This is a genomic window from Paenibacillus sp. FSL E2-0201 (assembly GCF_037963325.1).
Lineage (GTDB): Bacteria > Bacillota > Bacilli > Paenibacillales > Paenibacillaceae > Paenibacillus_AQ.
The window spans coordinates 5939770-5997440 of record NZ_CP150154.1; the positions used below are offsets into that span (position 1 = coordinate 5939770).

Genomic DNA, 57671 nt, shown 5'->3' on the forward strand with positions numbered 1-57671 from the left:
TTATTGAAGCATAGGAGGTTTCATTTGGGACATATAACCATCCGCCAAGCTGCTTATTACCATCCGGAGCATGTCGTAACTAATGATTATTATTTGGGGCATTTCCAGAGTATGGGCAAGGACATCAAGCGATTCCTGGAAGTCATGGGTCGTGACCGGAGATACATCGTAAAAGAAAAGGATGAGAATGCCCTAACGATGGGATTCAAAGCCGCCCAAAAAGTGTTAAATGAAGCCAATTTGCATGGGGAAGATATGGACATGATTACGTTCGCTTCTCAGACACCGGAATATACCTACCCTACCAACGCACTTCTGCTACACCGTATGCTGCAAGGCAAACACCGGACCATTACACAAGATTCCAATGCCAACTGCGCAGGAATGGTATCCGCCGTGGAGCAGACAAGTCGTTATATGCAAGCTAATCCTAGCATTCGGTACGCGCTCGTCGTGGGCAGTGACTATAGCTCGGTAAATTGCAATACAGATGATGAAATTACTTACCCTAACTTCGGAGATGCCGCAGCAGCTGTCATTCTGGAACGGAGCGAGCAAACTGGCTTCATTGACTCCCTTTATTACACTGATTCTGAGGGCTCTGAGAACATTATGTTCCCTGCTTGCGGTCTTTCGAATATTTATCATGAAGACATTACACCGGAGCAAATTCGGATACGCTGGACCCCCTTTGACGGTACAGTATGTGTAGATGCGGCCGTTGCAGACATGAAGGAGCTTCTCTCAAGAAACGGCCTGACTACAGATGATATATCTGCCTTCTGCCTTTCACAATTCTCTCTCAAAAATATCGAACTCATCCAAGAGGGTCTTGGACTTACTGATGAGAAATTCATCTACGTAGGTGACGAGTTCGGGTATACAGCAACAAGCAGTCCTTTTATCGCCTTTCAACGCGGAGTCGAAGACGGACGAATCAAACGTGGCGATTATGTCTTCTTTTGGTCAGTCGGCGCTGGCTGGCAAATTCCTACAATGCTTTATCAATATTAATAGTATAAAAAGCCCTACTTCTATAGAAGTAGGGCTTTCCCATCAGAGGAGCAGATGTTGAAGCAGACAGCCACGAACTCAAACAGAACAGCAATTGGAAAAATAAATCAGAAATCCAACAATGAATTATTTCGTCAGGGATTGAATATCCACAAATGGAGTCGCTCCCCCTGTTACTGACGGCAGCACGCCGTTCCATTTTTCTAACGCTTTCTCTTGGACCTCAATTTGCTTCAGCTGCACCAGCTCAGGTGTAACCTCCTGCTTCTTAAGTCTTAGAGATTCAGCCTCTGCTTGCGCCTGGGCGATTTTTTGCTTCGCTTCGATTTCAATCCTACGAAGATCATTCTCCGCTTTTAGCGCCTGCTGCTGAGCAACCTGCTTCGCTTCAATGGACTGATTGAACGCCTCCGAGAATTTAAAGTTAACGATGTTAATATCGTTGACGATCAGGTCATATTTTGCCAGCCTAGCAGTTAAATGCTCACTGATCTCACTAGACACTACATCACGGCGCGTAATCAAATCTTCTGCTGGATATTTTGCCGTCACTTCCTTGACGATTTCCTGAATGGCCGGATTGATAATTACATTGTCAAAATTACCTCCGATATTGTTCATCAGATTAAAGGCGGAAGCCTTGTTTACGGAATAATTCACTGCTACATGTGTGGATACAGGTTGAAGATCTTTTGAAGAAGCTGAAGTATCGGTCTCCGCCTTCGTTACCTGCGTATTGACCTGAATTACCGTCTGAATAAATGGAATTTTAAAATGAATGCCGGGTGACAACGTGTTGTCATTTAATTTACCAAAGGTTTTGTACAAACCTACATGCCCATATTCCACAGATACAAAAGAGTTCGCGCCAATCAACAATACAATGAGCACTGCTGCAACACCGCTAACTATTTTTCCCGGACGCAGCTGTTTCAATTTCGGATTCATTTGCATATTCATCCAATACCCCTCCTAGATTATGGATAATCATTTAAGCTTAATCGTCTATACGGAGGTTTGAGGGAATTGGTCGCAGGAAATATTTCAGCAGCACTGGTCATGACGTTATTGCTCTTGGATCAGTCCTTCTAAGGTCAACCGGAATCTTTTGCTCTGCTTGTCCCCGATATTTAAAGCTTCATATATTCCTTCATCCGTTAGCACCACGGAGTCTGCCTTTAAAGCATCATTAACGAAAGTTACCTCAGCGTGATCAACATTCCAGCGGTAAATGTAGGCACTCATCGGATTTCCATGTGCAGCTACACCCTCAATAGATCCATCCCCATCAACATCCAGCTCTTTGGAATGTCCGGTATCTATCTGCAGCAATCCCGAGGGGTTACCACTCTCGTCGATTAAATAATAGTTAGTGAGCGAATTATTTGCTCCTAGTCCACCGGTGATTTTCAGCACCTTTTCGCTAAAAATCCGCACCACTTCTACCTTGATATTCTCCGGCTGACGATAATTATAAGTCCCTATCGCCCCTAGACTGTATTGTCCTTGGGATGAAGAAACTCTGGCATATACATAGTCTTCGTCACTAGCCATTGTATACACACTCACTTTGACTCCTCCGAAATCATCAAGCTTCTTCTCTGTAATCAAAGTAGCGCCTGTAGGTGGAGCACTTAGTTGAGAGACTACAGGGATTGTATCCACCAGCTTCCACTCCAGCTTAATGAGGTTAGCAGCGGTGTCTGTTGGCCTTGGTCTTGATGTGTGGTAGTCGTTGGCCGATTGAAGGGGGGCTGGATCAGCCTGATGTTGGCAACCCGCCAGCAGATTCATTAGAAGCAAAGCTATCAGCGTAACGGATTTATGTAAAGGAAACATCTCTTGATCACTTCCAATCCTCTTTTTCAAATTAAATCTTTCATTAATCATAGATGAAGTTAGATATTCAAATGTTACTTTTAGGGGGCGGGAGGGTTAATTTATTGTCTTTTGAGGGCATGTGTCGATCAAAAAGCTAAATTGGGCATACAAAAAACCCGCATCAAATGCGGGTTAAGATAGGAAATTGCTATTATAATCAATCACTCTTAGCTTTCCAGAATCAAGAACCGAGCAGTTCACGCGCCAGTAACCGGTAAACCTCTAGCCGTTTTTCCTGCGAATGCGGAATGCTGCATATCATCGCTTCCTGGAATCCATATTGTGCTTGTTCTTCTTGCAGGCGTACGGCGATGTCTTTAACCGCACCGACCAAATGAATCTTACGGCCTTCCTTGATTGCCATCCGGTCAATTTCTGATAACGATATGTTCTGAGCTTCTTCTGGTGTCAGCACCTGCGTAATTCTGCCCTTACTCATCATCAAGCGGAAAATATCCTGCGGTAATGCCTCATACTCAGCTTCTTCCTTCGTTTCTGCTGTGGTCACCATATAGGATACACTGATCTCAGGTTTGTCCATGAAGATAGAAGGCTGATAGTTATTCCGATACTGGTCCAAGATCTCATTACTCATCGCACCGTTAAAAAATTGCGCAAAAGAGTATCCGACTCCCATTTGTGCAGCTTTTCGCGCACTGTTGCCGCTCGAGCCTAACAACCATACTTCTGGGAGCGCCACCTTCGTTGGAGCAGCGAGATTTTTGGCATACAGCTCATCTTCCGGAATCTGATCGCTAAGCAACTGCATAGTAATGCCAAGCTTATCATACATGTTATGCAGCATTAACTCGCGGCCTTCAGACAGAGCGTACATGGCACTTGTATCGCCGCCAGGCGCTCTTCCCACACCGAAATCAATTCTCCCCGGGGAAAAAGCACTTAACGTTTTAAATACTTCCGCCAGCTTAAGTGGAGAATAATGCATCATCATCACACCGCCGGTGCCGATTCGAATACGGTTGGTCTTGGCGGCTAAACGGGCTGCCGTTACTTCAGGAGCCGAGCTAGCAAATGTATTTCCGCCATGGTGCTCAGCCATCCACATTCTGCTATATCCCAACTCATCTGCTAAAATAGCCAATTCTTCTGCTTTATTCAAAGCACCTTCCGCTGTGTTACCACTAGTCACAGGTGCCTGATCCAATACGCTTAATCTCATGCGAATACATCCCTTCTTTGGTTAGATGACCATTTTATTGCGGATCCATTCCTCTAAGGCTGCAATCTTATCTTTAAAACGTTCACCGCGCATTTCCTCCGACAACGAAGCAATAGTCTCCCGCTTTAATACAGCTTTCCAGGAGGATTCAGCTTCTTCCATCAGATTGGTTAGCAGGCAGCAGCTATCTTCTTTTTCTAAATCCAACATGTCTACCAGAATACCATTGGATGAATACAGCGACTGCTGTCCCTCCACCGCGAGGTAAACGTCATATACACGAATATCCTCAGGTCTCTTCTTTAATTTAAAGCCGCCTTTAATGCCGGGAACAGATGTGATGATGTCTGCGGTAACCAGCTTTCTTAACAGTTTCTGAAAATAGGTCGCCGATGCTCCGAGCTGCTGGCTAATCGCTTCCCCAGACAGAACCGCCTTATCCGGCAGCATGTTGAGTAGAACTAGTGCATATACTGACTGTTCTACCCCTGTTTTCATATGCATGTACAGCACCTCGATTTACGTAGATAGCTTGAATAGAACTGTAGATGATAACATCCGCGTATAAAGCGGATAAACATTATCCACTTTATACTTTATATCAGTTTACACCAAAAGTAAAACCTTACTCTTCTTCTATTACGGTTATCCCTACTATAAAAAAAGATCGCGCATATAGCGCAATCTTTTTTCATAATGATAATCCCACCCGCTGAACCAGCTGCGAGCTCTGGTCATTAAGTCCGGTAATAGTGACTTTTTTGCCACGCTCGGCGTATTTGCTCATCGTCTTCCCTATGGCATGAACTGCGGATTGGTCCCACACATGAGAGTGTGAGAAATCGATAATAATATGATCCGGATCGCTATCGTAGGCGAATTCATGAATGAAGTGGCTTGTCGTGCCGAAGAACAGCTGGCCGGAAACCGCATATGTTTTGGAAGAGGCAGCTTCCTGAACAGTTAGGCGGATCGAAGCTATTTTCCAAGCAAACGTTAGAGCACTTAACAGAACTCCAAACAAAACACCAATAGAAAGGTTGTCCGTAGCCACCACGGTGACCACCGTCACAATCATAACCAGCGCATCACTGAGCGGGACACGGGTTAAAGTTTTGAGCGAGCCCCATTCAAAGGTGCTGATACAGACCATTATCATTACGCCAACCAGTGCGCCCATCGGGATCTGCTTAACGACATCGCCAAGTACAATAATTAGGAACAATAAAAAGATCCCTGACACAAACGTGGACAGACGCGTGCGTCCTCCAGACTTCATGTTAACCATTGACTGACCGATCATCGCACAGCCTGCCATCCCTCCGAAAAAACCAGTGACTACATTCGCAAGCCCCTGTCCCTTCGCCTCTCTGTTCTTATCACTACCTGTGCCCGTAATATCGTCTATTAAGGTGGCAGTCATCAGTGATTCCAATAGCCCAACTACGGCCAGTGAGAGTGAATATGGCAAAATAATAAGCAGAGTATCCAGCGTGAACGGGATTTGCGGAAGATGAAATAGTGGCAAAGTTGCTGTAATATTCCCCATATCGCCTACGGTTCTTACGTCCAGATGAAGAGCGATGCTAAGAACAGAAACGATAACAATCGCTACAAGTGCTGAAGGTACGGCTTTGGTAAACCGAGGAACCGTGTAGATAATAAGCAATGTCAGAGCTACCAGGCCGTACATCACCCAGCCCTGTCCATTAAAATGGGTAAGCTGCGCCATAAAAATCAGTATTGCCAGCGCGTTGACAAACCCCGTCATAACCGGCTGTGGCAAAAACGTGATGAAGCGGCCAAGCTTTAGCATCCCCATCAATATCTGAAACACACCAGCCAGTACAGTTGCTGCGAACAGATACTCTATTCCGTGTTCTAGTACAAGACTTCCGACTAACAGAGCCATAGCCCCTGTAGCCGCCGAAATCATTCCGGGTCTGCCTCCGGCAAGTGCTGTTACAATCGCAATACAGAAAGAGGCGTATAAACCAACCATCGGACTTACTCCCGCCAGGATTGAAAAAGCGATCGCTTCAGGAATCAGTGCAACGGCTACGGTCATCCCCGATAAAATATCGGTTCGAGTGTTAGAAAACCACCCATTATTTAAGGTAAGCTGCTTCAAAATCTAATTTCCTCCTGTGACTATTAAGGTATATAGGCCTTTTTCCAAAAGACCCGGGGCCGGTGCAACGCTAATGTTGCTTATTGTACTCGACCCGCCTTCACCTTCACAAAAAGATTAGTTAGACTTGTAAGCGCTTATTCACCTCATTTTCTAGCCAATCCTTGAAATATCATTCAAATTCTATATTTCTAGATTCGGTACAGTCCGGATGCTTTCACTTCGTTAAAGAAGGTGTTGAACTCATCAATATTCAGCTGCTGTGCGGCATCGGACAGCGCGGTTGCAGGATCAGGATGCACCTCGACCATAATCCCATCGGCTCCGGCTGCGAGCGCGGCTTTTGCGCAAGGGATGAGAATGTCTTTACGTCCTGTAGAGTGAGTAACATCGACCAATACTGGCAAATGGCACTCCTGCTTGAGAATAGGCACTGCTGAGATATCGAGCGTGTTGCGGGTCGCTTTTTCATAGGTACGAATTCCGCGTTCAATCAACATGATTTGTGTGTTACCACGAGACATAATGTATTCCGCAGCATGTATGAATTCATCAAGTGTGGCAGCCAATCCGCGTTTCAGCAGCACTGGCTTATTAACTTCTCCGACTGCCTTGAGCAGCTCGAAATTATGCATGTTCCGTGCACCGATCTGGATGATATCTACATAATCTAAAGACTCTTCAATATGTCTTGGATCTACGATTTCACTAATGGTCAGCAGACCATAGTCATTTGCAGCTTCACGTAATATTCTTAGTCCGTCCATACCTAGACCTTGGAAGTCATAAGGAGAAGTCCGGGGCTTGAAGGCACCGCCACGCATAACACGTACGCCAGCCTTTTGCAGAGCAGCAGCTACGGTGCGGGTCTGTAGTTCGCTCTCCACGGAGCAAGGGCCAGCTACCATCAGTGAAGAAGAGCCGCCAACCGTAACATCTCCCGGCAAAACAATCACTGTATCTTCTTTGTGACCCTTGCGTGCTACTAGTAAGGTTTTTTTATGTTCATCGGATTGTAAGTCCAGAGAAGCTGAAAAAATTTGTTTGAAGAGGCTGCGGATGGTCCCGTCAGTGAAAGGTCCTTTGTTGCTCGCTACGAGCTGATCCAACATTTTCTTTTCACGTTCTGGATCGAACTTAGGCACACCTTGCTTTTCTTTAACTACTCCAATCTCCTGCACAATCTTAGCCCGCTCGGAGATCAGCTCCAGCAATTGCCCATTGATTTCATCCAGACGACCTCTAAGAACATCCAATTCCACGTTACTCATTACCCTTCCACTCCCTCTTCTTTGTTATAATTTGAAACGCAAAAAGGCCCCCGTCGCAAGGGACGAGGAGCCGTGGTACCACCCTTATTTAGAATTAACCCGAATACTAGCACAAAGGAATAGAATATCGAATTCCTTTGACTAAAGATTAACTCTATCTTAAACCCGGTAACGCGGGGCGCGGGCCTCCCTACTCATACCTGTCACGACCTGTGACAAACTACTTCAGGGGCCGACTCGGAAGTGAACTTCGGCATTAATCGTCTCATAAGGGTGCTCTCAGTCTCCGGCACGCCTTCCCTGTTAAGATCCGCTATAATGCTTACTCTCTTCGTCATAGTCCTTGTTTATGTCAGCGCGTCTTTTGCGCTGGTTTCTGCTATCTTAATCAAAAAATGTTTTCGATGCAAGATAATAATGGAACGCAGAGTAGCTTTAACGCATTAAAACAATATGAGGTAGAATTATTCCTATAACAGCTGCTTTGAAATATGAAATAACCCATATCCATACTATTCTAGTTCTGCTTTAAAGGTTCCACTCCCTTTCTGGGTATGAAGTTGACAGTGATATTTTCATTGTTTACAATTAAATCATTGAAAATTTTTCCTGTTCTTATTCACTGGCAGCTTTAGGGTTTACAATACATAACTGAAGGGATGTAGCAGCATGAGCATTTATCCATATACGGCACGCAGTATTCGTGGAAAAGATATCGAACTAGAACAATACAAAGGTAAAGTACTTTTGATTGTGAATACAGCAAGTAAATGTGGCTTTACCCATCAATATTCCGACCTGCAAAAGCTCTATGAACGATACGAAGATCGTGGCTTCCAAATTCTCGGTTTCCCTTCCAATCAATTTGGGGAGCAGGAACCTGGCAGCAATGAAGAAGTGAATGTCTTTTGCCAAATCAATTACGGCGTTACGTTCCCTCTCTTTGAGAAGGTTGAAGTAAAGGGCGAAAATAAACACCCCCTCTTCACTCACCTTACGGAGCAGGCTGGATTTGAAGGCTTCGACATGAACCATTCTTCAGGAAAGCTGCTTCAAAGCATGCTTGAGAGCAAAGATCCGGAAGCACTGAACAATGACGAAATCAAATGGAACTTTACTAAATTTCTAATTGATCGCGAAGGCAATGTAATTACAAGATTCGAATCTACTGTGGATTCGCTGGATATTGAGCCAGCGATCGAAGCACTGCTATAGATTTTTCTAGTAGAAGATGTGTAGCTACAATACCGAATTAAAAAAAGCCGCTCAGACTTGTAAGTCTGAGCGGCTTTTTAGTGTAGAACATTCATTTTTTCACGTACGGTACTGCTCGGTAAACACTTCAAAATAAGGGGTAGTATCCCTTTCAGCCATTGAGCCATTAGCGCCCGGTCCCCAGCCGATCTCAGCCCGCCAGCTCCCTAGCAGCCCTGTCTGGATTAGCGCCTCCTCATTTACACCGATCAGCTGATCTGCCTGCGGTGCTACATAGAGTGCATCTACAGGGCAATAAGCTTCACACATAAAACAAGTCTGGCAATCTTCCTGACGCGCAATAACCGGAATCTTCCCCTGCATTTCGAATACGTTTGTCGGACATACTTTCGTACACAGTTTGCAACCCACACAGCGTTCCAAGCTGATTAGTTCGATCATATCGCCTGCCCCTCCTTTAGTAGATTCAGTTCATGAGCATGGGGCACAGCTTCGGTACCGATGCTTATTTGCTCTATACCGGATACAATCAGCCGGTGGGTTTGACGCGGATCAAGCTCTGGATATTCCGCAAGCTTTTGCAGGCCGCGCGTCTCCTTCCGAGCCAGTGCGGCGGTGTACATCCACCTGCCGACCGCGAGCATAGCCGCGGCTTCACGCGCTTGCACGATGCCCTGTACGGTGGCGGGGACCCGCCCGTTCAAGAAGGGCATCAAGGCATTCAGCCGCTTCAAGGCTGAAGAAATGCCCGGCTCGCTGCGGAAATAATTAATCTGCAGCGGTAAGATTTCACGCTGGATCGCCGCGACTAGCGGCTTCACCTCCAGCGTCTCCGAGGTGTCGGCGCCAAACGCCAGACCGTAGCGTCCCGCTGCGGTAAGGTTGCGGCTGTTCGCCTGCCCTCGGCAGGACCGCGCATGCTGCGCGGCTCCCTGACCTGCCCAGCTTCCGCTGCATATGGCCCAGGAAGCGTTGTAAGCCCCGCCGCCGGAGATGGCGCCGGTCACTTTCTCGCGAGATGCGGCATCTCCGGCCGCATAAAGTCCGGGCACGGTCGTCCGGCAGTCCGTGCCCGTAAGGCGCAACCCCCCAGTACCGCGCATGGTTCCCTCATAGCGCAGGGTGAGCGGGAATTTCTGCTTAAACGCATCAATCCCCGCCCGCTCCAGCGGCATAAAGAAAATCGGATGCGCTTTTCGCAGAAAATCCTGTTTCTCCGCTGTATCTGCCATATCGAGCGAAGCATAAACCGGACCTTTGAGCATCATTTCAGGAATGCTGCCAAAAGTCCGATCCCCTTTATGCAGCGGATGACCGTCCGCATCATAAAGCGTTGCCCACGCCAGCATACGGCCGCGGGTTACGGTTCCATCCGCAAAGCTCGGCGCGTATTGGCGACTGAATTCCATGCCCGACAGCTCGGCTCCCACTTCAGCAGACATCAGCAGCCCTTCGCCTGTCAGTACGTTGCAGCCAAGACCATTGCTGAGAAAAGCGCAGCCACCGGTTGCCATCACTACGGCATTAGCCTTCACTTCCCAAGACTCCCCTGTCAGACGGTTGATTCCACGTGCCCCGCCAACCCCATGTTCATCATGAAGAAGCTCTAGCGCTGGCGACTGATCGAGGATCGTGACCCCCGCTTTGCGGACAACTCTTCGCATAATCCGCATGTATTCTGCTCCATGCAGATGTGTACGAAGTGAGTTGCCTGCCTCATCCTTTGGAAAAGGATAACCCCACTGCTCGACTAGAGCCAGATTCTGCTCTACCTGATCCAGCACTCGGTGAATCCAAGCATTCTCCGACAAATATCCACCGGATTTCAGCCTGGATTGAACCGCCTGCTCTCGCAGTTCGGCAATCGGAGGGATAACGAGCAGCGTTGTACCGCCCGGAGCAGTAGCCCCGCTTGTGCCCAAGTAGCCCTTATCGGCCAGGACTACCTTTGCACCTTGCGACGCTGCACTCCATGCCGCCCAAGCACCTGCGGGGCCTCCTCCAAGCACGAGGACATCCACTGTCATTTCCTTCTTAATCTGCGACATTTGACTTCCTCCCAAAAAAATTAGCTAGCACATGCTATTTTAGACCGCTTCAAATTCAGGTTGTTCTTCCCAGCCATCGTTATTTCAGCTGCCAATCACTAATATTAAAATCCTTTTTCGCAAGCTTTTCTTCGACAAGGAAGTTTTTAGTACCCTCCAGCAGCTTGGTTCCCTCATCAGTAAATGCGGTATCCTTGATATCGCTGATCGGATTTACTTGCTTCGCCAGCTCAGGGGTTGTATCTCCGATTTCGGCGAGGAATTGATAATATTCATCTTCATGCTGCTTCAAGTCAGCCAATGCTTTCTCACGAGCGGCATTCCATACCTTAGGGAAATCAGGGAATTTCGCCAGATAATCCTCAGACACAACGGTTGCGCTAGTGCCAAGCAGGTTCGGATGCTTCGAGGCGTCATCCAAGTGAGTATAGCCTTGGTCAATTAACTTCAGCGCAGGAACACCCAAGTTCGTAGTAGCATCTACATCTCCACGTGCTAAAGCTGCGGTAGCATCCGGAATGAGCATATGCACGAGTTTGTAGTCGGTCACGCCTTCTTCTTGTAGTAATCCGACCACATAGCGGTGCATAAAAGAGCCTTTTTGAATCGCGATAGTTTTACCTTGCAGATCTTTCACCGTCTTAGGCCCATCCTTCTTACCGATTAAATAACCGATAGTGTTGGCTGAGGATTGTGAAATCAGACGCGTCTTGGCGCCAGAAGCATAAGCAATAATAGCAGGTGTATCCCCAAGACTGCCGATATCCAGCCGACCACTAATTAAGGATTCTGTCTGATCGGGACCGTTTGGAAAGCCCGTAAGCTTCACCTCAGTAATGCCATATTTCTTTAACTCTTCCTGAATAATCCCCTTATAAAAGCCCCAGCCCTCCGCGCCACCTGGCACATTCAGCTTATTGGAGCCGATAAAACCAAAATTTAGAACCGCTGGAACATTACTCGCGGTCTCTCCTCCAGATTTCTCTGTATTAGAGCCGCCGGATGCAGATGCTCCATTGCCCCCAGCGTTATTTCCGCAAGCCTGAAGCACCAGCATGATCATCATTATCGTAGTTAAAAGTGCAAATCGTATCCTTTTAGATCGTTTCCCTTGAATCTCTCTGTACGCTTGTTTCATTACTTTCTCCCCCTAGTAAATGTTATTTATTTAAATCTTAATCAAGATCAGAACCCTGCCCTCGACGCCAACTTGTACATAAAGTCATGACTTGCTACCGGCTGTCTGCCTTTGCCCCAGCCTACTTTTTCACGATAACCACCAAGTAGCCCCTGCTCCTCTAGCCCTGCCTCTGTCACCCCAATCACTTTCTCTGAATCTGGCGCTACATAAAGAGCATCCACAGGACAGTACAGCTCACACATAAAGCAAGTCTGGCAATCGCTCTGCCGGGCAATAACAGGAATGCCATCCTCTACCCGTTCGAAAACATTGGTTGGGCAGACCGATACACATTGGTTGCACTCTACACATCTGGCAGCGCTGATCACCTCAATCACGATAAAACACCCTCCTTGGCCACGGCTTCTGTCTTCACCCATACCTGATCCAATCCACCGCTAATCAAGCGATGATGCTGATCTTGATCCGTTCCCTTAAAATCTTCACGCTTATGCATGCCCCTCGTCTCAGTACGGGCAAGCGCAGAATTGTACATCCAGCGGGCGGTTGCTGTCATGGCTTCTGCTTCACGCGCTTTAACCCCTTCAGGTGTACGCTGAATCTCACGGCTGCGCTGATCTTTCCACAGTTCATCCAGACGACCTAATGAAGAGGTCAGCCCTTTGTCCGTACGGAATAAATTAATGTCATACGGCTTCACTTCAGCCTGCACAGCAGATATAACCTCTGTCGTTTGAGCAGTCACTCCTGGCTTCACTTCTTGATGAACCAGTGGGGAAGACGATAAGCCGACTGGATTACGGTGCGCTGCATGTGAGCCAAGGCTCTGCGCATAGACAGCTGCCCCTTCTCCTGCAAAAGAGCCGGATGACATAGCCCAAGCCGCATTATGGCTGCCACCACCAGTAAATCCCCCGCAAATCAGCTCACGGGTTGCTGCATCTCCTGCCGCATAAAGTCCCGGAACACCTGTGCCACAGCTTTCGTCTGTGATATGAATACCACCCGTCCCGCGAACCGTTCCTTCGAGACGAAGCGTAACCGGAAAAGCATCCTTGAACGGATCGATCCCTTGTCGATCAAAGGGCAGGAAAAAGTTCGTCTGCGCCACCCGCAGCAGCGGTCTTAAATCTTCGGGCGCTCCATCCAGTTTGGCGTACACCTGATTGCCTGCCAGCAAATTCCGAGCGATCACTGAACGCCCTTTCTTGGAACCTGCCCCTTCCACAATGCTCCCATCCTCATAATAAAAGCTGGCATAGCTGTAGTACGCCGTCTTGGTCACCGATGAGAACGTAGGGCAAATCGCGTAGGCATTAGAGAACTCCATACCTGACAGATTTGCTCCGGCCTCAGCAGCGAATAAATAGCCATCACCGGTAAGCACGTTGCAGCCGAGTGCCTTACTTAAGAAGGCGCATCCCCCAGTAGCAATAACGACCGCTCCGGCTTGAACCGTCCAGGTCTCACCACTCTGCGTATGAACGCCAGCCGCTCCGGCTACGCCATGCTCATCCGCAAGGAGCTCCATGGCTGGGCTATGATCTAAAATTTTAACGCCCGCCTTTTTCACCAGTTTACGCATTAATTTCATATATTCCGGTCCCTGAAGACTCCTACGAAACTGATTGCCCTGCTCATCTACAGGGAATGGATATCCTGAAACGCCAAGTTTGTTCATATTGACATACGTACGGTCTAGCACTCGGTCCATCCAGCGGGATTCAGCCAGCTGACCGCCCAATATATATCGACTTGCCTTAGCTTCCTCCCGGAGCTTTTCATCCGGCTTGACATACCAGACCCCTGTTCCCGAAGGCGCAGTTGCACCGCTCGAACCGCAATAGCCTTTATCTGCGAGGACAACTTTCGCACCCTTTGCTGAGGCCGTAAGGGCTGCCCATGTTCCTGCCGGTCCTCCGCCTATAACGAGCACATCCGCCACCAAATTCAACGATCCTTTTTGTATCGATCTACTCATAGCCCAAGACCTCCTCAATTGGTTTACCCTTCGTAACTATCGCGCCAGAACAAGAACTTGCGTTCAATGATTCGGAACAAAGAGTCGATTAACTTACCGACTATAGCAAAAATAATAATGCCTACAAATACAACCTCTGTATTTGAATTCTGCTTCGCCTCATTGATCAGAAATCCAATGCCGGATTGTGATCCAATAAGTTCAGCTACAACAAGACCAATCCATGCTACAGCCAATGACAGCCGCAATCCTAACAAAATCCCAGGTAATGCTGCCGGCAATATCAACCTGCGCAGCTTCTGATACGGGCTAAAGCCTAATACTAGAGACACTTCAAACAGCTTGTTATCCACATTGCGGATGCCCATAAACGTATTAATATAGAGTGGAAAAAATGACCCTGTCAGAATGATCACTACTTTAGACATCTCCCCAAAGCCAAACCACAAAATAATCAGCGGTGCTATAGCTAGATGCGGGACAAGCCGCAACACCTGCACACTAGGATCTAGCACATATTCCACACTGCGAAATAAACCAGTCAGGACTCCGAATAAAAGGCCTAGAACACCTCCGATGAGAAAACCAATTCCCGCTCTCCCCATACTGACACCTAGATGATGAGTTAACTCTCCAGTAACCAATAGGCCTGTAAACGCTCTGGCGATCGACAACGGAGTCGGCAAAAACTGCGCGGAGATCAGTCCGGTGCTTCCTGCCAGCTGCCAAAGGACGATCGTCACCACCGGAATGATAGCGCCCGTTCCCCAATCTGACAGTAGAGATTTCCATGCTATAGGTACCGCGGATCTCTCCGATTTCTTAGTCGATAAAGGAGCAGTATCACTGCTATCTAACGATTCCCGTGCTCTTGTAGCGTTTTTTAAAATAGCTTCTACTCCATCGCTCATGGTGCATCCCCCTTTCGTTTCTTGCGCGTTTTCTGTTTATCCACGATAGTTGTCCTGCCATCTGAGCAGCCGTCGTTCAATGTAGCGGACAATAGAGTCACTCACCATTCCTGCAATAGCAAAAATAATAATTCCCACGAACACCACAGGGGTATCCGCGAATTGACGCGCGTCCGACATCATATACCCAATGCCTGAAGTGGAAGCAATCAGCTCTGCTACTACCAGACCTAACCAAGATAGCCCCAAGGAAAGGCGCACTCCGAGAATAATGTTCGGCAGCGCCGCTGGAAGCACTAATCTTACAACTTGCTTAAACCGACTGAACCCAAGCACTCGAGAAACTTCGAACAGCTTATTATCCACACCGCGAATGCCCATAAACGTATTAATATAAAGTGGGAAAAATGCGCCTTTAGCAATCAACAGCACTTTAGATTCCTCGCCAATCCCGAACCATAAGATGAACAGCGGCACTACCGCCAAGCTCGGTATCATGCGAATCATTTGCAGGGAGGGATCTAGCAATTTCTCTGATCTGCGGAACAGACCTACAAGAATACCTAACAGCAGTCCAAGTCCACCACCGAGCAGGAAGCCGGAAAGAGCTCTCACCAAGCTGATCCTAAAGTTCGGCCATAAATCCCCTGAGACGGCCAAGGATACAAATGATTCTGCAATGGTATACGGTGTCGGAAACAGCATTTCTGAGATCATTCCATAGTGTCCTAGGGTCTGCCACAGAATCAGCACAGTGCCCGGCAACAGAAGACCCAGTCCCAATGTTGTTACCTTTCCGGGGCGTTCGGAAGTTCTTACGGCCATAGCCCGATTTGTCATGCTCTGCACCCGCCTTTTTTTAGCTTTACAATCTCTTTAAAAAACAGAAAGAGACCCTCGAATATTATTGCCTTCGAAAGTCTCCATGGGTATGGTCGACCTATTTTATATTCCTGCTCCATCTGTAAGCTCTAGCTCATCTACCTTTTCAAAATAATTCAACACCTTCAAACGTAGCTCTTGAAAGGAAGACGTTGTTTTTTTGCGTGGATACGGCAGATCAACCGGTACAATCTTACGTATCTTTCCGGGGCGCGGTTCTAAAATCACTACCCGATTGCCTAGGAATACAGCCTCATCAATATCATGTGTTACAAAAATCATGGTTGTTTTATTCGCACGCCAAATGTCCAGTAATACCGTCTGCATATGTGCTCGGGTGAACGCATCCAGTGCACCAAACGGTTCATCCAGCAGCAGGATTTTGGGATTTCGCAGTAGTGCACGGGCTATCGCCACCCGTTGGGCCATCCCTCCCGATAACTCCCGGGGATAGGATTTCTCAAATCCATTTAACTTGACGAGATCAATCAACTCATCGACCTTCCGTCTAATCTCCTTGTTCCCTAGCGGTAAATCGGAAGCAATATTCTTCTCTACGGTGAGCCAAGGAAAGAGACGATGCTCTTGAAAAATAAACCCTTTATCAATTCCGGGACCTCCAATTTCCGTCCCTCCTAGGGTAACACTCCCCGTATAACCGCTGTCCAAACCGGCCACGATGCGCAGCAGCGTGCTTTTGCCGCAACCGCTGGGGCCGATGACCGTAATGAATTCACCCTCTTGCACATGGAGATCAACATTATACAGTGCCTGAACATGACCCCCTGCAGACTCAAAACGTTTATTCAGATTTGAAATAGCCAGCAACGCTTCTCCCATCCTGACCCCTCCTTCAATTCTGTATACAAAAAACAGAGGTATTGCGCTTTTACATTCGCAATACCTCTGTAGGAACAGTCGGTAATTTTTATTCAAAGTAAATCAATTGGAATTATAATATTTAAAATATCATCGTTTTTATTAGCTGTCAACAAAAAACAAGCCCTTTTATGGAACGATGTGGAGTTACTTTTAGTCCGTAAGTTATAAAAACAATGATTTTAATCACTTTTAGTAGGATGAAAGTATTAAAAATTCTTGCTTTTGCGTCGATATAATGAAGTAAGTTTATGAAAAATTGGTTCTAAGGAAGGGGTTTTTGCTTGAAAAGCATATCATTAAAATGGGGAGCAACACTTGTTGCCCTTAACACCTTATTCAGTGGTACACTCTATGCATCTGCAGCTGAAATCACTCTACCGTTTTCTGATTTAACAGAAATACAACAGACGAAAAGTGCCGCAATCCTCGAGGCTGCTCGTCTAGGATTGCTTAAAGGTGACCCGAACGGACAATTCAGACCCACTGCCACAATTACTCGCCAAGAGCTGGCAGCCATTCTAGCGAAGACCTTAAAGCTAGATTCCTCAGTGAACCCCGCTTCTTCCTTTAAAGATGTATCTGACTCCAGTTGGAGTGTCTCCGCTATTGAAGCAGTGAAGAAGGCAGGATTTATGGAGGGTGATCTTACAGGTAATTTTAATCCATTCAGGCCTGTAACCAGAGAAGAGCTTGCAGTTATATTTGTACGTGCTATCCATGGAATTGGGGCGCAAGGTGGACATGCCCACAAGGTTAATGATGAATCCGCAATCAGCAATTGGGCAAAAGAGTACACCGATGTCGCACTTCGCCTTAAACTTATAGATTCTCCCGAAGATATATTCAGCCCCAAAGGTACTGTACAGCGCCAGGATATAGCTTCTTTTCTGCTGAATATTTTTAAAGAAGAACAACAAACGGCAACGATCGACAATATCGATGGAGATTTCGTAACGATCAATGGCACACCTTACCTCATTGAAGATAGCCTTAAAGAATTAATGACTGTTAACAACCATGATGCTTTAAAAGGAGCTGTTCTTAAGTTCAATTCCTTGAATCGTCATGTGCACGGTTTACAGGAGCTAGAAATTGTACAAAAAGGGGTTCAACTAAATACCTCCGGCTTACCTTCTAGTTCTTTACTTAACATTTCAGGAAATGATGTTGTTATTAAAGGTGATGTTTCCGGTGATTTGAAGATCAAAAATGGCGTTTCGAGTATAACCTTTCAGGGCCAAGTGGGGCAGATCATTGTGGATTCTATAACTCCAGTTACTATTCATGGTAGCTCTTCCCTGCAAACCTTAAAAATAGTTGAAGGCGGCGCTAAGATTACCCTCGATCCAGCCCTGTCTATTCAAAATCTGCAGTTGCCCGGCAACAGTCTGCCTTCGCATTTCATAACAAATTACACAGCCATTCAAGGTAATATCAAAATGGTTCAAAATACATCCGGAGTTATTGCTCCTGCATATACTCCGTCCACGTCTGCTAACGCCGTGAGCGATTCGACTCCTGAGCCTTCTCCGGTGGCCACTCCGAGTCCTTCTCCGGTGGCGACCCCGAGTCCTTCTCCGGTGGCGACCCCGAGTCCTTCTCCGGTGGCGACCCCGAGTCCTTCTCCGGTAGCGACTCCGAGTCCTTCTCCGGTGGTTACTCCGAGTCCTTCTCCGGTGGTGACCCCGAGTCCTTCTCCGGTGGCGACCCCGAGTCCTTCTCCGGTAGCGACTCCGAGTCCTTCTCCGGTGGCGACTCCTGAGCCTACACCTACCCCGACTCCGGTGAACCATGCACCAGTCGTGCAAAAAAATATTGATCCAATATCTGCTCTGATCACCAGTGGCACTCAAAACGTTGATATCAGCAACGTGTTCATTGATCCGGATGGCGACCCGCTTACATTCGTGGCTTCCTCCTCTGATGCTGGCGTCGCCACTGTATCTGTAAATGGTAATCGTCTCAACCTTGTTCCGGTCCATTCAGGTACAGCCACGATTACCATAACAGTAATGGACGGTCGAGGCGGCATTAACACCGCAACTTTTGTATTCACTGTAACGTCTAATCAGCCGCCAATTGTGATATCTGAAATCACTACTCAGCTCTTAACCCCAGGTATCACGGCCCCACGTACATTTGATCTGGGGCAGCTTTTTCAAGATCCAGACAATGACAGGCTTACTTATTCAGCTTCTATAGATAACGTAAATGCTGGCACACTTAGCCTTAATGGCAACATTCTGACGGTAACTCCGGCAGCTAATAGTTCAGCGAGTGGTTTAGTGACCCTCATAGCAAGCGATGGTAAAGGAGGTTCAACTACCACAGCTTTCACCTTGATTACAGCCCAGCTTGTAAACAACGGCTTTGTGCCAATAACCACCAAGCAAGGTATACCGAATCTTTCCTTCGACATTTCCAAGCTGATTCCTAACCAGAACCAATTTAAAGTGTACACAGAAAACATCAAGGGTTCATTAAGCGGACCAGTAACTCTGAATGGAGTTATATGGAATGGCCCTACAAGTCCAGGAACGGTATGGATAGTAGGTTCTGATGGCAATGCGGTTGTATTATCCATAAGCGTGGCTTCACAGGGTACCTCTGAGCTATTCTTCTCAGAGTATCTGGACGGCGGGAATGGCAGAATTGCAGTCGAACTGTATTACAGAGGAAATGGTACTCCCAATGATATGGCAGAAGGCTACACTCTAGAGGTCCACCAATTTATGAAAGCAACCCAAAGCAAACAGGTTTATTCCCGTCCATTATTTCCTGTATTCCCAACAATGCCGTATATTTTTATAGATTCTACTTTTGGGGACGCATTTGATTTATTAAATATCTTCTATTACAATGACGATCTGAGTCTATATAATCCAGGAGCATATAATATTACAGCATTAGTACTGAAGAAAAACGGCCAAATCGTAGATGTTCTCGGTGATCCTTCTTCTACTCAGCAATTCCTCTCCACAGGTGGAACTATTGTCCGAAAATCTGGTATATACACTGGATCACAGCAGTTTTCACTTGAGGGTGAGTGGAATCAATATCCAAAAGGAACTTACTATTATTTCGGAAGCCATACTCCTTAAGCACAGGAAGGAACTCAACTCTCAATACTAAACATTCCAGCTATAAAAAGCGGCTCTCCAAAGCAGCCCTATTAATGTAAAAAACAAGAAGGCAGTGATCCTCAGATATTAGAGAATCACTGCCTTCTTGTTTATCTGCATTGCATAACGTTAAGTGCACGTTGGGCAAACTTCGGAAACCTTTGAGTTCATTGCATTCTGTACACTTATTTCATAACCTCTTCCACATATCACTTCAAACCTATCGCTCCCTCGGTTCTTAGCTACACGGTTTCACATCAGATATCTTAAATATAAATATACACTTGAGATCACAATGGACAACAGCATCAAAGGAAAACCCACCTTCAAGTACTTCATGAATGTGATTGGGTAGCCCTCTTTACCAGCTAGACCCGCAACGATCAGATTGGCACTGGCACCGATTAATGTACCATTTCCGCCCAAGCAAGCGCCCAAGGCCAAGCTCCACCAGAGGGGCTCCAGATTGGTAATCCCCATCTGCCCCATCTCCTGAATCAAAGGAATCATCGTTGCTACAAACGGAATATTATCAAGAAATGCAGAAGCAATTGCACTCACCCATAAGATCATCATTGAGCTCTTTAGTACATCTCCGCCCGTTAATTCGATTGCTTTGGCAGCCAGCTCCGCGATGACACCCGTCTCGACGAGTCCTGATACTAGAACAAACAGTCCGATAAAAAAGAAGATCGTAATCCACTCCACGCTGTGAAAAGCTTTCTCCAGCATGTGTTCTCCTCCAGTTAGTAAGAGCAGTAAAAAAGCCCCAGCTAAGGCAACCGTAGCAGACTCCAAATGTAACGCCTGATGTAAAAAGAAGCCTGTAATCGTAATTCCAAGTACGATCAAGCATTTTCGCAGCAGCTTATGATCCGTAATCATCGCCTTCTCATCCATGCTCATGATGCTTTGCTGCAATTCCGGCGTAGATTTAATTTGCTTACCAAACATCAACAGGAAAAGCGGGATATACGCCAACATAATGATAATAATCACGGGTGTCAGATTGCTGATAAAGGACATAAAAGTCAGCTCTTTCACAGCACTGCCAATCATAATATTCGGCGGATCTCCGATCAATGTTGCTGTCCCACCGACATTCGATGCGATAATTTGTGACATCAAAAAAGGCAGCGGATTTATGCGCAGTTGTCTTGTAATACTGAAGGTAACGGGTACCATAAGTAGCACTGTTGTAACATTATCCAAGAAGGCAGAAGCCACAGCAGTAATAACAAATAAGGCAATCAGTATCCGTCTCGGCTTCCCTTTCGCCAGCTTAGCCGATTTCACGGCTGCATATTTAAAGAGCCCTGTCTCTGCAGTAATTCCTACAATCATCATCATGCCTACAAGTAATCCAATGGTATTAAAATCGATGTGATGCAATGCCGTCTCCTGATCCACAATGCCCATCGCTACCATAACAATAGCACCTAACATCGCTAGGATCGTACGGTGAATTTTTTCAGATATAATCAGTCCATAAATCAGTAGAAAAATACCTATCGCCCAAATTGCTTGCTGTTCCATAAAATCCCCCGGTCCTTCTATTTAATTTCTTAAATCTATATCCTATTAATCATAAATTAGAATTGTGTTTTTCGCACTGGGATTTTAAAGTCCAATTCACAGAAAACGGCTCTACCGAATATTCTTCGGTGAGCCGCTTATGAATTCTATTATTTCATCTTCAGTGCCTGCGGCTCCTTGAAAGCAGTTAGCTTCCCTTTGCTCTGTACAATAATCATCCCGTTCTCCAGCAAGGTTGGGCCAAATACTCTATCTGGTGTTTTGAGCTGTAAGATCGGTTTTGCGGTAATCAGGTCTATCGCGATTAATTTTCCGTCAGTCTGGGCCACATACATACCATGTCCGAGCAGATCAAAGCGTGCAATCGGATTGCTAATTCCACTATACTGAACCGCTGATTTATTCGCCATTTTAACACCATAAATACTTTGTCCCTTACTAAAAAGAATTCTTCCATCATAAGGACCAGCTGCGTATTCTAAATTCGATCCGATAGATGCATACGAGTAATTATCTCGTGTTACGGTAGCAGGATCTGCATTCAGGGGGTAACTAAAAACACCCTCTTCCCCTGTTATATAAATTCTGTCACCGTCACTCCAGGCACTGCCTCCCTTAAATGCTTCGGGATCATTCGGGTCAATATTAGCAGGATTATACTCTACGGTTTTTACCACTTACCCTGTCTTAACATCCAGACTGTCGAGTGTCGGAAGTGGGTAAGTATCGAATAAGGTAGCTTTCCGTTGTACGACAAGCGTTCCATTAATCTCTGCAATCGGAAGATCATAATCTCTATTATTCCAAAGCTCCTTACCCGTTGTTCGATCAAACACATGCAAGATGTCATACGTATATGCTCCAGATACTGAGTTTTGAGCTAGTACCAGATTCCCCTCAACCATAAACGGTTCAAACAGCTGATCTCTGAAGTTATCACGCCACTGCAACTTGCCATCCTTCAGATTGTAGGCTTGAATATCACCATTGGCTGCGGCAAATAGCTGATCTTTATCAAGAACCAATTGACTGACACCTTTACTATTTGCTGACGAGCTCCATTTATTTTTTCCAGTAGCTGCATTCACTGCATAGATGGTACCCGCCTCAGAAGTCGCGTAAACCACGCCGTCTTGATAAAGCATCGGTGTTTTTAATTTAGCACCGTATTTCCACACAACTTTTCCTGTCTGAGCGTTAACGGCAAGCAGTTGACCCTTTTGAAGCATAAAAACTTTACCTGCACCAACAGAAACAACCCCCTTCCCCATGAGGTAATCCGTCGGTACATTTTCTAATGCTGGTAAATCCATCGTTGTTGACCACTCTACCTTCGCAGCAGGCAGATTTGCATAATAATCCTCAAAGTTTGAGCCTATATACGAGGTGTGTGAATCAATCCCAGCAGCTTGTACCGGATTTACCATAAGCAATACCCCTAAACCAATAACTGCAGTACGAAGATGTGATTTTAATAATGTTCCTCCCACTACCACACGCCTCCTCATATAAATGCTATCTTTGGATATATTTTTAAAATGAAATATAATACTAATGACAATTATAATGTAATAACATGGATTAATCTTCCTCATTTTGTAATTTAAAAGACTGGAATTCAAAACATTTACTCATAAACTTACAATTTGTAAGTTATTGTGTTATAATAATCACATTCTTTCATAAACGAACAAGCTTTATCAAATATATGAATAACAAGGGGTTTGTGATCATGAGTAACGAGGTAACCACAGCATCAGCAGCCGATTTTGAATTCGGTATCTACACCTTAGGAGACATAGTAGCTGATTGTCATACCGGCAATAAGATCAGCCCGAAACAACGACTTGACGAAGTTGTAGCTGCGGCGAAGTTAGCGGATGAAGCGGGGCTTGATGTATTCGGTGTAGGTGAGCATCACCGTCTTGATTTTGCAATTTCTTCGGTTCCAGTCGTTCTGGCCGCCATCTCTCAGGTTACCCGTAGAATCAAACTGACGAGCGCCACCACCGTATTAAGCACCATTGATCCCGTGCGCGTGTTCGAGGATTTCGCCACGCTTGATTTACTGTCGAATGGACGTGCAGAGATTATTGCTGGACGTGGTGCTTTTGTGGAATCTTTCCCGCTCTTCGGGTATGAACTTGAAGACTATCATCGACTTTTCACCGAGAATATCAATCTGCTTCTCGAGCTTAATAAGCATGAAATTATGAACTGGGAAGGTTCCTTCCGTTCATCCTTGAAGGATTCTGAGATTGCTCCACGCCCTCTTCAACAAAGCCTGCCGGTATGGATTGGTGTAGGAGGTTCTCCTGAAAGCGCGGAGAAAGCCGGCGTACTCGGAACTGGAATGGCCATCGCCATTCTTAGCGGTAGTCCAGAACCTTTCCAAGAGCTTGCCGCAACTTATCGACGCGCTGGAATGCAGGCGGGGCATTCACCTGAAGCATTAAAGATTGCAATTACTAGCCACGGCTACATTGCCGAAACTTCACAGCAGGCACTCGATGAATATTACCCTTACTATTATAGTTATCGTAATTCCATCAGCCCAAAACCTGGACAAGAATACAGCGTCTCTCGTGACGACTTTGGCCAATATGTATCTGCTGATAACACGATGGCTGTGGGCAGCCCGCAGCAAATTATCGAAAAAATCCTTTATCAGCATGAGCTGTTCGGCCATAACCGTTTTATGACTCAACTCGACATCGGTGGCCTTCCTTACGCCAAGGTAGCCAAGGCAATTGAACTATTGGCAACAGAGGTTGCACCTGTCGTACGACGCGAAATTGCCAAGAAAAGCAGTCGATAGAGCTGAAGGCTGTCCCAGTAAGCATAGAAGCGCTTCTCCTGTTAATGGAGAAGCGCTTCTATGTGCTGCTGCAGCATTGTTTGTGGCTTGGTGCACTATGTATGACTTGCTACAACACGTTGTGCAGAGCGCCCTCACAACGGCTGAAGAATTGAAACAGAAGCTCTGCTTAGGAATTAGGGAATATCTCCCTAATAATCGGAGATTTCTGCTCATTATTCTAACAATTAGGGAATATCTCCCTATAATTGACCTGATTCGGTGCTAAATATAGATATTCCCCCGATTTTTAGGGAGGAATTCCCTAATTCCATTCATTTAGAGTTATTACCAGCTATTTTTAGGGAGTTTTTCCCTAATTACTCCAAAAATTTCATTAGTCCCACAGCTTAATACCTCAATCGAGCGTTACATTTACGCAAAAAAAGAAGCTGCCCCTTAAGTAGATTTCTACTTTTGAGACAGCCACTTATGCTTATCACGCAAAGGAAGGTTTATTATTATCTACCTTACCGCTAATAAGCTTCTTATATTCATCGTCTCCGCCGTCTAAAGAAGGCGCAGTATAAATTTGAGCTGAAGCTGGTTGCTGAGCAGTATGGCTCGAGCCTGCTTTACTTGAGGTGTTCTTATCTCCTGAACTACTGCTTCCACCACTTGCAGATCGGAGAACAGCACCCGTTAAGTTATTCATACCCTTTATTCTCTTCATGCTGAATCCTCCCCTACTAAATGATTGATGGTACGGAATAAATCCTGATTATGCCCAACTACCGCCTTAAGATCATCCGCAGATAACCCATCACTCCCTGAAAAATGTACGGAAAGAACATGTTTCTTACCTAGAGGATAGCATAGGATATATACCTCTGCAACTTCTGTTCGTTGAAAAAAAGTCCATTTGCTCGATAAAAATGCATCCACCACACTAGGCCGCTTCTCATTCCCTCTCGTTACAGACAGGGGGTAAGAGTGACCACGCCCAACATTCCCTCCGACCTGAACAAGAGTCTCCTGCTCTTGAGCCTGCCAAATCGCTGCACCGATTACACGACAATGCTTCGGAGGTAAAAAGGAATTGCGTATCGCCTCGCTGAGTGCGTGATACTTCTCTCCATTTTCGGAGATGGTCACATTACTATTATATTGCCAAAAGAAATGAAGGATACTTTCTTTGCGCCTTAATTCTATCTTTAGCTGCTCTAAATCTTTAACCGGGTCCCGGAATCTACCACGCTCTTGAATACTATCAATAATCTTACCACAGCTCACATCTACAGCAGCTGTAGGATTATCATGATGCACTTCATACTCTAGAGATGTAATTCCTGATAAATCAGACAACAGATGGTACTCTTCAACATTCTCTCCAGGGATTAAATCATCACGGGCAGTCACCTGATCAGGCACTAGACAAAATACGCGGCTACGCCGTAATCTAGCCCAGAATAAACCCATTTCAAACCCCGTATTATCACGTGTCACATAATAAAATTTACCGCGTATTTTGGCAACATCATCTGGCGAGAACACAAATACAGCAAAATCGCTCTCATCCAAATTTCGCTCCAGTGCCTCCATTGTATATTCATTCGCTCGAAAGGCATTGGCATACCAAGGATGAACTTCAGCATCCCTCTTTAGCTGCTCATGAATCGCTCTTGCATAACGTATGGATTCCCTGGAAGATCCAATGAATAGCTTTGGTTTAGTCACGGCAGTCTCCTTCATCCTTTTCCCATTATGTAATAATTATACAAGTCTTTAGACAGCTGGAAAAGAGGCCTTATTCACAAAAAATATTATTCTAAACCTCGTAAAGTGGGTAAAAAATTACGACTACTTTGAAAAAGCGAGGATACTATGAATAAAATGATAGGTGTCACATTACTTGCGGCAAGTCTTATGGGTATCGCAGCGTCACAGCCTGCTGAAGCTAAAACAGCAGCCAGTTATACCGCTCAGGTATACGCGAACTCTTTAAATGTACGCAGCGAGCCGGCTAAGAATGCAACTGTGGTAGGATCTATTAAGAACGGTGCCAAAGTAACTGTGTCCGATGAGCAACACGGTTGGTTAAAGGTGAAGACCGGAAACACCTCTGGTTGGGTAGCCGGCTATTACCTTAAAAAGGTGAACAGCAGCTCCCAGCAATCTGGCGCTTCTAAATCTTCCAACACCAGTAATGCTTCTTCCACCTCAACCAGCCCTTCGGGTAACACCACAAAGGCTACCGTAACGGCAGATTCATTGCGTATCCGAAGCGGTCCGGGAACACAATATAAGATGCTTGGTTCTTTAAAAGCCAAGGATACTGTTACCCTCCTCCTTCGTCAGAACGATTGGGCGCGGATTCGAACAGCTAGCGGTGACACCGGTTGGGTCGCAGCGCAATATATCCGTACCGGAGCAACGCAAAGCATCACAAACACCGTTTCGCGCACAGGAAATTTACGAGGAAAATTAATCGTCGTAGATCCCGGTCATGGCGGCAGTGATCCAGGAATGCTCGGCACTACATATAACACCATGGAAAAGGATTTGAATCTGCATACTGCCCTTTATCTCCGCGATGCCCTTTTAGCTAAAGGTGCACGGGTTGAGATGACACGTACCCGGGAGGACCAGAAGCCTACACTCGCTCGGCGAGTTCAAATGACTGAGGCTCTGCATGCTGATGCATTTGTAAGCATTCATTATAATTCCTCACCTAAAAAAGTGTCCGGAACACTGACCTTCTTTTACTCCGAGTCCGATGATCTGAAGCTGGCACGGGCGATAGAATCCCGGCTAGGCCATGGCATTGGTCTAAAGAGCAACGGGTTATCCTTTGGCGATTATCACATCCTGAGGGAGAATCGAATTCCAGCTACCTTAGTTGAACTCGGATTTCTTACCAATCCTACAGATGAGTCAATTGTCCGCAAATCCTCCTATCAGAAAAAAGCAGCCAAAGCCATCGCGGAAGGATTGGCAGACTACTTTAGAAACTAGCCAGACCTACAAACAAATAACAGAAAAAGAAGCAGGCTAGAAAATTCCTAGCCTGCTTTAGTTTGCATCTCATATTTAACCTTCTATTAATCCCTTCTTGATCAGGAAATTACGAGCTACATCCTCTTCCTTGAGTGCATCCACATCAACTTCTGCGTTCAATTGTTGCATTTCTTCATCACTGATCTGTCCGTTCAATTGATTTAAGATACCCTCTAGTTCAGGGTATTTATCTAGCGTTTCCTGACGAATAATCGGTCCTGCATCATAAGGAGGGAAGAATTCCTTATCATCCTGCAGAATCACCAGATCATGTACTTTAATTTGCGCATCCGTTGCATATGCATTGGTTACATCAGTTTCCCCATCGTCGATCGAACGGTACATGATACCATGGTCCATTCCTTTGTTCTGCTTGAAGTCCATACCGTAGAGTTTTTGGATACCAGGGTATCCGTCCTCACGATCCAAGAACTCGAACTCTACGCCAAGAACCATTTCTCCAGATACTTTCGCCAAATCGCTGAAGGTCTTTAGATTGTACTTCTCAGCCGTTTCGCGACTAACAGCTAAAGTGTAGGTATTATTTATGCCGAATGGATCCAGAAAGGCCAGTCCATCTTTTTTAAGCAGTTCTCTTGTTTTAGCCAACGATTCCTCGGAGTTTCCTGTCTTCTCCTGATAGTAATTAGCTACAATGGTACCGGTGTAATCCGGATATAGCTGAATGTTATTATTCTCAAGTGCACTCCAAGCTACATTAGAGCCTCCCAAGTTCATCTGGCGCTTCACTTTGATATCTGTTTTATCTTCTATCAGATCTGCCATCATATGAGCGAGTAGAACATTCTCCGTGAAGTTTTTGGAGCCAATTGTGATTTCTCCACTGTTACCAGCAGCAGCGTTATTATTCCCGCCACCACATCCAGCAAGTAGCGCCCCCATTAATACTGTAGTTAAAACGCCTGTCATCAATTTTGGAATTTTCATATATAATCTCCCCTTTTATATTCTTTCTAGACCAGAGCTTAAGTTATACTTTCAATCCCTTTGGAGTCGTAAGGCGTTCGAGCAATCCGAGTAGATAATCCAGTACGAGTGCAAGAATCGCGGCCGGAATAGCTCCAAGTAAGGTTAGAGCTTCGATGTTCCGTTGAATACCCAGGAAAATAAATTCACCCAATCCGCCAGCACCGATAAAGGCTGCCAGTGTTGCTGTCCCGACATTAATAACTGCAGCAGTACGGATTCCTGCCATAATTACACTTAAAGCTAAAGGGAGTTGGACGCGGAATAGAATCTGCCAGTTCTTCATACCCATTCCCCGGGCCGCTTCCACTATAGATTGGTCCACATCAGTTATTCCCGTGTATGTGTTGCGGATAATTGGCAGCAGTGAATACAGAAATAAAGCTACAACTGCCGTCTTCATCCCTATGCCGAATAGAGGAATCATAAATCCCAGCATCGCCAGACTAGGTATCGTCTGAAGAATCCCAGCCGCACCAAGCGTAACACCTTTCAGAGGTTTAACCCTTGTAATCATAATTCCTAGCGCAATGCCAACAATAATTGCAAATAACATGGACAAGAGCACAAGTTGCATATGCACGCCCATAGAATGAATCAAATCTTCCCTACGTATATCTAATTGATATATGAGCTGTTGCCATAATGATTGATCTCTCATATAGACATTTCCTCCTCTTTCACGCCTCCCCATTGTGCGGCAAACGCCGTCAGAAGACTGCCTCTTGTAACAATCCCGGCAATGATCCCCTCAGCGGTTACAATCGGAATAATGCCGTAAGGAGCTTCCGTAATCAATGATAATGCGTCTCTTGCTGTTGCTGTATCCTGCAGCACCACTTGAGGTGGTGTCATAATTTCTTCGATAGTAAGGCTTTGTTCCATTTTGGCGGTAACATCATAAGCGGAGACTATGCCAAGCAGCTTACCTTTCTCGTTTCCAACCAGTAATGTATCCATTTTGCGTTGACGCATAAAGGTAAGAGCTTTGCCCAGCGTGCGCCCTGGAAGCGATGTAGATGGATTGTCGCGCATAACTTCTGTTACGGGGATATACTCAGGGTTTTGGTAAATGCGGTTTTTGCCGATAAATGATTCTACGAAATCATTAGCAGGCCGGCTGAGCAGCTCATATGGTGTATCCAGTTGAACGATTTCACCGTCTTTAAGAATAGCGATCTTATCTCCAAGCTTCAGTGCTTCATCCATATCATGCGTTACAAATACAATGGTCTTCTTTACTTCTTGTTGCATGCGTAGCAGTTCATCCTGCAGCTGCTCACGGGTAATAGGGTCCAAAGCACCAAACGGTTCATCCATCAATATAATCTCAGGATCAGCCGCCAATGCACGGGCTACTCCTACACGCTGCTGCTGCCCACCTGATAATTGTTTCGGATAACGTTTGGCATATAGGGTCGGATCAAGTCCGACTAGACGGAGCATTTCTAGCACCCGTTCTTTTTTCTTATTAACATCCCACCCCTTTAGGTCGGGAATCAGGCCTACATTGTCTTCTATGGTGTAGTGCGGAAATAAACCAGCTTGTTGAATAACATATCCGATGTTCTTGCGGAGGGTTACGGGGTTCTCCTTGGTGATATCTTTACCGTGGATATAAATATGGCCTGAAGTATGCGGAACAAGACGATTTATCATTTTCATCGTTGTTGTCTTTCCGCAACCACTAGGACCGATCAGCACTAGTATTTCTCCAGCTTCAATTTCAAAGCTAATGTTCTTAACTGCTTCATAACCATTAGGGTATTTCTTACCTACTTTTTCAAATTTCAGCATAGGGTCTCTCCTTCTTATCTCTATCGTCAGATCATCTCGCCGGGCGACTCTGTAAGTTAAACTATAACAAACAACTTCCAAACTGACAACCTATAATGTGCACATAAGTTGTTTGTAATTTATTGTAATTTAATAATCAAAAAAAAGGCTATCCAGTGATAAACCCTGCTGGATAGCCTTTTCTCGACCTATTATTATTAATGATTCTCTGCATTTTTATTGATAAATTGCTCTGTTCTTTGGTACATTTTCTCATCACCAACTGCTACAAGAACATCATTTTCTCTGAGTATGACATGCGGACCTGGGGAGATTGTTACGTTCGCCCCTCGGCGAAGCGCTATAATAGTGGCCCCTGTATTCTGCCAAAATTGTAGTGTGCCAATGGTTTTACCGACCACATGTGATTGTTCATGGATTGTAATTTCTTCCGGGTGATAAGGTTTCAAATTCTTCATCCGGTCTGACGCCTCGATAATTCCAGTGAGCAGCTTCTCAAATTTGCTGTCGAGCTTCTTCTTTTCCTGCAACAATTGCTGTAGATCCTCTTTCAGTGAATAAACTGATTTCAAATAATTATTTCTAGTGATATACTCATACGCCTTTTGATCAGAGATGACAATAATCTCTTTCCCCTGCGAGACAAATACTATATTCTCATCCTTCAATAATCCCATAGCTTTACGGATCGTCTCGGGAGAAACATGGTACTGGCCTGCTAATAGAGAACGCCCGGAAAGCTTACTCTGTACGGGGAATTCCCCGCTTACAATTCTTTGTGCAATATCAAGGGCTATAGACTTATAGCCGGATATTTCCTGCATGGACATTGTCGATCTCCTTACTTTGGCGTGAATTATGAATTATAAACATGCTCCAGTATACCTTTTTTCATTCACCAAATAAAGATGTCCGCCTTATACAAACATTTGATAGACCAAAAATAAATTTAACGATACAACCAGACCGGAGATAAGCCAGCCGAGAGCAGCTGTCATCTTACGATTCACTAACCCGCCCATAATCTGACGATTGCTAGTAAACATAACCAGTGGTACCAGGGCAAATGCAATCCCAAAGGATAAGACCACCTGACTGATAACAAGTGCCTTCGTTGGATTTACACCAAAACCGATGATCGCCAATGGCGGAATAATCGTAATCGCACGGCGTAAGTACAGATTAATTCTTTTGTTGATAAAGCCTTGCATCACCACATCACCAGCCATAGTGCCTACAGAAGAGCTCGATAGTCCCGCGATAAGTAGTCCTAAGCCAAACGAAATCGCCGTTACAGGTCCAGCCAAGTGACTAAATTGCTGAAACGCGACATCCAGGTCCTCAACTACAAGACCATTTTTGAAAAACAATGCCGCGGAGACAATGACCATCGCCAGATTAACCGCACCTGCAATAATCATCGCAATAATAATATCTATGAATTCCAAATTAAAAATTTGTTTTTTCTCCGCTTCATTCACCCCTACGATGCGGTTCTGAGTAAGTGATGAATGTAGATAAATGGCGTGTGGCATCACGGTTGCGCCTAGAATTCCTGCAGCCAAAAGGATGCTGTCGACCCCTTCAAACTTAGGTGTAAACATGCCTACAGCAACCGCACCCATATCCGGTTTAGCTACAATAACTTGAAAGGCGAAGGCTAAAACGACAATAAGAATCATTGCAGCAATTCCGGCTTCAAGTGAGCGGTATCCCCTACGCTGAAGCTCTAAGATAGCAAAAGAACCCACGGCAGTGATCATTGCTGCAGGCAGCATAGGGATATCAAACAATAAATAAAGTCCTAATGCTGCCCCGATAAACTCCGCCAGATCCGTAGCTATTATTACCAGTTCACTTTGAATCCATAAGAAGATCGATACACTCTTCGGGAAACGATCATGAGCGATCTCCGGAAGGTTCTTCCCTGTAGCAATACCAAGCTTAGCGGACAACGCCTGAATAAGAACAGCCATTAAGTTCGAGGCTACAATGACCCATAATAAGAGATAGCCATATTTTGAACCCGCCGTAATGTTGGTGGCAAAATTACCTGGATCCAGATAAGCAACCGCAGCGATAAACGCTGGACCTAAGAAAGGCAGTAATCTTTTAATTCCTTTGGTCTCCCCATTAAGTACGGCTTGCGCCGAAATGGAGTTTTTATGTTGTCTCATATGCGGTTGTTCTATATGTGGTTTTTCTATTAAAGTTTGTTCCAACATGTCAATTCCTCCTCTTGCCCAAAAAAAGTTGTCTATATACACGAAAGTTTCCTCTGTGCAACTTATATTTAAAGTATATGCTCATTTCTGAAAAATGTAAATATGTTTCATTAGGAATTTTCATATGCTTGTACACTTCTGATCGACAAAAAAAACCGGACAACATCAGGAATTACCCGATCTTTGCCCGGCTTAAGCCAATTACTCCGCATTGCTTATGGTGTGAGACTTTGAATATCTCTTCTCATTTGTTCATTCTGTGTTTTCAGCTCATTCAATTCTTTCTGAAGCTCCTGATAATCAGGTGACGCTTGCTTTCTCGACCCATGCCCGTGTCCATGCTTCCCGCCCAGTCCAAACATCATAAATATCATCATTAAAGGGCAGATCAATGTAATTAACCAAGACCAATTCATAGCTTTACCTCCTAGAAATTCTTTATGACCTCTATATCATAAAGAATACTTGTGGAGAAAGGATGTGCTGTGAATTACGAATTCTTCTTCCATGTATCCTTCAGCGGTACAATCCGGTTCAGTACCAGCTTATCTGCTGTCGTATGCTTCTTATCCACACAAAAGAATCCATGGCGGATGAATTGATATTTATCTTCTGGAAGTGCACTATCCATGGAAGGCTCCAGCAAACAATTCTTCAGAATCGTTAAAGAATCTGGATTAAGATACGCGTCCCAGCGCTCATCGTCTTCTTTAGGACCGTCATTCTCTTTTAGCAGCCGCTCATATAGATGAACTTCCGCCTTGATTGCGTGTTCTGCCGATACCCAGTGGATGGTCGCTTTGACCTTACGTTCATTAAATCCACTTCCACTCTTCGTTCTCGGATCATAGGTACAGCGAAGCTCCATCACTTCTCCGGTTGCTTCGTCCTTGATCACCTCATTGCACTTAATGAAGTAGGCACCTTTTAACCTTACCTCATTCCCTATAGTCAGCCTGTGATAACCTTTAGGCGGCTCCTCCATGAAATCCTCTTGTTCAATATAAAGCGTACGTGAAAAAGGAACCTCTCTATCCCCAAGCGTCTTATCTTCACTGTTATTCTCAATCGTAAGCCATTCGCTTTGATTCTCGGGATAGTTAGTAATAACCACCTTTAGCGGCTTTAGAACAGCCATTACGCTAGGTGCCTTCGCCTTCAAATCTTGTCTAAGCGAATGCTCTAACATGGCTATATCTACAATGGTGCTATGTCGGACAAATCCGATTTCTTTCACAAAATTCCGAATACTCTCCGGCGTAAATCCTCTTCTCCGAAGTCCGCGAAGCGTGGGAAGCCTTGGATCATCCCAACCATCCACATAATGTCCTGCAACCAATTGTCTAATGTACCGTTTGCTAGTAACGACACCGGTGATGTTTACGCGTCCAAACTCCCTTTGCTTTGGAGCTTCGGGGGTATCCAGCTCATTTAGTACCCACTCATACAGGGGCCGATGATCCTTAAACTCAATGGAGCATAGGGAATGCGTAATCCCTTCGATCGCATCTTGTATAGGATGTGCAAAATCGTACATCGGATAGACGCACCAATCGTTGCCTGTTCTATAATGTTCCGCATGGATAATTCTATAAATCACCGGATCACGCAAGTTGATATTCGGTGAGCGCATATCTATTTTGGCGCGTAATACTCTGGCACCCGTAGGATAAACGCCATCCCTCATCTCTGCGAATAACTTCATATTTTCTTCCACAGAACGCTCCCGATAGGGACTGTTCCTTCCCGGCTCTGTAAGCGTCCCTCTATATGCTGTCACCTCTTCAGGTGATAAATCGCAGACATAGGCTTTTCCTTTTCGGATTAGCTTTACTGCGCTATTGTAAATTTTTTCTGAATAGTCTGATCCATAGAAAATATGGTCCGGTGAGTAGCCCATCCATTCAATATCTTCGATGATGGCATTTACATATTCCAGATCCTCTTTTAAAGGATTCGTGTCATCGAAACGCAAGTGGAACTTTCCGCCATACTTTTTTGCAGTTGTATAATTCGTGTCAATGGCATACGCACTGCCAATATGCAAATATCCGTTAGGTTCCGGTGGAAATCTGGTACAAATGTCTCTACTGTAAGTTTCAGCCTCAAGCTCTTCTTGAATAAATCTGTCGATGTAACTTTCTGCCACTACTTCTGATGGCTTATTCATTGTTGTTACCTCCTGTATATTAGTGATATCCGCCTTGTTTATCTGCAAAATAAAAAGAACCTCACCTCCAAGACTTATGGTCTTGGGGACGAAATTCTCGCGGTACCACCCCAGGTTCATTAATATGTCGCCATATTAATCTCATCAAGTACGGCAATGCATCTTTCGCAGTGCTTATACTCTAGCTCTATAACAGGAGCTCCCGTCATACCATCCCCGTCACCCGGTTCCGACATGCCGCTCAGAGGCTTGTTTCGATAAAATCCTCCTTACCCCGTTCTCATCATCCAGAGCTCTCTGTGAAGGAATGATTTTATTTACTCTTCTCGTCATCGCGTTTAATTATTTTGTATAGGATACCAAATAGATGGTCCTGTGTAAATGATGTGCTTTCTCTTCTGTCTGCTTACAATCTATTCCTCGCTCAGAGCTGTTATCAGTTCCAGCACCACTTCATTATCCGGCTCTACGGCCAAAGCTCTACGCGCGTATTCCATTGCAGCCCCTTCAGCTCCAAGCTCATAGTTACAAATCGCCATGCTATAGAGCACCGATGCTAATGGTTCTTCCGCATTGGCATGCATAGACCGCTCTAAGTAGACTAACGCCTCCTCGAACTTATCCATTTCATACAGCAGTAACCCAGCATCCAGTGAGAGGTCATAGCTCTGTTCCATCGGATAATAACCTGTCCACATGAGCTGAATCCCTCGCTGAAGATCCAGCATTTCTTCATCACTGGCATCCGGCAGCAGCTCCGAAATCTGTTCAGCACTATGGATAAACCATTCTGCATCATACCCACCTAAGCGCCAAAAAGCCAAAATCTGCTGAAGTCCCATCGTATCTATTTGCTGATCCATCCATTCCTTCATACTGAAGAAATCATCCGGGCCAAAACGCTCTATAAACCGCTTGTAGCCTAACCGAGTGTTCGTATAGCTCATCGGCGATTCCAGCATAAGAATACATCCGATGTTCAAGTTTTTATAATGATGTGAGGTAAATAAGGAATGCGCTCCTCGTTGCTCCAACGTATGCTGAATCGCATGATAGTTCGCTGTTAAGGAGAAGCTACCATGATGAATTAGCATAGGCGGCTCCGCAAATTCCCAATTCTCTATTCGGTGATCACCCTTATCCGCTGTAAGAAGTACAAACCCTCCTGTAGATAACTTAGCTAGCCGCTCCAGACAAGTAAGCCCCACCACTGGAAACAAAATATGCGAATCCTCCAGCTTCTGCTGATAGAGCTTTATAACATCGTGATAGGGATAAGTTTCCGCTTCGTAATCAGCCGCACGACGATAATGATATTGCGGGATAATTGTACCGAGTACCTCTGAGGGGTTATCCGAATCTGCATCCTCAGAATACTGAATCGACATCTCACATTCAAATATTTTACCTTCATCCACATAAATCAATTCCTGCGGGATACTGTCAAAAAAATAATTCGCCACAAGCAGCAGCGGCTGCTGTAAATCACCAGGTTTGATGCTGAGCTTAGCGTGCACTAAATACAGTTCAGTATCCTGTACAGCATCAAAACGTGCGAAATCCAGTATACCCTGCTCTACGAATGGAAGTAAGCTTGGGTGCTGCTGCCAGCTGGTTATATTTTTAACGGGTAAATCACTCATCACATAACGAAATGGAGGAAGCGGAGTCCCCGCATAATCTTTGATTTCGCATAGCTTCTTAAGGATATGGAACGCTAACCGCCCCGCTCCCGCTCCCAATTCCAGTATAGTGACTATTTCAGAGAGATGTCCTTGTCCAGCCCGATCTTGCAGGAATCCGAAGATCATTTCCGCATATGCAGTCGCAATCATAGGATTACTCGTAATATACTGCGGAACCTGATCATTATTCCAAGCCTTTAAACCCTTTTCTTCATAATAAGCCCGCTGTAATTCCCAAATGGGTGCTTCACTGAAGCGATAGTGCTGCCCTTCGTTACCTGTCATCTATTTCTTAACCTGCTCTCTGTATATCTTGTTAGAACACCTATGATACTTATTCCGCTCTCAATGTGCGTGACCTGAAAAGGACGTATTCGGCCTCTGCCGGAATGGAAACGGAAAATGACAATAATCCCGCTTTGGAGGTTAACGAATCAGGTCCTTTTAACGTTTGGTAGTAAGAATTGCCTTTGCTGTCCACACTCACCAGCTCCAGTTCCGCATTCCCTTTAGGGATGACGAAGCCGGAGGTATTTTGCACACCTAAGGTTAGTTTGTATTCTTTCCCGGATGGAGTCTGTGTCAGCGTACAGGGATATAGAGGATATGGATGTGCTGTTGTTTCCACTGGGTAAGGAGCAAGCGCTCGATCTGCCTCAGGCTTCGCCCATTCCTCCCCTTTTCTCGCACCAATGCCTAGGGTTAGTTTATTCACGTTATTGAATTGGGTTTCCCAGCGAAATGTCTTTAAACCCTCTAGGATAGGAGATGCTGGAACAAATAGGATTCCATCCTTGATCTCCGGGGCAATCCCTAATGAATCTTCTGTCTCCCCATTAAATTCTGCCTCTAGCTGTCCTGCTTTAATCTTCCCAACCGACCGGTCAAGCAGTGAAACCGTAACACTATTCGTTAGTGCGTCATAGAGCAAATCTGCACCAATCGCACTCGAAAAAGCCCGAATCGGCACCATTAATTTACCTGATTTAAAATAAGGAGCGAGTTTACCCGGAAAAAGGACGTAATACCCCCCGTATGACAGTGGCATTACCTGAGTCCCTAACTGGACAGCCGCCGACACCGATGTAGGTGTAACCGCTGAACCTGCGGCGAACATGATCACTAACAGACCGATGACATAAGCTCTTATTTTTCCTAGTCGTTGTAAGGACTCCTTAACATGATTCATCTTAAACCCCTCTCCCTCTCTACTCCGTTTAGATCCTCAATCTATATAAGTAATAATCAATGATCACTTGGCGCATGTCAACTTGTTCCACTTTTGTTATTCATCATAAAAGACAGGATTCTGCATATATTTTCATTGAGTTATTTAGAATCAAGAAAGGAGTGCGATGGATGACCGATGCTGGACAGGATTCACCAAGAAAGACAAATATCCCCCAGCCCATTCGAAGCGATGGCGCAGGGGGATTAGATAAAGGACCGCGTGATATTATGCGGGATTTGGAGAATCCGGATATGTTTGTCCCTCCCGTGACCGATGCCGGTCTTGTCCCCAATTTAAAATTCTCTTTCTCTGATGCGCATATGCAGCTTAATCATGGCGGCTGGTCGAGAGAGGTGACGGTCAGGGACCTCCCCATCGCCACTACACTAGCTGGCGTAAATATGAGCCTTACCCCCGGTGGAGTACGCGAACTCCATTGGCACCAACAAGCAGAATGGTCCTATATGCTGCTAGGTCGAGCTCGAATTACTGCCGTGGATCAGAATGGCCGAAACTTCATCGCCGATGTGGGACCAGGCGATCTTTGGTATTTCCCTCCGGGTATTCCCCACTCAATACAGGGTCTTGAAGAAGGCTGTGAGTTTCTGCTTGTATTCGACGATGGAAGTTTCTCTGATCTAAACACCTTGTCCATTTCCGATTGGTTTGCCCATACTCCGAAAGAAGTGCTTTCGGCTAACTTTGGGGTGCCTGCCGCTGCATTTGACTCTATTCCCACCGAACAGGTCTATATTTATCAGGATCAGGTTCCGGGTTCATTGCAAAGTCAGAAGGTAGAATCTCCATACGGAGAGATCCCACAAACCTTTAAACATTCCTTATTGGCTCAACCTCCGCTGAAGACTCCCGGCGGGAGCGTCAGAATTGTCGATTCCAGTAACTTTCCCATCTCCAAAACCGTAGCTGCCGCATTGGTAGAAATTGAACCCGGAGGGATGAGAGAGCTGCACTGGCATCCAAATAACGATGAATGGCAATATTATCTTACCGGAAAAGGACGAATGACTGTATTTGCCGGAAACGGTGTAGCACGAACGTTTAATTACAGAGCAGGCGATGTAGGGTATGTTCCTTTTGCTTTCGGACATTATATTCAAAATACAGGCGAAGATTCCTTATGGTTTCTTGAAATGTTTAAGAGTGACCGCTTTGCTGACGTTTCTCTAAACCAATGGATGGCACTCACTCCTCATGAATTGGTTCAAAGTAACCTAGACGTTGGACGAGAGGTTATAGACGCCTTAAGGGAGGTGAAATGGCCCGTAGTAAAATACCCTAAGCCAAGCAAAAACGCCTCCGGTGTCCCCAAAGGGCGGTAAGCGTTTTTGCGAGAAATATAAGGATAAGGTATCGGGTGAAACTTATACTTTCTTGTATTTTCTTAAAAAGAAAGCTTCATCTAATAACTATTCGCCAGACTCCGCAAATTGTTTGATTCTTTCCTCTATCTGGTCACGCACACGCTGGAACACTGCCCACTTCTCTTCATCGGTGCCTTGCGCTTTTGCCGGATCATCGAAGCCCCAGTGTTCCCGTATCACCTTCGGAGGTGTCGTTGGACATTTATCCGCAGCATCCCCGCATAAGGTAACGACTAGATCAGCGTTATTCAGCAGATTAGAATCAATCATATCCGAGGTCTGTCCGGTGATATCAATTCCTACTTCGCTCATGGCTTGTACAGCTTTTGGGTTTAGACCATGGGCTTCAATTCCAGCGCTATACACGTCCCATTCCTTCCCTAAATATCGCTTAGCCCAGCCTTCGGCCATCTGACTCCGACAAGAGTTTCCTGTGCATAAAAAATAAATGGTTTTTTTGTTCATCATGATCTTCCCCTTTTCAAATTAGGTAACCAATAACCACAAATAAAGACCTAGAAGCGTAATAAACAACGTCGGGATGGTCAATATAATCCCTGTCTTAAAATACGTTCCCCAGGATATCTTCACACCTTTAGCCGACAGTACATGCAGCCACAGCAGCGTGGCTAATGAACCAATTGGAGTGATTTTAGGACCTAAATCCGAACCTATAACATTCGCATATATTAAAGCTTCTTTAATGATTCCGGTTGTATGCGTTGCATCAATTGCGAGTGCGTCAATCATTACAGTAGGCAAATTGTTCATCATCGATGAGATCAATGCGGCAATGAAGCCCATCCCCATGGTTGCAGCAAACAGACCCTGATCAGCAATTACGCCAATCGCTTTAGCAAGTAAATCTGTTAGACCCGCATTCCGAAGTCCATATACCACGACATACATTCCGATAGAGAAGAACACAATTGCCCAAGGAGCTCCTGTAATCACTTCTTTCACCTTGACGTAAGGGCTTCTTCTCGCAAGGAGCAGGAACAAAATTGCAATAATTCCCGCAATCACTGATACTGGAATATTCAAAAATCCACTGACGAAATATCCTATTAGAAGAATAGCCAGTACCATCCATGACAGTCGGAACAATTTCTTATCCTTGATAGCCTCTTGCGGTTCTTTTAGCTGAGAGTCATTAAATTGCTTCGGAATACTTTTGCGAAAAAAAATATAGAGCACCACGATACTCGCCACCAAAGAGAATAACGTAGGTACGATCATCTTCCCTGCATACTCCATAAAGGTAATCCCAAAAAAGTCGGCCGATACGATATTCACAAGATTGCTAACCACAAGTGGCAATGAGGTGGTATCCGCTATAAAACCACTGGCGATAATGAACGGAAATACTTTTTTCTCATCAAAATTCAGCGCCCTTACCATCGCAAGCACAATAGGCGTAAGAATAAGGGCCGCTCCATCGTTCGCAAAAAAAGCAGAAACCAATGCACCAAGAACGATAACATACACAAACATTCGTGTTCCGTTCCCCCGTGCCGCCCGCGCCATATGTAACGCAGCCCATTCAAAAAATCCGATACTGTCTAGAATTAATGAAATTAAGATAATTGCGACAAACGCCAAAGTAGCATTCCACACCATCTGTGTTACTTCGAGCGCATCATTAAAGCTGACGACACCTACTAATAAAGCGATGATAGCCCCGCCGCAGGCTGACCATCCAATCGATAAATTTCGAGGCTGCCAGATCACAAAGATTAAAGTTACTATAAATATAAGTATGGCTAGAAGGGCCACGTTGCCATCCCCCCTGAACTGTACAACCACATCTTTCTCAACACCCCTATAATCTACGAATAACACATCACCATATAACTATATAGTTATATATAGTCTAAAAAAATCCACAAAATAATTTTAGTCGCAGCACGTTGCTTTAAGTTCTTTATTCAGAGCAGCCAATATTGATTCAGAACTAGGCATCTCTTGAAGAACAGCTCTAAGATGCGGTTTATCCTCTACATTTAACGAATAATGTACCCACTGTCCTCGTTTGCTTTCCCTTACGATCCCTCTACTCTTCAGTTTTCGTAAATGCTGACTAATCGCCGGCTGGGATATATCAAAAATATCAACAAATTCACACACGCACCATTCCCTTTCCTTCAGAAGAGAAAGCATAGCGAGACGTGTCTTATCTCCTAGTAGCTTCAAGTCATCAGCAATATTCGTAAGTGAATCCATTTCTTCTTCCCCTCCCTCCAATGCTTATATAAGCGAACGCTTATATTATAATGATCTAGATAGGAAGACGCAAGAATTTTATGTAATTGCTTCTCTTAATTGTTCTCAGAGTTTATATTTTGATTCAGTCCTTAACTATTCATATGACTTAATATTACGTGTAAATTTGTCAGATCATATTTATAAAAAAAGACCGACAGCTCTCTCGCGAGAGCTATCAGCCTTATCTATTTCTATGGACTTATTTAGCATGTGATTTAGGTTCTTGGGATGGTTACAATAAACTGAGTACCTTCTCCTACTTTGCTCTCTACATCAATATTACAATCATGTATTTTCAGAATCTTCATTACAATGGAAAGTCCTAGTCCATTCCCTTTAAGGGCACTGCTCCGCGCTTTTTCCACCATATAGAATCGATCAAAGATGAGCGGAAGTGCTTCCTCTGGAATCCCTCGTCCAGAATCTTTAATATATACCTTCACAAACAGCTCAGATACCTCGATTTCCACATGAATGGTACCCTCTGGTTCCGTATATTTAATAGCATTATTTATTAAATTCTGCCAGACCTGATCAAATAAATCTTTATCCACGGTAATCTCGCAAGGCAATAAATCCAATTCAATTGTAATATCCTTCTGCTCCCACTGCGGTTCCGCAAATACAATCGCTCTTCTTAATTGTTCGTCTAATTGGAAGGTGGTGGGATTCACCGGATGATGTTCCGAATCGAGTGACGCTAACCGGAGCAGATTATCACTAAGCCTAGAAAGGCGTAATGTTTCCTCATAAATAATATCCAAATGCTCCTTTTGCTCTTCCAGTGGAATGACACCGTCTTGCAGCGCTCTTGTAAAGCCTCTAATCGATGTAAGGGGTGACTGCATTTCATGGGAAACATTGCTGACAAAATCATCACGAACAGAGTCCATTTTCTGCAGCTCACTTGCCATACGATTAAAGCTTTCCATCAATTCACCTAACTCATCTTTATTACGATAAGTTAATCGGACAGATAAATTGCCTGACGCCATTTCCTTAGCTGCATCTGTCAGCTTGTTGATAGGCTTCACTATATACCTGGACATGAACAAGATAAGCAAGCTTCCAATGATTAGTACAGCTAAAAGTGTAGACAAGAGCGTAATTCTCAACCCTTTTACAATCGATGAAAAATCAAGCTTGATGATGAAAGCACCTTTCGCATCATCTATCTTAGGAATCCCTACGATAGCAAGTCCACTCTTGCCCGATAGAAAAACGGCATCGCTTGTGTTTGGTTTGAACAGGGTTGCGATTTGTTCCTTATTTAACGAAAATACAGCGTTGCTTGGTTCATTAACGATCGCTATATCTATACCAAATCGATTAAGCAGGTCTGCAAACGCATCTACTTTTTCCGGATCATCGATTAAAGTTATAACCTTAGCTATATCTTTAGCTATATTAATGAACATATGGTTTGGGGTATTATTTTTTTCTGAAAACTGCGTAAAAAGAACAAAGGAAATAATTAAACTGACTAAAACAATACCAATAAAAGTAGCAACGATTCGAAGACGAAGGCTTTTTCTCAGCATCTAGGCTAGCTCCAAACGATATCCAAGTCCTCTTACCGTAGAAATAATTAGCTGCGGAATGGGTTCAAGACGTTCTCTCAAGCGTTTGATATGCACATCAACCGTCCTCTCATCGCCCTCATAATCCATTCCCCAGACATTTTCTATTAGCTGAGTCCGTGTGAAAATTTGCTTTGGCGAACCCGCCAAAGCAAATAACAATTCACATTCCTTCTTTTTTAATTCAACCGTTTGATCGGCATTAGTGACTGTTAAATTCCCTAGATCAATCGTTGCTCCCCCTAATTGAATAACATTCGAAGGGGTCACATGATATCTCTTCAATAATGATTTTACACGGAGAACCAATTCTATGGGATCAAACGGTTTTACTAAATAATCGTCTGACCCGGCATTAAATCCCCTTACTTTATCCTTAGACTCTCCTTTGGCTGTAACCATAAGGATTGGCATATCGATATAAGATCGAATATCTTCTGTCAGTTCAATACCATCGATATGCGGCATCATCACATCCACAATTGTTAAATCAATTTTCGTATGAGCTAGAATATCTAATGCCATTCGACCATCTTCCGCTTCCACTACGGAAAACTGATTTTTTTCAAGATATAATCGGATTAATTTTCGGATATGGGAATCATCATCAACCACTAGAATTGTGCTCATACATCAATGTTCCTTTCCAAAGTTGTATTTATTCGTATCTTAGAGATTCCATTGGATCGAGCTTGGCCGCCTTCGATGAAGGCATCAAACCAGCGATAATACTAATCCCTGTACTTACAACTAATCCGAATACGATATAAGATCCAGAGAGATTAATAAGCTTGACTCCGAAAGCATTTTCCAAGAAAATATTTAATCCATAGCTAATGACTGCTGCAAAGACTACCGCAATAATACCACTAAATATTCCCAATAATGCAGATTCGGAAAAGAATATTCGCTTGATATCTTTCTTTCTTGCCCCAATTGCACGAAGAATTCCAATTTCTTTAGTCCGTTCGACTACACTAATATAAAGCACAACCAAAATCATAATCCCTGATACGATGAGTGAAATCCCTGCAATACCAGACAGAACGATCGTAGCCATATCCACATAAGTCGTAATACGCTCCATGATTTTTGCTGTTTGGGAGCCCGAGAAGCCCGCATCAACAGCCGCTTTATTAATATCATTCACATATTTCATATCCGTTGCAATAGCATTAACCTGAATCGGCCCAATGGTAATCCCTTTATCGGCATACATTTGCTCCAGTGTCTGTGTTGGAATATACCCTGTCGGTGACATTTGCGCTCTTGGATCAGTGGCTTCATAAACACCAGAGACAGTAACTTCTTTTTCCAACGTTATCGGTTTATGTTGAGCATCCATTTCAGTAATATACAGATGAATAGACTTCCCTACCATAGTATTCGGTTGGTCATTTCCGCTTAATTGGCTCGCTATTTTCGTTGGTAATAACATTTCATTTTCTTTTGGTAATGCCCCTGCTTTAATCGTCGCTTTATCAAACGTATCGTTTAAGGTGGTTAATTGTGTGAGACTACCCGTTTGATCACCAAAAACCGTAGTAGATTTGCCTGTAATGGTTGTAATGGTCTCCACATGATCTACATTTGGAAGGTTACGAATCGTTTCAACATCGGCCTTTGTAAACGAAACGCCTGGTAACATCATCGCTTCTGGACCTTTCATGTCCTTGGCTTCTGGATTCGGCTTAGTGATATCCACCAGTAAAGGGTCCATACTTGAATTAATTTCGTTATTAATATAGCTCGTGATCCCATTCCCTAAGGAAAGCATCAAAAGTACACTTAAAATCCCTATCGAACCGCCCAATGCTACCAATACATTACGTTTGGCGTTGAGCTTCATATTTTGAAGGGCCATTTTGAAAGAAGCCATTAAGCTGAGGTTTCGGGCTGAACCATCACCCCCATCGTAGGTAGCCATGGAACGTTCCTTCAAATGAATATCGTCTTTCACCAATCCCTCTTCAAGCTTAACGATACGGCTACCGTAATCAGCTACTTTTTGTGAGTGGGTCACAGTAATGACCAAAATCCCTCTTTTCGCAATGCTGTCCAACAAGACTAATATTTGATCACCTGTATCTTTATCCAGCGCACCCGTAGGTTCATCGGCCAAAATAATGTCTGGATTATTCGACAATGCACGTGCAATGGATACCCGTTGCTTCTGTCCACCGGACAGTTGATTCGGACGTTTTTTCAGATGATCCTTTAATCCTACCTCAGTCAAAATCTCTATAGCACGCTTATTCCGTTCCTTCTCACTCGTATTCGTCATCTGCATCGCAACCGTAACATTCTCCAATACTGATAAATGGGGGATCAGATTGAAGTTTTGAAATACGAAGCCGATATTATTCTTCCGATAATCATCCATTTCCTTTTCGGTCATCTTGCTCAGGTTCTTTCCGCGAACAAGGACATCGCCCTCATAATCAGAGTCCATTCCACCGATGATATTCATCAGTGTGGACTTACCACAACCGGACTCACCGAGGATGGAGACAAATTCACCTGTCTCAAAGCTTAAGTTGACATCATGGAGTACTGGAACTTTTTCCTTACCATACAAAGTATACGATTTCTTAACATTCTTAACCTCTAATATGTTCATTTTGATTTCTTCCTCTCTTGGATCACGCACTTTTTCTCTTCCTTTGATGTTTCCAATCCTAACAAATTTATGTGAACTGAAAATGAACTGAAAACTTTCATGATTTCCACAAAAAAAGACAACCTTCATTAACTGAGGTTGTCTTGTCCGGATTATTAAGAACTTAATGAGTCAAATTATAAGCTAAACGGCCAATTTCTTTTCCTGCATAATAAACAATATCTATAATTAGTACCGTTACTATAACTTTCGAGAGCAGCGGATAATTTTTAAATAAGGGCATTATACTTTCCTCTATGAACTTCATTTATGTTCCTCTTTCATTTAAGCTAGCGCTCTTTTTCGTATTAATCTAATTTGACCTCTGTGATTGATTTCATCTTCGAATACATGAAACCACATGAAATAGCGATTCGCTGGTTTGTTATACCAGAACTCTTCTTCTACATCTAACCAGTCATCATTCACGGTTAAAAATAATTCGTAAGTTCTTTCTCTTACTTCATTTAAACGGTCTAAATAATAACTAAGCTCATTTCCTTTAATAACCGATCGACCTTCATCCCCTAAGTTCAGTGCCGGTCCCCAGATTGTTAACTCTTCTTCGGATAAATCTCTTCCCTCAAACGTTGACACTTGATACGCATATTCCACGGCAGCGTAGTGTAATAATAATGCGCCAATAGAGTTACTCTCCGAATCCAATAAATAGTCTAGCTGATCAACACTTAAGTCCTTAACAGCCGCTAATGTTGTGTGTCTTGCATAATTCATCATAGATAAAAGACGACTAATTTGCGGTGAGTAACCAGGAATATCTGAGATAAGATAAATTCTGTTCATATCGATCATATTGGAATCTCTCCTTCATATCTTTGGAATTATAAATCCACATCCCTGAATGGTTCAGAAGCATTCATTACAGGTAATGACAAACAAGAAATCAAAGTGAGGTGCTTAACACCATGAATAAGACTAACAAAACTATGTATTGGGTCGTATGGATAATTGCTCTTATAGGAATTAATTGTTATGCCTTTCCACTGGCGATTTGGTCCACCTTTGCTGGAACAGAAGAAGCTAAATGGCTATGGATACTTATAGCCGTTGGAATTTATCTTCTATTAAACTTAGGAATCATTCAGATGTATATTGCCATCAAGCAAGACAAATTTCGGTTTGTATGGATAGGCTTGATCGTTGCCGTTGTTCAGTTTATTGCAATGATGATTCTAGGTGGCGAATTTGAAGGAGATATGCCTCTTCTTTTGGGGACCCTTGCCGTCTTCATCATTCTGATAATTGCTCAGCGATATGATAACCACACAGCAAGATATTAAAATTGCTCTGATCTAACAAGTCCCAGACGCTTTCCCTCCACGATTGCTTCGGATCTGGAATGTACACTCAGCTTCTCGAAGATTCTCGTCAAGTTATACTCCACAGTCCTTTGTGACATTAAGAGCTTGCTGGCTATGTCTTTATTGCTTTTTCCACTGGCTACTTCTTGGAGTATTTCTTGTTCCTTTTGATTAATAGATACCTCTTCAATGAGTTGAGTACCACGATTGTTAGTTATCTTAATATCATTTCTTCTTAGCTGCTTAAGTAAGGAAACTGGAATGACAGCCTCATTTCTTAATGCGCACCGAATGGTATTTAACAACTGCTCTCTGGAAGCTGTTTTAGAGATAAATCCCGTAACCCCCGACTCTATCAACAGGTTATAATGGGCACTGATTTCATATCCGGTGTAAATCACCACTTTAGATTCGGGATCACGCTGAACAGCCCTTTTAGTGAATTCAAGTCCGCTAATTGTAGGCATATTAAGATCGCATAAAATCACATCAAATTCTTGCTGCTCTAGCCTATCGAAAGCTTCCATCGCTGACAAAACAAAGGTTACCTCCATATCAGCATCCTGCTCAATCATATTCCTGGTTCCTTCTCCGACTGAAGGATGATCATCAACCAACAAGATACGTATCATCGCCATCGCCTCCTCTGTTCTTTTCTTCCGCGAAAGTCGTTGTCGGTAAATAAATAATGACCTCTAGCCCCTTACCCTTCTCAGAGTTAAACGTGCATTTTCCTTCTAAACTCGCTACACGCTCTTTGATACCAGACAAGCCCATATGCTGAAAGGATTCCTTAATATCCACGATATTCATGCCTACTCCATCATCCTTGTAACGGAAATAGAGATACTCTTTCTGATCAAGCTCAAGCTCAATCTGATTTGCCTTAGCGTGCTTCGCGGCATTCCGTAAAAGCTCCTGTACAATTCGATAAATGGTGATCACTAGTTCGTCATCCAGCTCGCCTATCGGACTTGAAGTAAAGGTAATAGTATAATTGGACTGTAACTGAGCATACTCAAACAAAATCTCCAGCGCCTTCACAATTCCAGCTTCTCTAAGAAGCGGAGGACGCAGTTCATTGCAAGTCTCCCGAATCTGATAGATGACATCCAAAAGCCCTTCTTTAATCTGAAGCAGCTCCGGTAAGATTTCCGTTGAAATGTCGTGATCGGAGATCAGTGTTTCCAGCCTACGAAGCCAAATAAGCTGATCCTGAAGTGCAGAATCATGTAAATCCGCCGCCAACTTTCTACGTTCATTCTCTGATAAGTTAAAAATCAGGCGCAAAACCCATGGGGTCCCATGGTGTTCTTTTTTCATTTCAGCTTCAAGGTCTTCAATTAGGTCTTCAATCAGATATAAATTTTCATAGACGATGCTTGCATAGTTTGCGATGGTACTTAACCAATTTATCTCTTCTCTGTTAAACTTGATATGATTCTTCTTATGATCGATCCATAAGAGATGAACACTCTTTTTATGACGGCCTATCACTAGTAGGATCCCTTGCTTGAGTTGAATCACCTCACCTACTTTAAGAACAGGAGATTGTGATACAAAATGCAAATGGATTTCTTGGCCTGAATCGTCCACAAGTGGATGAAGAGTACGCAAATTCTCAGCCTCATCTATCTCAAAAAAAGCTGACCGATTCACCGGCAGAATCTCATTGATCTCCTTGTTGAGTGCAGCTTCCAAATCAGATATCTTCATAACCTTTGAGATTTGCTGAGAGAATCGTTCCAAACTTCCTTGATAATGGTGAAGTTCACGGAACAGCTTAGGCCGGAAATAACAATCTATTTTCTCCTTGAAGAATAAGAAGGTCGTAATCGATAAATATACTACCAAAAACATCTGCACCCATTTGATCCAATCATATTCCGGTCTACTCTGAATGATCGCAAGCACTGCCACAATCATTAGCGCCGGAATAAAAGCAATGAAAAGATCATATTTAAATCGACTAAAAGCAAAATCAATATCAAAAAGCTGTTTAGCAGTGAGCAGATAAAAATAGGTAACCGGCATTAAAAACAAGAAAATCGTAGTGATTTCGTAAGGAATCAAATCGACCCCAAAAACTATCGGCACCGCTGATAAAAGAATAAAAGGTGTAAAGGAAAGGATCTGTCCGGTGAGCATAATTTTAAACATCGATTTAAGTGCACTGCTCTTATAATTGATGTATAAATAGAGCAGCTTAAATATGCTGTATAGGATGCCAACTACAAAGAAACCGATAACAATCAGACGTATCAAGGAATATAAGGACCTATCCCAGGAGTAAATAACTAAACTTAAGGTTGCCAGCATCCCTAACAAAATGACGAACCCATAAAAAATCTTAATTAGAAAAGTCGAAAGAAATAGAACATTAAATCGTTTCAGATGCACTTGGAGAAAATGGATAAACACCAGCGGGATTAAAGGTAACAGGCAACTCATAGTAATTCTAGCGATGAGGTCTGATCTGCTTGAGGCATATCCCGCAAAGTACGTCACGCCCACCAATAAAAAGAACAAAATTAGTAGTTCTGCTGCGCGTTCTCCACTTTTTCTACGATATAAAAGAAGACTCAACACGGCCAAAAAAACAAAGGTCGCTCCAGGAACTACAAGCTGTGTAAACGTATGATATACGGAGGATTTATTCTTGATATCATAATGTTCTGCCACCAGAGCACCCTCTCTAGAAATACGGAGGAGGTCAATGGAATGAACTTGCGTCAGATTTCCATATCTCACGGGTCCATCCACTTTCTTAATCGGTGTTCCATTAACCGCTACTATGATATCTCCTTCTCGCAGATTCTGTTTATAACCTTCACTGGAAGCATCAATCTCTGCGATAAAATATTGTCCTTGTTCATTCTGCGCCAAGCCGACTTCAAGTAAGAGGTTGGAGTGAATGATCCCCACAAAATGAATGATAAGAAACGCAAAAATACAAAGTGATCCTGATATGTAAACATAACGGAGCTTCACTCTCATTTGAATCCCCCGGAACAACAAAATTATACATATTTGTAATCCAATCCGTGTATTCTCTACCATTTTAAATGAATTCAACAGGGAATAATATACTTTTATGCATGATATTCCTTCATTTATAGACGAACGCGCAAAGCTATTGCCCTAAACTGATCGACTGCCGTTTTATCTTGAGGTTTCGATTCAGCATCCAGATGGCCACAGCGCCATATAAAATCACTGGGACCCAACCACTCTCTCCAGCTACATACTCCAGCATCGGTGATGAACTGGAAGTAATATTGCGCAACACACTATCCACCGCATTATTAGCTCCATGCAAAAGCACTGCCGGCCATATGCTGCCAGAGGTCAGACGCAGTTCATTAATAATGATTCCCGCAAATACAACGGATAAGGTGAACAGGGTCAACACAAGCCAGCGGTTTCCTGAAGAATGATAGGCCCGCGGGCCAAGAATCGCCGGATAATGCCATATCGCCCAGATTAAGCCCATTGTTATACTGGAACTAACTCTTCCCATCCATTGAAAGCGCGGGAGCAGCCAGCCTCTCCAGCCTATTTCTTCACCCAAAGCGGATAGCGAACCCAGAACAATATAAACGATCAAATATATAGCAGTCTTGATCCATGAATCTGGAGGCACCAAGCTTGATGCCCATCCTGTCCAATAGACAGCATATCCAGCTCCCAGTGAAATTACAGGAATGACTAAAGCCAATGCGTATTCTTTCCCTCCTCTAAATTTGAAGCCTAATCTCCTCCATCCCTCAGCACGATAACCGTCTCGCACAATCAAGAACATCATGAGACATACTGCCAGTAACGGAGTGAATCCGTACAAACCTTGTGCTGATTTTGGGAGTAGCAGCATTCCAAGTGACATTGCCCACACGATAAAAATAAATAGAAGAGATTGTTTCTTGTCCGAGAGCAATACTCTCACCTCACTTTTTTCGTTTTATAGATTCCTATTTTTTCTATATATTCCAATTCTACAACGACAGTCAGGACCTATCACCGAAAACAGCTGCCGTTAAAACCACAAATATATTGCGGTGGTACGTGTGTGTACCGCAATATAAAGACTTTTGCACTTCACAAAAAAAGTCGATTAGCGCTCCTGGATCCGTAGCAACCAAGGGCTGGCATAAAATTCAAGCTACCTTCTCATACTATGGGGAGAATATGGAGGTGAATGTCATACCTAAAAATAATGCCAGTCCCAAAGGTGAACCGGGAAAACATCAACCGAGTAAGAAAAACAACGCACAGAATAACAATAATTTTAATGAAGCGGCTCAGATGGTAAACATCGATAAAGCTGCCGATTACGTCCCCAGCTTAAACGGTGTCTCTAAAACAGACGTCTAAAGTGCATTGCTAAACCAAAAAAACACTCCTCAGAATATTCTGAAGGAGTGTTTCAATTCAAAGATTATATGCGATACGTTAAGCCTACCACACCGTTGCTGTAAGCTTTTGAGTCCACAAGCTGAAGAGGAACCAGATTCGTGATTTCGTCAAAAAGCCGCATTCCAGAGCCAACGACTACGGGACAAATATTAAGCCTAAGCTCATCTAGCAGTCCATTCATCAATAGGGATCGAACTAATCTCGGACTGCCAGGAATCTGAATGTTCTTTCCAGGCTGTTGCTTTAGCTTCGTAATTTCCTCGAAGAGCTTCCCCTTAATCAACGTCGCAGGTTGCCATTTGAGCTTATCCTCCGTAATTGTACTTGAGACCAGATATTTAGCAGAACGGTTCAGAAATCTTGCCATAGGCAGATCGTCACTCTGATGCTGCCAGAACTGGGCTAGCATTCTGTAAGTACGTGGTCCAAGCAGTACAGTGTCCGCCTGAGCGACACCTGCAGCAATCGTCTCGTTCATTTCAGTACTCCCCCACTTCTTAGGTGAGGCTTCAAGCGAGTCTACCACTCCATCCAGCGACATGAATAATCCTGCCACGATCTTTCTAGTTGAAGCTTCTGCATCTTGTACATAATGTTCTACGGACACACTCATCGCTCCCTGTATCAGGAATTGAGACTTAATAAATCAATCAGCAACTTGCTTGTTCACTTCAATTTTTCTAACTCAACGGTCACTTTTTCAATCAGACTCACGAAAGATACCAGTTCTTGAGAGCCCTTCACCTGATCTCTGGAATACATAGAATTGTGTTCCGACTCTTTTTTCACCTTGGACAGTGTGGAGTTGATATTATTCAGCTTCTCATCAATCGTACCTACTGAATCTTTAGAGCGACGCGCTAACTTTCTTACTTCATTCGCAACAACTTCAAAGCCTCTTCCATGCTCCCCTGCTCTTGCCGCTTCAATCGCCGCGTTTAAGCCCAAAAGATGCGTATGATCAGCCACTTCTCTAATCATTGTACCCACTTGATGAATAGACTCTACCTCTTTGTCGAGATATAACACAGTTTGATGTGTTTTCTCTTGATAATCAGCATTCTTACTAGCTAATTCCTCTATAGATTCACTGCTGTCTTTTAGTTGAACCATTAAGGATACTAATTCTTGAACCGCAGAACTAACCCCTGTAAGCAAGTGGTTTTGCTTTTCCAATAAATTTTCTATTTTCGCTTTTTCATCGACTTCGTAGGCTTCAAGAACCAACTGAGAATCCAGATTAAACATCTTAGTTAATGCATGAATGACGGGTTTCCACTCGGTCGGTAATATCCGTTCAAAATAAGCTGTAGCGAGATCCAAATATAATATGTAAGTGCCCAAATACCAATTCGTTGTCAGACCAATACGCGAGTGAATTTTACCAATAAGCAGGCGTCTTTCAATAAATGCTTCATCAATCACACCCGATGCCATGGATAAAAAATACCACTGTTGCGTTTCCTTCAATCGATCAAGTGTACTGTGCTGTTCAATGATGTGGAGTAGCTCAGGCTCCTCAATCATCTGTTTATACAATTCATCTACAAGCGAGCTAACGATTTGCTTGAATTCTTTTTCCTTACTTTTCAATACATTTAAATCAGCCTCAGTAATCCCAATATAGCTAACTTGCTGTTGTCGCTCTGAACTAAGATTGATCATAATTTGGTCAACTTCCCTCTCATACTGTTTATATAATGATCATCGCATCTTCCATGCCATCCCCTATGGCATCTATTTATCTTGATAATAAAGGTATTATTTTAATAAATTTTAACACTATATTTACTTAAATAGTTTATTAATTTTACAAACTTTGCATTTCGCAGCATTATTCTTAGATCACACTAAAAAGAGGAGCTCCTATAAAGGAAGCCCCTCTTAAAATTATAATTTTACTATACTGCAACAACTTGTTGCATCGATTCTAATGTCATCCTGTCAATAAACTTTCTGAATTTCTCTTTCCCTTTGGCGTTGGCCTTATAGTAGTTAATCAATGACAAAATCAGTGGAATGAGTTGATCCTCAGTCAGCCCTGATCTAAAGGATTGTGCGATTGAAGTCTTAAGCCCCTTAGGTTCTCCTCCAACAAAAACCTCATAAGTATTACGCATTTTCACAACGCTGATATCTTTCAACAAGGGTTCACTTGTTCCGAGTGCACAGCCCGCATAACCAATCTTCAGTGGCAAAGGTGTTTCAATCCCTGCTATAGACTGATTTAATTTCTGTGCAACTGCCAGCCCCGCATCCTCAGCCCCTCTGCAAAAATTACAGGCAATCAGGCTTTTCGTGACAAATCCCGCTGGATATACTTCCAATCCTGTATGCTCAAGTTGTTCCACTATCTCTTCTCGTTGCTCCAGAGGCACCTCCAAATAAAGCTGTTTAAAAGGTGTCATTTCAATTTTCGCATTCTTCCCTACAATAGCCCCAATTGTAGCCAGCTGCTCTGGTGTAAACAGGCTTCCCCCCACTTGAATTGGCGGCGCAACTGCTATTTTCGTTATCTCTCCCATACTTATCCCCGTCTCCATTCCTCTAGCCATTTAGTTACGGATCTTCACACGTTGCAGACGAAGTGCATTAAGAACAACGGAAACCGAGCTGAGAGCCATTGCCGCCCCCGCTACCCATGGAGCTAAGAAACCCAGTGCTGCAATCGGAATGCCAAGTGAGTTGTAACCAAGTGCCCAGAATAGATTTTGTTTAATATTAGTCATCGTTTTACGGCTCATGTAGATAGCATCTGGAATACTGGATAAATCGCCACGCATTAAAGTAACATCCGCAGCTTCCATAGCCACATCCGTACCGGTACCGATTGCCATCCCAATATCTGCAGTAGCAAGAGCAGGAGCATCGTTAATGCCGTCCCCAACCATGGCTACTATTTTTCCTTCCGCTTGTAATTTTTTCACTTCCTCCGCTTTTCCTTCTGGAAGCACTTCAGCGCGTACATGATCAATGCCAACTTGGGCTGCGATCGCCTTTGCTGTACGTTCGTTATCACCGGTGATCATGATGACCTGGATTCCCATTCCTTTCAAGCGACTGACAGCAGTCTGAGAGGTTTCTTTAATCGTATCCGCTACAGCTACCATACCCACGTACCCTTTATTTATAGCAACAAGCATTGCTGTTTTACCGGATTCTTCTAAGGTAGACATGATGTTATAGGCATGACTTGCCTCTACTCCGTATTTGTCCATGAGACGCCGAGTACCAATTAACAGCTCTTTACCTTCCACGACAGCCTTGATCCCGAACCCTGGAATGGCTTCAAAAGATTCTGTCCCTGGCAATTCAATATTTTTTTCCAAGATGCCTGCGACAATAGCTTCTGCAAGTGGATGTTCTGAATTCTTCTCCGCTGCACCCACCAGTCTAAGAAATTCTGTCTCATCACCTTCAACCAAAATATCGGTAAGCTCAGGTTTGCCCTTTGTTACTGTACCTGTTTTATCTAAGATGATTGTGTCAATTTTATGCGTTTGCTCTAAATGTTCTCCGCCTTTAAACAGGATGCCCCATTCAGCTGCACGTCCGGAACCAGCCATAATGGAGGTTGGCGTAGCCAGACCCAAAGCACAAGGACATGCAATAACCAGAATGGCGATTGCTTTTTCCAAGGCTCCTGCAAAATCACCCGGTGTTACGAAGAAGTACCACACTAAGAATGCAATAACTGCAATCCCGACAACGATAGGAACAAAAATACCGGAAATGACGTCAGCGACCCGTTGAATAGGGGCTTTCGAACCCTGCGCTTCTTCAACCACTTTAATAATCTGTGCAAGAGCAGTTTCTTTACCTACTTTGGTTGCTCTGATTCGAAGCATTCCGTTCTTATTAATTGTCGCTCCAATGACGGAATCTCCGGCTTTCTTTTCAACAGGGAGGCTTTCGCCTGTCAACATGGACTCATCTACCGACGAGATTCCTTCCAGAACTTCACCATCCACAGGGACTTTATTCCCTGGACGAACAAGGACTATATCACCTGCAATAACTTCCTCTACAGGAATACTTAATTCTTCACCATCGCGGACAACCAAAGCCGTCTTAGCTTGCAGTCCCATCAAGGATTTAATCGCTTCCGATGTCCGTCCTTTTGCCAAGGATTCGAACAATTTCCCCATTAGAACGAGAGTAATCAATACTGCACTCGTTTCATAATACATTTCTGGTCCATGATGCGCGCTCCCACCATCAACAGCCCAAACTATGGTTAGGTACAAGCTGTAAAAAAAGGCTGCTGAGGTCCCCAGTGAAACCAGTACATCCATATTCGCACTGCCGTTACGTAGAGCTTTGTAGGCACCGATGTAAAACTGTTTACCAATATAAAATTGAACCGGTGTTGCCAAAACCAATTGGAACCATGGATTCATAAAAAGATCGGGCAGCCATATCCACGAAGTGAACGAAAAGTGGCTCACCATCGCCCACAGTAGTGGAAACGATAGAATTGCGGAGATCAGAAGCTTACTTTTTTGCTTGGATAAATCTTGTTGTCGCTGCTCTGAGGGGTCACCTTGCTCCTGTTTGGGAACAGCTTTGTATCCAAGCTTCTCTACCCGCTTCTGCATATCAGATACAGAAACTTCAACGGGGTTATATTCGACATGGGCTGTTTCCATCGCAAAGTTCACATTAGCCGTGCTTACGCCTGGTAGCTTATTCAGAGTCTTTTCAATTTTCAGCGCACAAGCGGCACATGTCATACCTACAAGCTGTAAATCCACAGCTTCTTTAGCCGTGCTATACCCAAGCTTCTGAATACTTGCTTCCATCTTAATTACGTCCACTATGTTCGGATCATAAGTCACTGTAGCCCTCTCCATTGCGAAGTTTACGTTGGCTTCACTTACACCTTCAAGTTTATTCAAGCCTTTTTCTATACGGTTTGCACATGCTGCACAAGTCATCCCTGTGATCTGAAGTGACGTTTGTGATTGCCCCGCCCCAGTAGTAGCCATTATATAAACACCTCTTCCACTTTTGTGATGATTTTCATGGTTTGTATCATCTTCTTCTTGATGTTAGTATACCCCCCTACCCTATATTATGTCAAGCAACAAGCTCTACTGCAAATACCTAAAAAGGAGCATTCTCAGTAACAGAAATCCTGTTTCTGAGAACACTCCCTTTTTTCATTCGTCTGATTTGAAGCACTCTCTACTAGGTTAAGCGGCCATTTCACGACAAACTCTTGCACAGGCAAAACATGCTTCTGCACATTGCTGGCAATGCTCGTGGTCATGTCTTTTACATTCGTTTCCACAGGCTTCACAAGCCTCTGCACAAGCTAAACATAGGGCTTTAACATATTTACTATTCATCGACATGGCATGCGCCGTGAATCCGCATATCTCTGCACATTCACGATCAAGACGAATGCACTCCTTCATCATGGCAACATGGTCTTCCTCCAAGCAAGATGAGTAACAGTGATTACAAGCAACCATACATTTTAAACACTCTTCAATACACGCTTTATAATCTTGATGTGACATCGTATAAGCTCCTCTCAAGATGTAATTTAGGATAGTCCCCTACTCTATATATACCCAATCTTGAGCTAACTTATCATGCTCTGAGAAATTGCCGGATGATGATTATATAAAGTCCTGAGCCTTAGACAAGAAGCTGCTTCTCAATTTCTTGACGATTGAACACAAATCCGAAGAATACCTGATTGTTAATGAAAATGGTAGGAACCAGCCTTTTTCCTGTTCGATTAAATAGTGTATCTGCGTGCTCAGGATGATCTGCAATATTAAATTCAGTAAATGGAATACGATGCTCACTTAAGAACTTTTTAAAACTTCTGCAATCCTCACAGGTCGGTGTTGTAAATACCTCTACATTCATATGGATCTCCTTCCTTCAGTATATTTTCTAATATTGTTAGTATACCCCCCTATACTATATTTGAATCTAACAAAAAAGGATTCACCAACGAATCCTTTCTATTATCCATTATTTAATTAATTTATTGATGGTAATTAATAACTCGTCTAACACTTCATTTTCACCATCTTGGATTCGTTCCACGACACAGCTCTTCATATGATGTTCTAACAAAAGCTTTCCTACGCCGTTCAAAGCAGATTGGACCGAAGAGATTTGATGCAGCACATCATCACAATAGGTGTCCTTTTCAATCAATCCTTTTAGCCCTCTTACTTGTCCTTCAATTCTATTGAGACGGCTAACCAGGTTCTTTTTAGTCTTCTCAGAGTGATGACTTTTTCGTTCACCCGTGCTACATGATTCGTGCTCATGCGTATGATCTTCCATGCACCAATCACTCCTTTCCATATAGTTTTATTATACTATAGCCCTCCTATTCTATTCAAAATATAAAATACCGTTTAGACTTTCATCACTTCATGGAATATCACCGATGTCTCAATTTGAATAGTAGTATGCTGGATTTTGAAGCGTTCCGCTATTAACTGAATAGCTTGCTGTAAAATACGTTGATCATCCTCCTGATCATTAATTAAGAGATGACAGCTTAGTGAATCAAGGCCGGAGGTAATCGTCCAAATATGAAGATCATGAACATTTATAACGCCTTCGATATTTTCTAGAACTGCCTTCACCTCAGATGGATTCACTGTAATCGGAGTACCTTCCATAAGAACATGAACGGTATGTTTGATGATTCCCCAAGCGCCTCTAAGAATTAACAGAGCAACTAGTACGCTTATAATCGGGTCGGCAATATACCAACCGAAAATCATCATGACTAAACCTGCGATAATAGCCCCTACGGAGCCTAATGCATCGCCAAGCACATGAAGATAAGCACTGCGAAGGTTAATGTTATTCTTTACATCCCCTTTTCTCATAAGAGACCAAGCACTAGCAACATTGGCTAAAAGACCT

General features: G+C 43.9%; 55 protein-coding genes and 1 other annotated feature (2 of these 56 only partly in view). Of the genes, 9 read left to right on the plus strand and 46 right to left on the minus strand.

Annotated elements, in window-relative coordinates:
- Together NSU15_RS26720 and NSU15_RS26725 are read left to right on the plus strand one after the other, a co-directional pair.
- A protein-coding gene (locus tag NSU15_RS26720) for a hypothetical protein (protein WP_042131077.1) crosses the window boundary here: on the plus strand, positions 1-14 show its end. The gene continues 328 nt to the left of window position 1, outside the view; the window shows 14 of its 342 coding nt (coding positions 329-342); its start codon lies off the left edge, out of view; its stop codon occupies positions 12-14.
- Positions 15-24: 10 nt separating this feature from the next.
- Positions 25-1014 carry a 3-oxoacyl-ACP synthase III family protein gene (locus NSU15_RS26725; protein ID WP_042131078.1) on the plus strand — a complete coding sequence of 330 codons (990 nt, stop codon included), beginning with the start codon at positions 25-27 and terminating at the stop codon, positions 1012-1014.
- Between the two features lie 126 nt (positions 1015-1140).
- Here NSU15_RS26725 and NSU15_RS26730 read toward each other — a convergent pair whose 3' ends face one another.
- The 6 genes from NSU15_RS26730 to NSU15_RS26755 form a co-directional block, all read right to left on the minus strand.
- On the minus strand, positions 1141-1974 hold the full coding sequence (locus NSU15_RS26730; protein WP_042131079.1) for a prohibitin family protein: 834 nt from the start codon (positions 1972-1974) through the stop codon (positions 1141-1143).
- Between the two features lie 105 nt (positions 1975-2079).
- On the minus strand, positions 2080-2883 hold the full coding sequence (locus tag NSU15_RS26735) for a hypothetical protein (protein ID WP_339288170.1): 804 nt from the start codon (positions 2881-2883) through the stop codon (positions 2080-2082).
- Between the two features lie 193 nt (positions 2884-3076).
- Positions 3077-4075, minus strand: coding sequence for an LLM class flavin-dependent oxidoreductase (locus NSU15_RS26740; RefSeq protein WP_042131081.1), 999 nt, complete (start codon positions 4073-4075; stop codon positions 3077-3079).
- Between the two features lie 21 nt (positions 4076-4096).
- Positions 4097-4579: an Rrf2 family transcriptional regulator gene (locus tag NSU15_RS26745; RefSeq protein ID WP_042131082.1), complete on the minus strand. Its 483-nt coding sequence runs from the start codon at positions 4577-4579 to the stop codon at positions 4097-4099.
- Positions 4580-4766: 187 nt separating this feature from the next.
- A complete protein-coding gene (locus NSU15_RS26750; protein ID WP_339291478.1) occupies positions 4767-6143 on the minus strand; it encodes a SulP family inorganic anion transporter in 1377 nt (458 codons plus the stop codon).
- Positions 6144-6397: 254 nt separating this feature from the next.
- The gene (locus tag NSU15_RS26755; RefSeq protein ID WP_042131084.1) at positions 6398-7477 is read right to left on the minus strand and encodes a bifunctional 3-deoxy-7-phosphoheptulonate synthase/chorismate mutase; all 1080 of its coding nucleotides are present in this window, start codon (positions 7475-7477) and stop codon (positions 6398-6400) included.
- Positions 7478-8146: 669 nt separating this feature from the next.
- Here NSU15_RS26755 and NSU15_RS26760 point away from each other — a divergent pair.
- On the plus strand, positions 8147-8692 hold the full coding sequence (locus tag NSU15_RS26760; protein ID WP_339288172.1) for a glutathione peroxidase: 546 nt from the start codon (positions 8147-8149) through the stop codon (positions 8690-8692).
- Between the two features lie 99 nt (positions 8693-8791).
- On the opposite strand, the gene NSU15_RS26765 is transcribed toward NSU15_RS26760, so the two are convergent.
- The 8 genes from NSU15_RS26765 to NSU15_RS26800 form a co-directional block, all read right to left on the minus strand.
- Positions 8792-9133 (minus strand): 4Fe-4S binding protein, encoded by a 342-nt coding sequence (locus NSU15_RS26765; protein WP_042131086.1) that lies wholly within the window; start codon positions 9131-9133, stop codon positions 8792-8794.
- Positions 9130-10740 (minus strand): FAD-binding protein, encoded by a 1611-nt coding sequence (locus NSU15_RS26770; RefSeq protein WP_339288173.1) that lies wholly within the window; start codon positions 10738-10740, stop codon positions 9130-9132. The genes NSU15_RS26765 and NSU15_RS26770 overlap by 4 nt, the downstream gene beginning before the upstream one ends.
- Before the next feature lie 79 nt (positions 10741-10819).
- A complete protein-coding gene (locus NSU15_RS26775; protein ID WP_339288175.1) occupies positions 10820-11878 on the minus strand; it encodes an ABC transporter substrate-binding protein in 1059 nt (352 codons plus the stop codon).
- 47 nt (positions 11879-11925) lie between these two features.
- Positions 11926-12258 (minus strand): ferredoxin family protein, encoded by a 333-nt coding sequence (locus NSU15_RS26780; protein ID WP_076285505.1) that lies wholly within the window; start codon positions 12256-12258, stop codon positions 11926-11928.
- Positions 12255-13862 carry an FAD-binding protein gene (locus NSU15_RS26785; RefSeq protein WP_042131089.1) on the minus strand — a complete coding sequence of 536 codons (1608 nt, stop codon included), beginning with the start codon at positions 13860-13862 and terminating at the stop codon, positions 12255-12257. Before NSU15_RS26785 ends, NSU15_RS26780 begins: the two co-directional genes overlap by 4 nt.
- A gap of 23 nt (positions 13863-13885) precedes the next feature.
- Positions 13886-14773 carry an ABC transporter permease gene (locus NSU15_RS26790; RefSeq protein ID WP_339288176.1) on the minus strand — a complete coding sequence of 296 codons (888 nt, stop codon included), beginning with the start codon at positions 14771-14773 and terminating at the stop codon, positions 13886-13888.
- Between the two features lie 36 nt (positions 14774-14809).
- Positions 14810-15613 carry an ABC transporter permease gene (locus NSU15_RS26795; RefSeq protein ID WP_042131090.1) on the minus strand — a complete coding sequence of 268 codons (804 nt, stop codon included), beginning with the start codon at positions 15611-15613 and terminating at the stop codon, positions 14810-14812.
- Between the two features lie 105 nt (positions 15614-15718).
- Positions 15719-16495, minus strand: coding sequence for an ABC transporter ATP-binding protein (locus NSU15_RS26800; protein WP_339288177.1), 777 nt, complete (start codon positions 16493-16495; stop codon positions 15719-15721).
- Between the two features lie 323 nt (positions 16496-16818).
- Here NSU15_RS26800 and NSU15_RS26805 point away from each other — a divergent pair, with 323 nt between their 5' ends.
- Entirely contained in the window at positions 16819-19638 is a 2820-nt protein-coding gene (locus tag NSU15_RS26805) for an S-layer homology domain-containing protein (RefSeq protein ID WP_339288179.1), read from the plus strand.
- 273 nt (positions 19639-19911) lie between these two features.
- Here NSU15_RS26805 and NSU15_RS26810 read toward each other — a convergent pair whose 3' ends face one another.
- The 3 genes from NSU15_RS26810 to NSU15_RS26820 all read right to left on the minus strand — a co-directional run bounded on the left by NSU15_RS26810 (position 19912) and on the right by NSU15_RS26820 (position 22685).
- A complete protein-coding gene (locus NSU15_RS26810) occupies positions 19912-21195 on the minus strand; it encodes an ArsB/NhaD family transporter (protein WP_339288181.1) in 1284 nt (427 codons plus the stop codon).
- A 149-nt stretch (positions 21196-21344) separates the two neighbouring features.
- Positions 21345-21872: a hypothetical protein gene (locus tag NSU15_RS26815; protein WP_339288183.1), complete on the minus strand. Its 528-nt coding sequence runs from the start codon at positions 21870-21872 to the stop codon at positions 21345-21347.
- Positions 21873-22685: a PQQ-binding-like beta-propeller repeat protein gene (locus NSU15_RS26820; RefSeq protein WP_339288184.1), complete on the minus strand. Its 813-nt coding sequence runs from the start codon at positions 22683-22685 to the stop codon at positions 21873-21875.
- 242 nt (positions 22686-22927) lie between these two features.
- On the opposite strand from NSU15_RS26820, the gene NSU15_RS26825 reads away from it, so the two are divergent.
- On the plus strand, positions 22928-24013 hold the full coding sequence (locus tag NSU15_RS26825) for an LLM class flavin-dependent oxidoreductase (RefSeq protein ID WP_076120308.1): 1086 nt from the start codon (positions 22928-22930) through the stop codon (positions 24011-24013).
- 478 nt (positions 24014-24491) lie between these two features.
- On the opposite strand, the gene NSU15_RS26830 is transcribed toward NSU15_RS26825, so the two are convergent.
- Positions 24492-24725 (minus strand): hypothetical protein, encoded by a 234-nt coding sequence (locus NSU15_RS26830; protein WP_042131096.1) that lies wholly within the window; start codon positions 24723-24725, stop codon positions 24492-24494.
- On the minus strand, positions 24722-25729 hold the full coding sequence (locus tag NSU15_RS26835; protein ID WP_231573941.1) for a TIR domain-containing protein: 1008 nt from the start codon (positions 25727-25729) through the stop codon (positions 24722-24724). The genes NSU15_RS26830 and NSU15_RS26835 overlap by 4 nt, the downstream gene beginning before the upstream one ends.
- A gap of 147 nt (positions 25730-25876) precedes the next feature.
- On the opposite strand from NSU15_RS26835, the gene NSU15_RS26840 reads away from it, so the two are divergent.
- Positions 25877-27007, plus strand: coding sequence for an N-acetylmuramoyl-L-alanine amidase (locus tag NSU15_RS26840; RefSeq protein ID WP_339288185.1), 1131 nt, complete (start codon positions 25877-25879; stop codon positions 27005-27007).
- Between the two features lie 75 nt (positions 27008-27082).
- Here NSU15_RS26840 and NSU15_RS26845 read toward each other — a convergent pair whose 3' ends face one another.
- The 9 genes from NSU15_RS26845 to NSU15_RS26885 all read right to left on the minus strand — a co-directional run bounded on the left by NSU15_RS26845 (position 27083) and on the right by NSU15_RS26885 (position 37102).
- Complete coding sequence (locus tag NSU15_RS26845) at positions 27083-27997, minus strand: glycine betaine ABC transporter substrate-binding protein (protein ID WP_339288186.1); 915 nt, start codon at positions 27995-27997, stop codon at positions 27083-27085.
- A 43-nt stretch (positions 27998-28040) separates the two neighbouring features.
- Positions 28041-28697 carry an ABC transporter permease gene (locus NSU15_RS26850; RefSeq protein WP_042131100.1) on the minus strand — a complete coding sequence of 219 codons (657 nt, stop codon included), beginning with the start codon at positions 28695-28697 and terminating at the stop codon, positions 28041-28043.
- Complete coding sequence (locus NSU15_RS26855; RefSeq protein ID WP_042131101.1) at positions 28694-29833, minus strand: ABC transporter ATP-binding protein; 1140 nt, start codon at positions 29831-29833, stop codon at positions 28694-28696. The genes NSU15_RS26850 and NSU15_RS26855 overlap by 4 nt, the downstream gene beginning before the upstream one ends.
- Positions 29834-30030: 197 nt before the next feature.
- Positions 30031-30663, minus strand: coding sequence for a TrkA C-terminal domain-containing protein (locus tag NSU15_RS26860; RefSeq protein ID WP_339288187.1), 633 nt, complete (start codon positions 30661-30663; stop codon positions 30031-30033).
- An 87-nt stretch (positions 30664-30750) separates the two neighbouring features.
- Entirely contained in the window at positions 30751-32010 is a 1260-nt protein-coding gene (locus NSU15_RS26865) for an Nramp family divalent metal transporter (RefSeq protein WP_339291480.1), read from the minus strand.
- Between the two features lie 263 nt (positions 32011-32273).
- Entirely contained in the window at positions 32274-32474 is a 201-nt protein-coding gene (locus NSU15_RS26870; RefSeq protein WP_042131102.1) for a DUF2933 domain-containing protein, read from the minus strand.
- A gap of 74 nt (positions 32475-32548) precedes the next feature.
- Positions 32549-34228: a glutamine--tRNA ligase/YqeY domain fusion protein gene (locus NSU15_RS26875; protein ID WP_339288188.1), complete on the minus strand. Its 1680-nt coding sequence runs from the start codon at positions 34226-34228 to the stop codon at positions 32549-32551.
- A gap of 81 nt (positions 34229-34309) precedes the next feature.
- Positions 34310-34570 (minus strand) — a binding site (T-box leader).
- A gap of 71 nt (positions 34571-34641) precedes the next feature.
- The gene (locus NSU15_RS26880; RefSeq protein ID WP_042131104.1) at positions 34642-36198 is read right to left on the minus strand and encodes a tetratricopeptide repeat protein; all 1557 of its coding nucleotides are present in this window, start codon (positions 36196-36198) and stop codon (positions 34642-34644) included.
- 49 nt (positions 36199-36247) lie between these two features.
- A complete protein-coding gene (locus tag NSU15_RS26885; protein WP_076120315.1) occupies positions 36248-37102 on the minus strand; it encodes a copper amine oxidase N-terminal domain-containing protein in 855 nt (284 codons plus the stop codon).
- Between the two features lie 170 nt (positions 37103-37272).
- Here NSU15_RS26885 and NSU15_RS26890 point away from each other — a divergent pair, with 170 nt between their 5' ends.
- Positions 37273-38484: an oxalate decarboxylase family bicupin gene (locus NSU15_RS26890; RefSeq protein ID WP_339288191.1), complete on the plus strand. Its 1212-nt coding sequence runs from the start codon at positions 37273-37275 to the stop codon at positions 38482-38484.
- An 87-nt stretch (positions 38485-38571) separates the two neighbouring features.
- Here NSU15_RS26890 and arsC read toward each other — a convergent pair whose 3' ends face one another.
- The 7 genes from arsC to NSU15_RS26925 form a co-directional block, all read right to left on the minus strand.
- Positions 38572-38991 (minus strand): arsenate reductase (thioredoxin), encoded by a 420-nt coding sequence (gene arsC, locus NSU15_RS26895; protein WP_042131108.1) that lies wholly within the window; start codon positions 38989-38991, stop codon positions 38572-38574.
- A 21-nt stretch (positions 38992-39012) separates the two neighbouring features.
- Positions 39013-40302, minus strand: coding sequence for an arsenic transporter (locus tag NSU15_RS26900; RefSeq protein WP_042131109.1), 1290 nt, complete (start codon positions 40300-40302; stop codon positions 39013-39015).
- A gap of 120 nt (positions 40303-40422) precedes the next feature.
- The gene (locus NSU15_RS26905; RefSeq protein WP_042131110.1) at positions 40423-40749 is read right to left on the minus strand and encodes a metalloregulator ArsR/SmtB family transcription factor; all 327 of its coding nucleotides are present in this window, start codon (positions 40747-40749) and stop codon (positions 40423-40425) included.
- Positions 40750-41006: 257 nt separating this feature from the next.
- On the minus strand, positions 41007-42332 hold the full coding sequence (locus NSU15_RS26910) for a HAMP domain-containing sensor histidine kinase (RefSeq protein ID WP_052414746.1): 1326 nt from the start codon (positions 42330-42332) through the stop codon (positions 41007-41009).
- Positions 42333-43001, minus strand: a complete 669-nt coding sequence (locus NSU15_RS26915; RefSeq protein WP_339288192.1) for a response regulator transcription factor — start codon at positions 42999-43001, stop codon at positions 42333-42335.
- Between the two features lie 28 nt (positions 43002-43029).
- Positions 43030-45021, minus strand: coding sequence for an ATP-binding cassette domain-containing protein (locus NSU15_RS26920; protein WP_339288194.1), 1992 nt, complete (start codon positions 45019-45021; stop codon positions 43030-43032).
- Positions 45022-45315: 294 nt separating this feature from the next.
- Positions 45316-45834 carry a DinB family protein gene (locus NSU15_RS26925; protein ID WP_339291483.1) on the minus strand — a complete coding sequence of 173 codons (519 nt, stop codon included), beginning with the start codon at positions 45832-45834 and terminating at the stop codon, positions 45316-45318.
- Between the two features lie 122 nt (positions 45835-45956).
- Here NSU15_RS26925 and NSU15_RS26930 point away from each other — a divergent pair, with 122 nt between their 5' ends.
- Positions 45957-46331 carry a hypothetical protein gene (locus NSU15_RS26930; protein ID WP_042131112.1) on the plus strand — a complete coding sequence of 125 codons (375 nt, stop codon included), beginning with the start codon at positions 45957-45959 and terminating at the stop codon, positions 46329-46331.
- Here the strand turns inward: NSU15_RS26930 and NSU15_RS26935 are convergent.
- From NSU15_RS26935 to NSU15_RS26945, 3 genes are all read right to left on the minus strand, one after another.
- A complete protein-coding gene (locus tag NSU15_RS26935; RefSeq protein ID WP_042131113.1) occupies positions 46328-46984 on the minus strand; it encodes a response regulator transcription factor in 657 nt (218 codons plus the stop codon). The two genes, NSU15_RS26930 and NSU15_RS26935, sit on opposite strands and share 4 nt — an antisense overlap.
- Positions 46962-49349, minus strand: coding sequence for an ATP-binding protein (locus NSU15_RS26940; protein ID WP_339288195.1), 2388 nt, complete (start codon positions 49347-49349; stop codon positions 46962-46964). Before NSU15_RS26940 ends, NSU15_RS26935 begins: the two co-directional genes overlap by 23 nt.
- Before the next feature lie 136 nt (positions 49350-49485).
- Complete coding sequence (locus NSU15_RS26945) at positions 49486-50295, minus strand: CPBP family intramembrane glutamic endopeptidase (protein WP_339288196.1); 810 nt, start codon at positions 50293-50295, stop codon at positions 49486-49488.
- A gap of 248 nt (positions 50296-50543) precedes the next feature.
- On the opposite strand from NSU15_RS26945, the gene NSU15_RS26950 reads away from it, so the two are divergent.
- Positions 50544-50723, plus strand: a complete 180-nt coding sequence (locus tag NSU15_RS26950; protein WP_076120322.1) for a hypothetical protein — start codon at positions 50544-50546, stop codon at positions 50721-50723.
- Positions 50724-50787: 64 nt separating this feature from the next.
- Here NSU15_RS26950 and NSU15_RS26955 read toward each other — a convergent pair whose 3' ends face one another.
- The 8 genes from NSU15_RS26955 to NSU15_RS26990 form a co-directional block, all read right to left on the minus strand.
- Positions 50788-51372 (minus strand): dihydrofolate reductase family protein, encoded by a 585-nt coding sequence (locus NSU15_RS26955; RefSeq protein WP_197069716.1) that lies wholly within the window; start codon positions 51370-51372, stop codon positions 50788-50790.
- 59 nt (positions 51373-51431) lie between these two features.
- A complete protein-coding gene (locus NSU15_RS26960; RefSeq protein WP_042131118.1) occupies positions 51432-52430 on the minus strand; it encodes a globin-coupled sensor protein in 999 nt (332 codons plus the stop codon).
- 236 nt (positions 52431-52666) lie between these two features.
- Complete coding sequence (locus NSU15_RS26965; RefSeq protein ID WP_339288197.1) at positions 52667-53320, minus strand: nitrite reductase; 654 nt, start codon at positions 53318-53320, stop codon at positions 52667-52669.
- Positions 53321-55753, minus strand: a complete 2433-nt coding sequence (locus NSU15_RS26970) for a heavy metal translocating P-type ATPase (protein ID WP_339288198.1) — start codon at positions 55751-55753, stop codon at positions 53321-53323.
- Positions 55754-55960: 207 nt separating this feature from the next.
- Positions 55961-56290 carry a four-helix bundle copper-binding protein gene (locus tag NSU15_RS26975; protein WP_081954200.1) on the minus strand — a complete coding sequence of 110 codons (330 nt, stop codon included), beginning with the start codon at positions 56288-56290 and terminating at the stop codon, positions 55961-55963.
- Positions 56291-56411: 121 nt separating this feature from the next.
- Positions 56412-56648 (minus strand): glutaredoxin family protein, encoded by a 237-nt coding sequence (locus NSU15_RS26980; protein ID WP_076120967.1) that lies wholly within the window; start codon positions 56646-56648, stop codon positions 56412-56414.
- Positions 56649-56756: 108 nt separating this feature from the next.
- A complete protein-coding gene (locus NSU15_RS26985; protein ID WP_042131123.1) occupies positions 56757-57077 on the minus strand; it encodes a metal-sensitive transcriptional regulator in 321 nt (106 codons plus the stop codon).
- 74 nt (positions 57078-57151) lie between these two features.
- Positions 57152-57671, minus strand: the 3' portion of a protein-coding gene (locus tag NSU15_RS26990) for a cation diffusion facilitator family transporter (protein WP_339288202.1). 491 nt of this gene lie beyond the right edge of the window; the window shows 520 of its 1011 coding nt (coding positions 492-1011); its start codon lies off the right edge, out of view; its stop codon occupies positions 57152-57154.

Bases quoted from the DNA above. Each gene is read 5' to 3' on its own strand.
- NSU15_RS26865 (WP_339291480.1), bottom strand. From the start codon at position 32,010: ATGAGACAACATAAAAACTCCATTTCGGCGCAAGCCGTACTTAATGGG.
- NSU15_RS26940 (WP_339288195.1), bottom strand. From the start codon at position 49,349: ATGAGAGTGAAGCTCCGTTATGTTTACATATCAGGATCACTTTGTATT.
- NSU15_RS26915 (WP_339288192.1), bottom strand. From the start codon at position 43,001: ATGAGCACAATTCTAGTGGTTGATGATGATTCCCATATCCGAAAATTA.
- NSU15_RS26830 (WP_042131096.1), bottom strand. From the start codon at position 24,725: ATGAAGAGAATAAAGGGTATGAATAACTTAACGGGTGCTGTTCTCCGA.
- NSU15_RS26880 (WP_042131104.1), bottom strand. From the start codon at position 36,198: ATGACAGGTAACGAAGGGCAGCACTATCGCTTCAGTGAAGCACCCATT.
- NSU15_RS26925 (WP_339291483.1), bottom strand. From the start codon at position 45,834: ATGAACAGAATTTATCTTATCTCAGATATTCCTGGTTACTCACCGCAA.
- NSU15_RS26755 (WP_042131084.1), bottom strand. From the start codon at position 7,477: ATGAGTAACGTGGAATTGGATGTTCTTAGAGGTCGTCTGGATGAAATC.
- NSU15_RS26890 (WP_339288191.1), top strand. From the start codon at position 37,273: ATGACCGATGCTGGACAGGATTCACCAAGAAAGACAAATATCCCCCAG.
- NSU15_RS26985 (WP_042131123.1), bottom strand. From the start codon at position 57,077: ATGGAAGATCATACGCATGAGCACGAATCATGTAGCACGGGTGAACGA.
- NSU15_RS26930 (WP_042131112.1), top strand. From the start codon at position 45,957: ATGAATAAGACTAACAAAACTATGTATTGGGTCGTATGGATAATTGCT.
- NSU15_RS26800 (WP_339288177.1), bottom strand. From the start codon at position 16,495: ATGGGAGAAGCGTTGCTGGCTATTTCAAATCTGAATAAACGTTTTGAG.
- NSU15_RS26740 (WP_042131081.1), bottom strand. From the start codon at position 4,075: ATGAGATTAAGCGTATTGGATCAGGCACCTGTGACTAGTGGTAACACA.
- NSU15_RS26770 (WP_339288173.1), bottom strand. From the start codon at position 10,740: ATGTCGCAGATTAAGAAGGAAATGACAGTGGATGTCCTCGTGCTTGGA.
- NSU15_RS26935 (WP_042131113.1), bottom strand. From the start codon at position 46,984: ATGATACGTATCTTGTTGGTTGATGATCATCCTTCAGTCGGAGAAGGA.
- NSU15_RS26885 (WP_076120315.1), bottom strand. From the start codon at position 37,102: ATGAATCATGTTAAGGAGTCCTTACAACGACTAGGAAAAATAAGAGCT.
- NSU15_RS26785 (WP_042131089.1), bottom strand. From the start codon at position 13,862: ATGAGTAGATCGATACAAAAAGGATCGTTGAATTTGGTGGCGGATGTG.
- NSU15_RS26765 (WP_042131086.1), bottom strand. From the start codon at position 9,133: ATGATCGAACTAATCAGCTTGGAACGCTGTGTGGGTTGCAAACTGTGT.
- NSU15_RS26970 (WP_339288198.1), bottom strand. From the start codon at position 55,753: ATGGCTACTACTGGGGCGGGGCAATCACAAACGTCACTTCAGATCACA.
- NSU15_RS26905 (WP_042131110.1), bottom strand. From the start codon at position 40,749: ATGGATTCACTTACGAATATTGCTGATGACTTGAAGCTACTAGGAGAT.
- NSU15_RS26980 (WP_076120967.1), bottom strand. From the start codon at position 56,648: ATGAATGTAGAGGTATTTACAACACCGACCTGTGAGGATTGCAGAAGT.
- NSU15_RS26745 (WP_042131082.1), bottom strand. From the start codon at position 4,579: ATGCATATGAAAACAGGGGTAGAACAGTCAGTATATGCACTAGTTCTA.
- NSU15_RS26860 (WP_339288187.1), bottom strand. From the start codon at position 30,663: ATGTCCATGCAGGAAATATCCGGCTATAAGTCTATAGCCCTTGATATT.
- NSU15_RS26750 (WP_339291478.1), bottom strand. From the start codon at position 6,143: ATGACCGTAGCCGTTGCACTGATTCCTGAAGCGATCGCTTTTTCAATC.
- NSU15_RS26810 (WP_339288181.1), bottom strand. From the start codon at position 21,195: ATGGAACAGCAAGCAATTTGGGCGATAGGTATTTTTCTACTGATTTAT.
- NSU15_RS26960 (WP_042131118.1), bottom strand. From the start codon at position 52,430: ATGATCAATCTTAGTTCAGAGCGACAACAGCAAGTTAGCTATATTGGG.
- NSU15_RS26790 (WP_339288176.1), bottom strand. From the start codon at position 14,773: ATGAGCGATGGAGTAGAAGCTATTTTAAAAAACGCTACAAGAGCACGG.
- NSU15_RS26875 (WP_339288188.1), bottom strand. From the start codon at position 34,228: ATGAATAAGCCATCAGAAGTAGTGGCAGAAAGTTACATCGACAGATTT.
- NSU15_RS26840 (WP_339288185.1), top strand. From the start codon at position 25,877: ATGAATAAAATGATAGGTGTCACATTACTTGCGGCAAGTCTTATGGGT.
- NSU15_RS26760 (WP_339288172.1), top strand. From the start codon at position 8,147: ATGAGCATTTATCCATATACGGCACGCAGTATTCGTGGAAAAGATATC.
- NSU15_RS26795 (WP_042131090.1), bottom strand. From the start codon at position 15,613: ATGACAAATCGGGCTATGGCCGTAAGAACTTCCGAACGCCCCGGAAAG.
- NSU15_RS26775 (WP_339288175.1), bottom strand. From the start codon at position 11,878: ATGAAACAAGCGTACAGAGAGATTCAAGGGAAACGATCTAAAAGGATA.
- NSU15_RS26845 (WP_339288186.1), bottom strand. From the start codon at position 27,997: ATGAAAATTCCAAAATTGATGACAGGCGTTTTAACTACAGTATTAATG.
- NSU15_RS26730 (WP_042131079.1), bottom strand. From the start codon at position 1,974: ATGAATATGCAAATGAATCCGAAATTGAAACAGCTGCGTCCGGGAAAA.
- NSU15_RS26825 (WP_076120308.1), top strand. From the start codon at position 22,928: ATGAGTAACGAGGTAACCACAGCATCAGCAGCCGATTTTGAATTCGGT.
- NSU15_RS26870 (WP_042131102.1), bottom strand. From the start codon at position 32,474: ATGAATTGGTCTTGGTTAATTACATTGATCTGCCCTTTAATGATGATA.
- arsC (WP_042131108.1), bottom strand. From the start codon at position 38,991: ATGAACAAAAAAACCATTTATTTTTTATGCACAGGAAACTCTTGTCGG.
- NSU15_RS26965 (WP_339288197.1), bottom strand. From the start codon at position 53,320: ATGGCTAGAGGAATGGAGACGGGGATAAGTATGGGAGAGATAACGAAA.
- NSU15_RS26850 (WP_042131100.1), bottom strand. From the start codon at position 28,697: ATGAGAGATCAATCATTATGGCAACAGCTCATATATCAATTAGATATA.
- NSU15_RS26910 (WP_052414746.1), bottom strand. From the start codon at position 42,332: ATGCTGAGAAAAAGCCTTCGTCTTCGAATCGTTGCTACTTTTATTGGT.
- NSU15_RS26975 (WP_081954200.1), bottom strand. From the start codon at position 56,290: ATGTCACATCAAGATTATAAAGCGTGTATTGAAGAGTGTTTAAAATGT.
- NSU15_RS26855 (WP_042131101.1), bottom strand. From the start codon at position 29,833: ATGCTGAAATTTGAAAAAGTAGGTAAGAAATACCCTAATGGTTATGAA.